The sequence below is a fragment of the Solwaraspora sp. WMMD937 genome, assembly GCF_029581175.1.
Lineage (GTDB): Bacteria > Actinomycetota > Actinomycetes > Mycobacteriales > Micromonosporaceae > Micromonospora_E.
The window spans coordinates 2764267-2819359 of record NZ_CP120738.1 but is presented as its reverse complement, the minus strand read 5'-3'; the positions used below and the strand labels follow the sequence as shown (position 1 = coordinate 2819359).

The following is a 55093-nucleotide window of genomic DNA, read 5'->3' as shown; positions in this document are numbered from 1 at the left end:
ACGGGTGTCCATCACCAGGTGGGCGAAGCCGGCCGAGGCCCACAGCAGCCACTCGTGCGGCCGGCCGCGGCCGCCGCCGTACCCGATGAACTCGACGACGACCGGCAGCGGCCCGGCGGCGCCCGACGGCACATTGAGCCAGCCCTTGATCTCCTGGCCGGCGAAGCCGGTGAAGCTGACGTCGTACGTGTCGATCATGCGCAGCGCGGTTTCCACCGGGGTCGCCACCGGCGGCACCGCCATCGACCGGGCATCGGACAGCGTCTCGTCCCAGAACTCGCGCAGATCCGCCGGAGGTGACAGCTCAGGCTGGTAGCGCCGCAGCTGATCGAGGGGTAGATCGAACCAGGCCATGGCGGCACGCTACCAGCGCCGGCCGACCCGACGGGGACCGATGTCTGCGGCCATGCCGGCCCTGGCTACGGCCATACTGGCCCGATGACGGAGCAGACCAGCGTGGCCACCGCCGGACGGTACGTCGCCGCCATCGACCAGGGCACCACCTCGTCGCGGTGCATCGTCTTCGATGCGGACGGCGCGATCGTCGCCATGGCGCAGCGGGAGCACCGGCAGATCTTCCCCCGGCCAGGCTGGGTCGAGCACGACGCCGAGGAGATCTGGGCCAACGTCGAGCAGGTGGTCCGGCAGGCACTGGCCGATGCCGGCGTTGGTGCCGGCGCTGGTGCCGGCCAGTTGGCCGCGATCGGCATCACCAACCAGCGGGAGACCACCGTGGTGTGGGACCGGGCCAAGGGCCGCCCGGTGCACCACGCGATCGTCTGGCAGGACACCCGCACCGGGCCGCAGCTGCAGCGGCTCGGCGCGGCCGTCGGCGAGCAGCGGCTGCGGGAACGCACCGGGCTGCCACTGGCCACGTACTTCGCCGGGCCGAAGGCGATGTGGCTGCTGGAACACGTCGACGGCCTGCGTGAGCGGGCCGAACGCGGCGAGGTGCTGTTCGGCACGATCGAGTCCTGGCTGATCTGGAAGCTCACCGGCCGGCACGTCACCGACGTCACCAACGCCAGCCGTACCCTGCTGATGGACGTGCGCACGCTGCGCTGGGACGACGAGATCTTGTCCACGGCGGGCATCCCGGTCGCGATGCTGCCGGAGATCGTTCCGTCGGCCTCGGTCTACGGTACGGCGGACGCCGACGTGGCCGGCGGGGCGCTGGCCGGCGTGCCGGTCGCCAGCGCGCTCGGTGACCAGCAGGCGGCGCTGTTCGGGCAGACCTGCTTCCAGCCCGGCGAGGCGAAATGCACCTACGGCACCGGCAGCTTCCTGCTGCTCAACACCGGTACGAGTGCGGTCACCTCGCGACACGGGCTGCTGACCACGGTGGCCTACCAGATCGGTGACGCCCCGGCGCACTACGCGCTCGAAGGTGCGATCGCGGTGACCGGCTCGCTGGTGCAGTGGCTGCGCGACAATCTGGGGCTGATCTCCAGCGCGGCGCAGATCGAGGAACTGGCCCGCAGCGTCGACGACAACGGCGGCTGCTACATCGTGCCGGCGTTCTCCGGACTGTTCGCCCCGCACTGGCGGGCCGACGCCCGGGGCGTGGTCGCCGGGCTGACCGGGTACATCACCAAGGGACACCTGGCCAGGGCCGTGCTGGAAGCGTCGGCGTGGCAGACCCGGGAGGTGGTCGACGCGATGAACGCAGACTCCGACGTGGCGCTGCGCCGGCTGCGGGTCGACGGCGGGATGACCGCCAACGGGCTGCTGATGCAGTTCCTCGCCGACGTGCTCGACGTGCCGGTGGTCCGCCCGGCGGTCAGCGAGACCACCTGCCTGGGGGCGGCGTACGCGGCCGGGCTGGCGGTCGGCTTCTGGCCGGACCTGGACACGCTGCGCGCCCAGTGGCGGGCCGACGCGCACTGGCGGCCGGCGATGTCGTCGGCGCACCGGGACCGGGAGTACGCCCAGTGGCGCAAGGCCGTCAGCCGCACCCTCGACTGGGTCGACGACTGACGACCAGCCGAAACGCCGTTCAGCTTTCGGAGATCTACGTAGCGTCATCTCTTCGGGGCGGTCTACTCGTCGGGTTTGATGCCACAGGTGCATCTTGATGCACCTGTGGCATCAAACCCGCGAAGGCACCTTGAGTTCCCGTAGCCGGCAACCGGGCGCGGCTGAACAGTTCGCATTGGACGGCGCACGGCGGGATGCTGTCCGGATGCCCGCCCGCACCGCGTACGACGACGAGCTCGGCGACCACTTCGCCCGACACGCCGACACCAGCCCGTACAACGCCTACATCGACCGGCCGGCGATGCTGGCCCTCGCCGGGGACATCGCCGGGAACGTCGCCAGGCAGCGGATCCTTGATGTCGGCTGCGGGGCCGGGCACTACGCGGCGGAGCTGCTGTCGCGCGGTGCCGAGGTCGTCGGGATCGACGGCAGCGCGACGCTGCTGGCGCACGCCCAGCGCAGGTTGGGCGACCGGGCCGACCTGCACCGGCACGACGCCGAGGATCCGCTCGACTTCATCGACGACGCGTCGTTCGACGGGGTGGTGTGCGCGTTGATGCTGCACCACGTCGCCAACCGACGACAGTTGCTCGGCGAGCTACGACGGGTGCTGCGGCCGGGCGGGTGGCTGCTGGTCTCCACGACCCATCCGACCGCCGACTGGCGGCACTTCGGCGGCTCGTACTTCGCCGACGACTGGGTGGACCTCCCGCTGTCCGGCTCCGGCGACCCTGACCGGCCTGATGTCGTCCGGTGCCCCGCTGGTCACGGGACACCGGACGACACCGTCGAGGGTCAGGGGGTGAGGCGGTGCAGGTCGCGCGGGAAGAGGGTGACCTGCCGGATGTTCGGTACGCCGAGCAGCCGGGCCACGAACCGCTCCAACCCGAACGCGAAGCCGCCGTGCGGCGGCATGCCGTACCGCATCGCGTCCAGGTAACCGGCGTACGGGGTGAGGTCGGTCTCGCCCCGCTCGGCGAGCGCGTCGACGTAGTCGCCGTACCGGTGCAGCCGCTGCCCGCCGCTGACCAGCTCCACACCCCGGAAGATCAGGTCGATGGCCCGGGAATGGCCGGGCCGGGCCGGGTCCGGGTGGGTGTAGAACGCCCGGTGCCGGGTCGGATAGCCCTCGACGAAGACGAAGTCGCTGCCGTGCTCGCGCAGCGCCCACTCCCCCAGCCAGCGTTCGTGCTCCGGGGCCAGGTCCGGCTCGCCGGTGACGTCCCGGCCGGTCGCCGCGCTGATCATGTTGAGAGCGTCGACGAAGTGCACGATCACCGGGTCGGCCGGCAGCGCCGGCAGCCGTACGTCGAGCAGTTCCAGCGCCGGCCCGGCGTGTTCGGCGACCGCCGTCAGCATCCCGGCGACGGTGGCGTGGCAGGCGGCGATCACGTCCCGGTGGTCGTCGACGAAGCCGAGTTCGGCGTCGAGCGACGTGTACGCCGCCAGGTGCCGGGCGGTGTCGCTCGGCTCGGCCCGGAACACCGGACCGACCTCGAAGACCCGTTCGAAGACACCGACCATGATCTGCTTGTAGAGCTGCGGTGACTGGGCCAGATAGGCCCGCCGACCGAAGTAGTCGAGGGCGAAGACGTTCGCGCCGCTCTCGGTCGCCGTACCGACGATCTTCGGGGTGTGGATCTCGACAAAACCCATCGTCGTGAGTGTTTTTCGGAAGCCGGCGACGGCGGCGGCCGCGATCCGGTGCGTGGCGGCCAGCTTCGGGTGCCGCAGCGCGACCGGCGCGTGGTCCAGGATCGTCGGCAGGGTGGCCCGCAGGTCCGGCCGATACAGATCGAACGGTACGGGTGCCGCCGGGTCGGTCAGCGGCGTGATCGTCGGGCCGGTGACCTCGACGCCGCCGGGGGCGGCCGGCTGGGCGGTCGCGGTGCCGGTGACGGCGACCGTGGTCTCCTCCGGCAGTCGTTCGAGCTGCGCCCGTACCGCCGGGTCGGTGACGACGACCTGGGCGAGCCCGGCGGCGTCGCGCAGGATCAGGAACGCGACGGATTTCAGCATTCGCCGCCGGTGAATCCAGCCAGCCAGCCGTACGGGCTTTTCGACGAAGTCGGGAAGAGCAGCGGAAAGGATGCGTTGCATGGTGATGACCTCCTCCGGTGTGCGCAACGCGTCCCCAGAGAGGTGTGGGCGAGCGGGATCCTCGCGGTGCCACCACACCTTCACCGCGCCACCGCGTGGTATACGCGTGGCGCGGCCTTCGCTTACCCGTGACGTGGGCGAGTCGGCGGGAGTCTACTGAGCCCGGACGGGCCGTTCTTTCCCGCAGCTCAGGAGGGTCTTCACGGCTGGGCCGGAGTCCGCCCTCTCAGCTGTGGGCGGCTCTCTGTCACTCCGGTGGCGCAACCGCTACTCGGCTCCGTCATCGCTGTTGCCTGTCGACGTTAGCGGTAGGGCGTCGCCGTCCGCATCCAGATTCCGACCGCCATCGGCGAGAGTCTGGTGGTCGTCGGCTTCGTCCTGCTCGATGAGGTCGACGTCGAGCCGGTCGAGTAGATCACGAAGGGATTCCAGCAGCTCGGCACGCCGATCGGAATCGGCGTCAGCGGCCACCTCACCGACGATGTTCCCGCTATCTTTCATCGGTCTCGCTCCCCGGGCCAGTCGATGGCATGCGCCAGACGGAGACGTGTTTCTCGCTGTCGGAGGTGAACGGCGAGCCGTCCCAGTCCGCTACCCGCCGCTCCAGCTCCAGGCCGGCGAGCCGGGCCATCAGGTCGCACTCGGCCGGCCAGATGTAGCGGAAGTTGCTGGCACCGTACCTGGCGCTGCCGTCGTCGCGCCGGCGGTAGTGGTGCGAGGTGCCCTGCTGAGTGACCATGTCGTAGGTGTCGAAGCCGACATGCCGATCCGTCACCTCGAACGGCACCGCCGACTGCCCCGGTGGGAACCGCCGGATACCCGGCACCCACAGCTCGACGACGAACCGCCCACCCGGCGAGAGGTGCCGGGCGGCGTTGCGGAAGCACTCCACCTGCTCGTCCTGCGTACGCAGGTTGCCGATGCTGTTGCACACGACGTACACCAGGGAAAACCGCCCCGGAACCGTCGCCGTCGCCATGTCGCCGACGACGACCGGCAGGTCGTCTGCCAGCGGAACCTTGCGGCGCAGCTGGTTCACCATGTGCTGCGACAACTCGATCCCGCTCACCGCAATGCCCCTCGCGGACAGCGGGATCGCTACCCGGCCGGTGCCGATCGCGAACTCCAGCGCGGGGCCGGTGCCGGCCAGCTGCGCCAGAAACTCCACTGTCGGCGTAAGCACGTGTGGGGCGAACATCTCTGCCGAGGTGCGGTCGTACCCCTGTGCTGCCTGCTCACCCCACAGGTGCGGAGTGGTCACACCGTCGAGGTGAGGCTGACGCACGTCATTTCGCGATTTGAGGTGTGTCAGCCTCACCTCGATGCGGCGGACGACAGCGGTGCGGCGCGCCCCAGGTGCCGGCGAAGGTCTGGGTAGGGTCAGCGCCGTGACCGTCGCGCGATCCCTCGTCCTGTTCGTCCTCGCCGCGCTGGCCGAGATCGGTGGGGCGTGGCTGATCTGGCAGGGCTGGCGGGAGCACCGCGGCCTGCTGTGGATCGCCGCCGGGGTGATGGCGCTCGGGCTGTACGGGTTCGCGGCGTCGTTGCAGCCGGACCCGCACTTCGGCCGGATCCTCGCCGCCTACGGTGGGGTCTTCGTCGCCGGTTCACTCGCCTGGGGCGTCGTCGTGGACAAGTTCCGCCCGGACCGCTGGGACATCACCGGCGCGGCGATCTGCCTGATCGGCGTCGCCGTCATCATGTACGCCCCACGCGGCTGAACTACGAAGGCCACGCTGCCGGCAGTGCTCCTGTACCCGGCGGGTGCGTCTGGAGCCGGCGATGGTTTCTCTTGCGGGTGGTTTTTCTTGCGATGGTTTTTCTTGCGTCGGATGCGCGACTGGACCGGCGTACCGGGCAGAAACGACGGCGACGACCCGGCAAGCTCGTCCGATGTCCCGCCCCGCCACGGTGCCCCGCGAGTTGAGCTTCGAGCCGTTCTCCGGCAGCCGCGCCATCGCCGCCGGCCTGATCACCCGACGGATGCTCAACGGCCCGCACTGGCGCCGCATCCTGCCCGACGTCTACGTGCACGAAGGTTCGTACCGACCCGAGGACCACCGGATGTGGTGTGTAGCCGCCGCCGCACGACTGCCGCCCGGCGCGGCGATCCACGAGCTCAGCGCGGCCTTTCTCTGGGGGATTGATCTTCTGCCGCTACGCGGCCCGAGACAGACGGTGGTGCCGGTGCACGTCGCGCTGCCGAAGACCGCCCGACCTGATCCGCACCCCAGGATCAGGTACGCATCCCGGACGCTCACCCCGGACGACATCACCTCCTTGAGTGGGCTCCCCTTGACCACTGAAGTCCGTACCGCGTTCGATCTGGGCCGATCATTGCCGCGTGCCGCTGCGCTCGGCGCCCTCGACGCGTTCCTCCACCGCCGCCTTGTCACACGCAACAGCCTTGCCGCATACATCGACACCCGCTCCGGGCTGCGCGGCCTGCTACAGGTCAGGGATCTTCTTGCTCTCGCGGAACCGTTGAGCGAATCACCGATGGAGAGCCGGCTCCGTTTGCTGCTGCACGACGCCGGCCTGCCGGAACCCACTCCGCAGTACAGGGTAAAGGCTCCTTCTGCGGGCAAGGGGCGGTTCGTCGCACGGGTCGACCTGGCGTACCCGCAGTGGCGGATCGCCATCGAGTACGAAGGCGACCATCACCGGGAGCGGGCCGCGTTCCGCAAGGACGTGTACCGCTTCAACGCGCTGCGGGAAGCTGGCTGGATCGCGCTCCGCTTCACGGCCGACGACGTACTCCGACGAAAAGAACAAGTCGCCCAAAAGGTACGGCGCGCGATCGCCGAACGCGCCACCTGACCACATCGCGCCCGTCGAGGTGAGGCTGGCGCACCTCATTTCGCGATTTGACGTGCGTCAGCCTCACCTCGGCACGGAGCACGTCAGGCCGAGGCGGGGCCGCCGCGCCGGAGGGCGGTCACGAAGCCGGTCCAGGAGTCGCCGGAGAAGGACAGCACCGGGCCGTACGGATCCTTCGAGTCCCGCACCGCGACGCCAAGCGCACCAGAGACACCCTGGTCAGTGAACCCAACCACCCCGGGAAGCCCAGCCACCTCGACGCAGTTGGAGTTTGAACCGCTCCGACTCGACTTGCGCCACGTCCCGTCAGGCAGTTCGGCTGCGTCCATCCTCGCCTCGCTCACGCTCGTGTTCTCCCGCGAGCCGGGCCACCAAGTCGATCGACTCGGCAGGGCTCAGCGCCACCGTGAGCAGCCTATCCAGTTCCTCGCGAAAGAATCTCACCTGCTCGGGCTCCTCCAGGAACAATCCGGAGATCTTGTGCTCAAGGTGCACAACCGTCCGATTACGGGGGAAGTCCAAGATGGCGAATGCTCCGTCCAGACCCGTGTAGCCGCCAACCGACGACGGCACGACCTGCAGGGTGACGTTCGGGCGGTCGGCGGCGTCGACAAGGTGCCGTAGTTGCCGGCCCATCACCCATGGACCACCGAGCGGCCGACGCAGCGCCGACTCGTCCAGGATGGCATGCAGCGCCGGGGGTTCGGACCTCGCCAGGATGGCTTGGCGCCCAAGCCGAGCGGTAACTCTGGTCTGCGCGTCGGCCTCCGGAACGCCGCAGCCTTGCAAGACTGCCCTGGTGTAGTCCGGGGTCTGGAGCAGCCCCGGCACGAGCAGTGGCTCGAAGTCGACGATCGCCGACGCCTCGGCCTCCAACTGGATCAACGTCCGGGACTCGACCGGGAGACCGCCCAGCACCTCCCACCAGCCGGGCTCGGAACGCTCCGACATGGCGAGCAGCCGCTGCCGTTCCTCACCGGTGACACCGTAGATGACCAGTAGGGACGCGACGTCCTCCAGCTTGCTGCCCTGCCGACCGGTCTCCATCCTGGACAACTTTGACGCCGGCCAGCCAAGTCTCGCCGCCACCCCACGGACACTCAGCTTCCTACCTTGCCTCAGCGCGCGTAGTTCGCCAGCGAGGCCGCGGATGGCAATTGTGGGCGGCGTCGGCTTGGTCATCGAAATCCTCCTGTCCCAACCCTCTTGACACGAGCCTAACCCTGTAGCCATGTTGTACGCAACGTTGCTCGTCAGCAAGCCACAGCATGAATGAGGTGAGCCAGTGATGTTGGTGAAGGTGCGGGCGTACGACCCGGCGGACAGCCCGGGACCGATCCCGTCGGTGATCGACCGCTTCCGGCCCGGCCCGGACCTGCCCGAACAGCTCAGCGAGGCGGAGCACACGGCAGCCCGCTACACGGTGATCCTGGTGCCGCCGGAGGAAGCGGAGGTCCTCGACCTCGGCCGGGAGAACCCAGGGCTCAAGCTCTACCTGGACCACCACTGGGAGGCGGACGTGTCCGACCTCGACGAGGCGGCGACGCTGATCTCCGAGCACTGCGGCAAGCCGGTCACGCTGGTCGAGCACCGGGCCGACCTCTGCTACTGGACGGCGTACGTGGAGCTGCCCTACGCCGACGGCGGAAGCTGACGCGCCAGTTGGCAGGCGAAGTGCGTACTGACGAACGACTGCCGGGCTGGCCGTGATCGGCCAGCCCGGCAACGTACAGCCTGGCTATTTCAGGGTGACGACGTGCGGTGGGCGCGGACGACGAGGTCGTGGATTGTCAGCTGCTTCGACTCGTGGTGCACCTCGCGGCTCCGGGACTCCGCAACCACCACCTCCCACTGTGCATCGGGCAGCGAGCCGACGACGGCGTCGAGGCCGATCGACGCGGCCTGCGGGGCGTGCGCCGCCGAGTGGGTGTCGGCGTGGTCGTGGCCGACGATCAGCAGTGTGCCGGCGGGGGCGACGGCTGCGGCCAGCCGTGCCACGAACTGGTCGAACGGCAGGTCGGGGTGCACGTACTGACTGGTCACCAGGTCGTAGCGCTGCGCCGGCTCCCAGCTGGTCAGGTCGGCGGTGAGCCAGGTGATGCGTTGCGCGACGGCCGGTTCCTGCTGCGCGGCGAGCTTCTCGGCGCGGTCGACCGCAGTGGACGAGGCGTCGACGGCGGTCACCTGCCAGCCTCGGCTGGCGAGCCAGACCGCGTCGGCGCCGGTGCCGCAGCCCGCGTCGAGCGCCGTACCCGGGGGCAGGTCCGCCACCTCGGCGACCAGTTGTGGTCCTGGCGAGACGTGTCCCGTCGGGTGTGCCTGATAGTGCTGCTCCCACCAGTGCGCGCTGAACGCGGGATGCTCGGCGTGGGTGTCGTTGCTCATGTCTCGACGGTAATGAGCCTCCCGTAAACCGGAAGGGCTCTTACGGTTTACGCAAGATTCCGGTCGGCAGCGCCTACCATGGTGGCGTGTCAGAGGTCGATCTTTCCGAGGTGGTCCGGCAGCGCATCCGTGGTCTGCGGCAGGCGCGCGGCTGGAGCCTCGACTCACTCGCCGCCCGGTGCCACCTCAGTCCGTCCACGGTGAGCCGCATCGAGACCGGCCACCGCCGGATCGACCTGGACCAGCTTGTCGCCCTGGCCAGGGCGCTGGACACCACGATCGATCAGCTCGTCGAGCCGGTCGACGACGCCGATGTGATCATCCGGCCGATAAGCCACCAGGAGCCGGGCCTGGCCACCTGGATGCTGTCGCGCAACTCAGGGCAGCACGGCGGCAGCATGGTGGCGAAGATGCGGATCACCCCGGAGCGGCGTACCGGTCCTGGGCATCTGAGCGTGCACCCGGGGCGGGAGTGGTTCTTCGTGCTCAGCGGCACCGCGCTGCTGCACCTCGGTGACCGGCAGATTCCGGTCGGCCCGGGGAACGCGGCGGAGTTCTCCACGATGATCCCGCACTCGATCGGCGCGGTGAACGGTCCGGTCGAGATCCTCACCATCTTCGACCAGGACGGCGAGCGGGCGCACGCCCAGTCGTCCAGCGATGCACCGAACGACTGAACGAGAAACACCGTCGACGGGTGTGCCGATTGGCGACCCGGCAAGTCTTGCCATTATCGCAAACATCGGTGCGGATAGCGCAAGGCGGGGCTAGCTTTCCCGCATGACCTCTCCAAGCCTGTCTCCGCAGGTGTCGGCCGGGACGGAAGCCGCTGCGGCCGATTCCGACCCGACGATCCACGATCCACGCCGACGCCGCGCCATCCTCGTCGCGGTCTGCATCGCGCTGATGGCGGTGATCTCGTCCGTCACCGGGCTGGGCGTCGCCCAGCAGGAGTTCGCCGTCGCGTTCGGCGCCTCGCAGAGCACCGTCCTGTGGATCATCAACATCTACACGATCACCCTGGCCGCGCTGCTGCTGCCGCTCGGCGCGGTCGGCGACCGGTGGGGGCGCAAACCCGTACTGCTCGCCGGCCTGGCCGTCTTCGGCGCGGCCAGCGCCGCAGCCGGCCTCGCCGCCTCGACCGAAACCATGCTCACCGCGCGGCTGCTCAGCGGCGTCGGCGCGGCGATGATCATGCCTATCACGCTGGCCGTGATCACCTCGACCTTCCCGGATCAGGAACGGTCCCGGGCGATCGGGGTGTGGACCGGCGTCGCCGGCGGCGGTGGTCTGCTCGGCATGTACCTGTCGGCGCTGCTGGTCGACGTGGCGGACTGGCGCTGGCTGTTCGCCCTCCCGGTCGCGCTCGTCGTCGTGGCCGCCGGCCTGACCATCCGGTACGTCCCGAACTCCCGCGAGGAGTCGGGCCACCCGTTCGACACCGTCGGTTCGCTGTCGTCGGTGCTGGCCGCCGTCGGGCTGATCTTCGTCCTGCATGAGGGGCCGGAACACGGCTGGACCGCGCCCGCCACGCTGCTGGGTCTGCTCGTCGGCGTCGCCGGTGCCGCTGTCTTCGTCGCCTGGGAGCTGCGCCGACGTACGCCGCTGCTCGACGTCCGGCTGTTCCGTGACCGGGGCCTGTTCAGCGGTTCGGTGGCGCTGCTCGCGGTGTTCGGCGTGCAGGCCGGCATCTTCGTGGTGCTCTTCCCGTACTTCCAGGCGGTCCTCGGCTGGTCCGGGCTGCGTTCCACGCTGGCGATGATGCCGATTGCCCTGCTGATGATGGTCGCCTCGGGTCTCGCCCCACGGGTGGCCGCGCTGGTCGGTGCCCGCGCCACCATGGCGGCCGGAATCGGTCTCGCCAGCGCGGGCCTGGCCCTGATGGCCAGCTTCGTCTCCGTCGACGGCGGCTACCTGTCGGTGCTGCCCGGCATGCTCCCCATGGGACTCGGCATGGGCCTGTCGATGACTCCTTCCACCGAGGCGATCACCAGCGCCCTACCCCGCGCCCGCCAAGGCACCGCGTCCGCGCTCAACGACGTCACGCGGGAGTTCGGTGCCGCGCTCGGCGTGGCGCTGCTCGGGGCTATCGTGTCCGCCGGATACCGCACCGCCGTCGGCACCCGGCTCGACGAGCTGCCCGTCGATGCGCCCGACGCCGCCCGGGAGGGCATCGCCACCGCCCTGGCCGCCGCCGACCACACCGGCCCGTACGCCGACGAGCTGGTCCGGGCCGCGCAGGAGTCGTTCGTCGACGGCTGGCAGCAGGCGATGTGGGTGGGCGTAGCGGTGCTGGTGCTCCTGTTCGGCTACGTGCTCGCCCGGGGTCCGCAGCGTCGGCCACGAGCCGAGCAGCCGGAACCGACTACGGACCAGGTCATGTGATCGAGGGCACGGCCCGCACCTGGTGAGTGGGGCTCACCAGGTACGGCCGGTGATCCGTTCGTAGACCTCGACGTAGCGGGCCCGGGTCATCTCGACGATGTCGGCCGGCACCTGCGGGGCGGGCGGGCGCTTGTCCCAGCCGGTGCCGGCGGCCCAGTCCCGCACGTACTGCTTGTCGAAGGAGAACTGGGGGCGGCCCGGCTGGTACGCGTCGGCCGGCCAGAAGCGGGAGGAGTCGCTGGTCAGCACCTCGTCGGCGAGGACCAGGGTGCCGTCCGGCGCCCAACCGAGCTCGAGCTTGGTGTCGGCGACGATCAGGCCGCGCTCCGCGGCCAGTGCCGCGCCCCGCCGGTAGACGTCCAGGGTGATCTGCCGCAACCGCTGCGCGGTCTGCTCGCCGACCTGCGTGACCACATCGGCGTACGTGATGAACTCGTCGTGCTCCCCGACGGGGGCCTTGGTGGTCGGGGTGAAGATCGGCTCGGGCAGTTTGGAGGCCTCGACCAGGCCGGCGGGCAGCGCGACGCCGGAGACCGAGCCCGACTTCTCGTACTCCTTCAAGCCCAGGCCGGTGAGGTAGCCGCGGGCGATGCACTCGACAGGCACCATGTCCAGACGGCGGCAGCGGATGGCCCGGCCGGCGAACTCGGCCGGTAGGTCGGTGGCGGAGACGACATGGTTAGGCACCAGGTCGGCGAGCTGCTCGAACCACCACAGCGACAGCGCGGTGAGCAGCTTGCCCTTGTCCGGGATCGGGGTGGGCAGCACCACGTCGTAGACGCTGATCCGGTCGGAGGCGACCAGGATCAGGTCGTTGCCGTCGGCGTACACGTCCCTGACCTTGCCCGAGTGCAGCAGCTCCACGTCGGCAAGTACATCACGACGGCGGCCGGCGAAGGCGGGTGCCCGTCCGCCCCGGGCTGGCGGGCGGACGGGCTGGCCAGGTTGGGGGCTCGATCCTGGCCGGCCGCCGGTTCGTCGGCGTTACCCGGGCCGACGAAGCGACGCGTACTGGCCCTGAAAGATCTTCAGGAAAACGCTTTCCAGTGAGACGAACGCTACGCGATCAGCCCGCACACCGTCAATGCATCGACGGAGGAGGCGTCACGAACAGCCGGACGGCCCGTTGACACCCGACCTGGTCGCTTGTGTAAATGATCGGGCCGCAGACCGGCCAGCCCAGCCCTGATCAGGAGAAACCCGTGTCATCATCCGCCGTATCGACACGCGGAGCCGTTACCCGAACACTCACTGTCCTGATGGCGGTCGCCATCGGACTCGGCGCCTGCGCCACCGACGACACCGGCGAGCCGACCGAGGACGGGCCGGTCGAACTCTCCGTCTTCTGGTGGGGCGCGGAGCGCCGGGCCGAGCTGACCCAGCAGGCGCTCGACGTCTACGCCGCCCGCAATCCGGGGATCACCTTCAGAGTGACCTGGCAGGGCTACAGCGGCTACTACGACAAGCTGGCCACCCAGGCCGCCGCCGGCAACACGCCGGACCTGTTCCAGATCGACGACAACTACCTGACCGAGTACGCCGAACGTGACGTCGTGCTCGACCTCACCCCCTACGTCGACAGCGGCGAGCTCGACCTTTCCGGCTTCCCCAACAGCCTGGTCCAGTACGGACAGGTCGGCGGGCGGACGGTGGCGGTCGCCGCCGCCGCGAACACCCCGGCGATGGTGTACAACAAGACGCTGCTGGCCGAGCTCGGTGTCGACGAACCGACGATCGGGATGACCTACCCGGAGCTGATCGACTGGGCCAGCCAGATCACCGCGCTCACCGACGGCGAGGTGGCCGGCACGATGGACCCGTCGGCCGACTACAAGGCGCTCTGGCTCTGGCTACGTAGCAACGAACTCGAGCTGTACCGGGGACGGCAACTGGGCTTCGAGGTCGACGACCTCAAAGCCTGGTTCGAGCTGTGGCAACAGGCCCGCGACGCGGACGCCACCCCGAGCGTCGAGCTGATCAGGGCGGCGAACAACGGCAACGCCACCCAGCAACTCGTCGTCACCGGTGACGCGGCGACGTCGTTCATGTGGTCCAATCAGCTGGCTGAGCTGCAGAAGCACACCACCGCCGACCTCGGCGTGGTCGCCTATCCAGGCGACCCGCAGGGCCAGTGGGCGCGGGCGTCGATGTACTGGGCGGGATTCCGGGGCACCCGGCACCAGCAGGAAGTGGTGGACCTGATCGATTTCCTGGTCAACGACCCGCAGGCTGGCCGCATCCTCGGCACCGAGCGCGGCCTCAGCTCCAACCTGAAAGTCCGCGAGACGGTGCAGGCGACGCTCGCCGACGAGAAGATGCAGGCGTCGGTCGCGTTCGAGCAGCAGATGTCCGATCTGTTCGGTCCGGCACCGGTGCCCCCGCCGCCCGGCCACACCACGGTCCGGACACTGCTGGTCACGGCGGCGGAGAGCGTACAGATCGGCGCGGCGACCCCTCGGCAGGCGGCCGAGGAGTTCGTCGCACAGGCCAACGCGGTGTTGGCGAACGACTGACCGGGCCACGAAGGGTGAGGTCGGCCGACCACCTGGGTCACCAACAGGCGGGACAGGCGTAACAAACAGTTACATCGGTCGACGTCACGCCGTTTCGACCGTACCGTCAGCATGGGAGGTCCCCCATGCCGGAGGATTACATCGGCCTGCGGGTCGCGCGGTGGCGTGACATCGCCGGCATGACGCAGCAACAACTCGCCGCCGAGATCGGGGTAAGCCGCGAGTACGTTTCCATGATCGAGAACGGCAAGCGCGCGGTGACCAAGAGGTCCATGCTCATCGCGCTCGCCACCGCGCTCGGGGTCTCTACGATGGACCTCACCGCGCAGCCGTACCTGCCCCGGTCCCGCAACGACCTGGCGCTCTACGCCGCCGTACCGGCGATCCGCAAGGCGATGGACGACGATGAGCCGGCTGCGGCCCGCCCGGCCACGCTGCTCGCCGCCGAGGCCGACCGGGCGATGCGGGCCCGGATGGCCTGCGACAACCCGACCCTCGGCATCCTGCTACCCCGGTTGATCGCCGAGATCCGCTCCACAGCCAACGCCGACGAAGACCCGGTCGCACTGCGGATCGCGGTGCAGGCCCTGGTCACCGGTTCGCTGGCGCTCAAACCACAGGGCCACGTCGACCTGGCGATGCGGCTCGCCGAGCGCGCCGTCCGGGCGGCGCAGCTCGCCGACGATCCGGCCTGCGTCGCCGCCGCCGACTACGCGCTGGCCCAGGCGGTCCTGGCCACCGGGCTGCGGAAGCGATCCTGGACGTTGGCCTGCGACGCCGCCGAACGAATGCAACTTCACACGGGTACGGACGAAGGCCGCGCCTGGTACGGCATGCTGCACCTGCACGCCGCGCTGTCCGCCGCCAGCCTCAGTCAGCACGACGTCGCCGAAACGCACGTCGCCGAGGCCGCCGACGTCGCCCGGCGTACCGCAGGTGATCCGTGGCGGATGGAGTTCACCTCGGCGAACGTCGCGGTGTGGCGGGTCGGGGTGGTGCTGGAGAACGGCGAGCCGGGCCGCGCCCCGGAACTCGCCCGCAAAGTGGACCAGAGCGCGCTGCGGACCCCGCAGCGCCGGGCCAGGTTGCACATGGACGCCGGGCGCGGGTTCCACGCCGCCAAGCGCAACGAAGAGGCGGTACGGGCGTTCCTGCGGGCCGAGGCGATCGCCCCGCACGAGACCCGCAGCCGGGCCACCGTCCGGGAGATCATCGCGCACATCGTGCGGGACTCGTCGCCCCGTAGCGGCTCCGACGAGCTGCGGCAACTCGCGGTACGGATGGGAATCGATCCACTCTCGCCAGAGGATCATTCGACGTAACCGCTCGTTACACAGAATCCGCCTGCAGTCTCGTACCGTCATGAGTACGGGGTGCGGTGCCGGGTGTCAGTGGAGAGCCCCCGGTGTCGCACCCCGGCTTCCGGGTCGCACCTGTGGCTCCGCTCGACGGTCCCCTGTTGCGCTCGCGCCGTCGTGAAGGACTGTCGTGGAGGGAGGGACATGGTCTCGTACGACGAGTACCTCTTCGCCGTCGCGGCGACACTGGCCCGCCGACACCGGCCACAGTGGTCGTGGCGCCGGTGGCGGCGGACCTGCCGGTGTGGCGCCGAGCTTCCCTGCCGCACCCTGCACCGGGTGCCGATCAACCGGGGCCACTGGCCACGATGAGGCTCCGCCGTCACCGTCCGGTCAGTCGGTAGCCGACCAGACCGGCACCGACCACCAGCAGCCCTACAGCGGTCAACGCCTGCGCCACACTGGCACCGCCACCGCCGGCCGGCTGATCGGCCGGAGCCGCCGGTGGTGCCGGCGCGAGCACCGCGTTGGTCGCGATCAGCGACGGGGCGGGCCGCTCAGCACCTGGCCCGGTGTCCGACCACTCGTAGCTGTCGCCGTCGACGCACCGCTGCACCGCCGGGAACCAGAAGGTCTGCCCGACCGTCCCGGTCAACCGGACCAGCACCGAGAACTCGGCGACCCCGGCGGCGATCTGCTCGGCGCTGATCGCCGGCCCGGTCCAGCTGACCCGGCCGGGGGTGACCTCGGCAGCCCACCCGGGCGGCTGTCCGGTCGTCGAACCGGCGATCGCCCCGGCCGGCATTTCGACCACCAGCTCGTCGGTGTCCGCGTTGTCGCAGCCGTGGTCGAAAGTGAAGGTCAACGTGGTGGCACCGGCACCGTTCGGGGCCGCGCCGGCCAGCTGGGTGTGGGCCGCCGCCGGCGCCGCCGACCAGAGCGTCACCAGCGCCGCCGGTGCCAGCCCCAGCAGTGCCGCGCCGAGTAGTGCTGCGGCACGTCGTCGGAACCTGTTCATCGGATCTCCACTGGGATGGTCGCGATCGGGCTGTCGAACCGGGAGGTACGCACGTTCACGGTGACCTCCCAGCTGCCAGGCAACGGGAAGTCGGCGACCGCCTCGTAGCGTCCGGGGCCCGTCCGGGCGAGCCGGCGGTCCAGCGGCCCGACCCCGACCTCGGGCAGCGTCACGGTCACCGTCGGCGGCGCGACCGGCTCCAACGGCTGCCCGGCGGCGTCGAACAGCGCCAGCTCCAGCGCGTTGATTCCGGTGGCACCCGGGGTGATCCGGATCTGCACCCGGCCGTCGCCGAGCGCGGAGTCCGCGACGACAGCCTGCTCGAGGGCGCTGGTACGACCGTCGGCCGAGCCGGTGGCGGTGGTGTCGGAGGCCCGGTCCGTCGGGTCCCGGGTGACCAGCACACCGGTGACGGCGAGCACCCCGACCAGCAGCACCGCCTCCGCCCGGACGGTGCGGCGCAGCGAACGCATCGCGGCGGCCTCGGCGTCAGGTCGGCAGGTACGCGGCACCAGCCGGTACCGGTTCCAGCCGGCAATGCAGACGAGCACCCCCACCGCCGCGACCTTGCCGAGCAGCACCAGGCCGTACGTTGTGCCGAACAACGCCGACCAGGAGCCGACGATTCGCCAGCCGAGCAGGACTCCGGCGACCGCCAGCAGGGCGACCAGGAACGCGGCGGTCTGGGAGAACGCGGCCACGACGCCGGCCCGCTGCACGGCCGACGTGGTGTCGAGACGGCGGGACAGCAGGTGCACCAGACCGAGGATGCCGCCGAGCCACACCGCGGCGGTGACCAGGTGCAGCAGGTCGCTGCCCAGGGTCAGCCAGACCGGGCCGAAGCTGCGAGTGTGGCCGACCAGCGCCAACGCGCCGAGCGCCAACCCCGCCCCGGCGAACATCGCCACCCCGGCCGGGCGGCGGGCCGCCCCGATACCGCTGGTCTCCAGCCGAGCTCCGACCATGACCGCGAGCACGCCGACGGCGGTGAGCGCGGCGGCCAGGCCGAGGTCGGACAGGTAGCCGGTCCGCCAGGTGGTCGGATCGGCCAACGCGCCGATGTCGGCCGCGTCCTGCCATGCGGTGGTGACCGGCGGCATCACCGCCACCGCGACGAGGGCGACGACCCCGAGCCCGACCACCGTGGGCAACTGTCGTCGACGCGCCGGAATCTGCAGGAACGACAGGCCGAACACGGCCAGCCCGGTGCCGCCGAGCACGCCGACGTACAGCAGCGCCTCGGTGACCGGGCGGAGCACCCGCAGGGCGAGGTCCGGCTCGGTGACCGGGATCGCGACGCTGCCGGCGGTGGGCGCGCCGATCGCGAAGCTGAACCCGCCGGCAACCGGGTGGCTGTCCGCGGAGATCACCCGCCAGCTGACCACGTACGTGCCGTCGGCCAGGCCGGTCGGCAGGTCGACGACCACGGTGCTGTCCACCGACCTGGCGGTGACGTCGACGGTGGACCCGGCGGCGTCGAGGACCTGCACGCTCTCGGTGCGGACCTGGACCGGCTCGTCGAAGGTCAGGGTGACCGACGACGGCGCCTCAGCGAGCAGCGCGCCGTCCGCCGGATCGTTGGCCAGCAGCGTGGCGTGCGCGGCGGCCGGACCGGCGCCGGCGAGCGCGAGCAGCAGACTGAGCAGGCTTGCGAACAACAGTCCGGATACGGCGAGCCGCGCTGCTCGCCGTACCCGGTGCGGCGACCGCACGCCTATGTGGTCTTCCGGGTGCGCTGCAGCGCCAGGCCGCCGGCGGTGAAACCGAGCAGGCCGAGGATCAGGCCGATCCAACCGACGACGGAGCCGCCGTCGCTGGTGGTGGAACCGGCAGTGGTGAGTTCGGTCGGCTCGGCGTCATCGGCGGGCTCGTCACCGGCGGCAGTGCCGTCGTCGGCGGTGATGACGAACGACGGTGCCGGGTAGTCCAGTTCGTGGCTGTCCTGGCCGTCCGCCGGCACCTGAGCCCAGGCGGTCTCGCCCTGCTCGCAGGTCTGAATGGCGGGGAAGATCAGGGTCTCACCGGCCGCGTCGGGCAATCGCAGGGACAGCTCGAACACGTCGCGGTGGCCTTCGGGCAGTGGGGTCTTGGCGGTGTAGACGATCTCCGCGACTCGCTCGGTGAGCTCGTTGCCGTGGCTGTCGGTGACCGGCGGGTCGAGCGTGGCCATCACCTTCTCGACCGTCCAGCCCTGGTTGATGGTGGGTGTCACCGAGTTGATCAGGTCGGGGATCTGGATCGCCACCTTGGTGGTGGCCGAGCCGTCGCAGCCGTGCGGCACCGACACCGTCAGCACGGTGTAGGAATCGGCGGTGGTGACGGTGGGGGTGACGGTGACATGCGCCGCCGCCGGGGAGCTGGCGAGCAGGACGGCGCCGCCGGCGATGGCGGCGACGGCACCGGCTCGGGCGACGCTACGAAGGGTGGGGTGCATTGACGGGGTTACCTCTCGATCATCGGGCCGCCGAGGGTGCCGCTCGACGGATTCTGCGCATTGGTCGGCTGCCGACGCCCATTGGTTCCCGGCGGACCCGATGATTCGATGAAAGTCGATGGTTACGTAGGCCGGTGTCAACGGTCCTGACTCTGGTCGCCGTCGCTGCCGGACAGCTGGTCGCCCTGAGCCGGCGCGCGCCACATCGGCCAGATCGGCGGGCCGTCCGGCAGCTGGACCGGTTCGTCGGCGACGTACCCGTGCCGAAGGTAGAGGCCACGATTGCGCGGCGTGGTGGCCTCCAGGTACGCCGGGGTGGCCGATGCGTCGAGCAGCCGATGCTGGTGGGTCAGCAGCGCGGTGCCCACGCCCCGGCCCTGCAGCCAGGGTGTGACGCCGAGGTACGCGAGATACCGGTGCGGCCGGTCCGGCCGATGTCCGCTTAGGACACCGTGCAGGGCGGCGACTCGGTGCTGCCAGATGCCGGCGGCGAGCATCAGTCGACGCTGGTGGACGGTGATGTGGTTGGCCGATTCCGGCTGCTCGCGCTGGTACCAGATCGCCACTCCGGTGAACGGTCCCGCCACGTACACGTCGGCACCGGTGTCGATGGCGTGCTCGAGTTCGATGGTGAACAGCGACCGGAAGGTGGTGACCCGGGCATCGATGTCCCCCACCAGCCACTGGGAGACCGGTGCGATCAGAAACGCCTCGGTGAGCAGCGTCGCCGCTTGAGGGATGTCATCGTGGGTGGCGGCCCGGACGGTCATCGCGGGTGTGGTCGCGTTCATCGGCACGCTCCAAGAGGGTGAAAGTGTGGGTGGAATGAGACAGCCGGGATTTGCCCGGTAGGGGGATCGTGCGGTGACAGGTCGAGCCGGCCCTGGCTGGGCGGGCCGGCTCAGGTACGACCGCTCAGCACCGCGTTGCCGACCGCCGCGCCGGTCTGACCCAACAGGTCACGCAGCGCCGGCCGCAGCGCCCGCGGCAGGTCGTCGAGGTGACGGGCCACCTCGGGTTCGGCACCGTCGAGCAGGTAAGTGTCCAGTCCGGTCGCCACGGCCAGCCCGGCAAGGAACAGGTCAGGCTCGTCGAGCGGTTCCATCCGGCGCAGCCGCAGCGACAACCGCGCCCACGGCCAAGCCGCGAGGTTGATGTCGACCGGCACGTAGATCGTCCGGGTGCGCATCAGCCGGCGGACCTGCTCGGGTCTCACGACACCGGCGGCGGTCAGCCGCTGGGCGACGTGGTCCGGAGCGCGCTCCGACAGTACGGTCAACCAGACCCGTACGCTGGTGTGTTCCGGCTCGTCGAGCAGCAGCCGCAGCGCGGAACGACCGAGCGCGTCGGCCGGCGCCGCCGGATCGACCACCCAGACGTGACCGGCGTCGACGACGACGGCCTGCGCGGTGACCAGCTCGGCGAGGACCGCGCTGGCCAGACCGAGCCCGACCGCCCGGGGGTGCAGCCGGGCGCGCCCGGTGACGTCGTGATGGGCTAGCAGAAAGAACTCATCGGCGAGCAACGGCACCGTCGACCACCACCTGCTCGGCGGGCGGCGGCTGGACGCCGGCGCGTCCACCGACGGCGGCCCGGCGCACCGCGGCGACGCTGACCAGCGCCTGTTGGCAAGGTGGATGGTCGGGTCGACAGTCGACGTGGTGGCCGTCGACCCACACCCACTGCCCGCCGTAGCTGCGGGCGGAGCTGATCCGGACGTAGGTGATCAGCAGATCGAAGGGCTCGCCGGGCACGGGACCTCGCCCGTACCGCCATTCGGAGACGGCGAAGCGGAGCACCGTACCCGGCGGCAACTCCGGAACTTCCACGTTGTCAGCATTGGAGGTCATATATATCAATCCAGCCGGAATCATCGGGCGCGCCACTGGGGCATGCGTCGCCATCCGGAGCACCGAAGGGTATCCGGACAACGTTTTTCTCGCGTGAAGATCCAGGTCGGGGAGAGCACTTGGCGGACATTGGTCACGTGGACCAGATGAATTCCAACTCGTCGGCGGCACCACCGATCCGGACCTCGGACAGCACCTCCCGGAACGCCGAGGAAAGATCCCCGACGGCGGTGCCGGCCAACAGATCCGGATGATGAGCCGCAACGGCGTTGAACACGAGACGTTCGACGGTGAGCGCGTCCACTGGGCTCAGCCGGCAGCCGCACGGGGCGCCGTAGACCCAGCCGTTGAGCCTGGCCATCGGAATCATTTGCCGTTCGCAAGTTGCACAGAAGAGCAGGCCGGCCAGGGGTGACGGATAGCCACCCGGCGACGTATCGGGAGCGGCGACCCGAGCATCATTCAGCTCGACGCCGTCGGTGATCTCCCAGCGCGTGCCACGGCTTCTCGCCATCGCGGACTCCTCACCCTGGGACACCATCGATTGACCGCCATCGGCGGACGCAGATCGAGTCTGCCAGGGTACCCACAGTGGTGCAATGCTCAACGCGCCGGTGAAACCGCACCGAAAGTTTGAAAACCCGAAACAGCTGCGGGTTCGCCTTCGTAGACGCTCCGGATGTCGTCCGGATTCCGGTGGCGGCGCCCCGATCGGCCACCTCCACCACGCCGACCAACGAGGACGGTGCACGCACCGGCCGATCCCGACACTGGCGGATGTCGGATACGCTGGTACGCCCACGCCTCGCGCGGGTGATCCCGGTGGCCGGCGGGCTCCCTCCCCATCACCGTCCTGTCGGCCACCGCCGTCGCGACCGGTCGCCAGCACCGCCGTCGCCGACCTTGATCGACAGTGGCACGATCTCCGCCATGGATCACGGGCACGGCAGACTCGAACTGTCCATCGGATACCCAACCAGCCGGCCGACCCGGCTCGCGGTGCTGTCGGTACTGGGCGTCGGACTGGTCACCGCCGGGTGCTGCCTCGGCAGCCTGCTCGGACTGGTGGTCTCGGCCGGCGGAGACGAGCCGACCCTGCCGATGTTGCTCGGCACCGGGCTCGCCCTCGCTGCGTCGGCCGGTATCGGCCTGCCGATCGCCCGGGTCGCCCGGACCGGGGCGTGGCTGTCCGGCACCCAGCTCACCGTACGCGGACTCGCCACCCGCACCGTCGACCTGCGTACGGCCGAGAGCGTGACGATCTCGCCCAGCTCCCCCGCGACCACTGATGCGGACCCGGACAACGGCACGGACCCGAACAGCGGCAGGAGATCGAACAGCGGCGGCGCCCCCGGTACTCCGGTGCTCACCGTCAGCGGCCCGGACGGCACCGTCCGGCTGCCGCTGCGCAACCGGGAGGGCACCCTGCTACCCGCTGCCGAGATGATCGCGCTGGCCCGGGCGTTCTCCGCCGCTTCCTGCCCCGGCGCACACGAGGCCGCCCATCTCCTGCACACCATGGACGCCGATCCGAGCGCCCTGCTGCTGTGACCGCCGGCCGGCGGGTTTGCCGGCCGGCGGAAGTGGTAACCCGGAAAGGGTGAGGCAACCGGCGAGGGAAGGGGCACCATGACCGAGGGGTTGGCGAAGCTGGTCAGGATGAGCGACGCCCACGAAATGGTCGCCGATCCGGCCGAGGACATTCGCGGCCGGAAGGTGTGCGACGCGGCCGGCAACGACATCGGCAAGGTCGACGACCTGCTGATCGACGAGGCAGAACACAAGGTCCGGCTGCTGCGGGTCGAGCACGGCGGCGTCCTCGGTTTCGGTGCCACCCCGTCGTTCGTCCCGGTCGACGCGATCGTCCGGATCACCGACGGCGTCGTGCACATCAACGAGTCGAGTGAGCGGGTGGCCGGTGCCCCGCCCTACGATCCGGAGCTCGTGTCACAGGACAAGTACTACGAGGAGCTGTACGGCTACTACGGTTACCCCCCGTTCTGGGGCGTCGGGTACGTGTACCCGGGCTACCCGTTCTACCGCTAGTCGGCACCGGATCGGGTCGGGGCAACGTGGGCGCTTCGGCGCCGTAGCGGCGTACGCCGGGGTCGGTCAGGCATGGAAGTCCAGTCGATGCCGGTACGTGCATCAGCTCGGTACTCTCTGCGATACGCGATGAGCTCGTCCGCAGCCCACGTGTCGTCGCCGAGTGACTCGGGAGCAGCAGATGAGCCTCCTCTACCGAGCCGTTTGGAAGGACTGCACCGAGGAATCCGACCAGCGGGCCGTCGTGGAGCTGGCACACGAGAGTTTCAGCCGGTGGGCACTGGACGATCCTGATGCGACACCAATCGGCCTCGGTGAGACCGTCGTCGGTGACAAGGTGCTACACCTGCGCGTCCTCGACAGCGACGACATGTACGGGATCGAGGCTCAGTCCCGGGTCAGCCGGGGATCGGCCATCTGGTCGGTGACCCTGCGCGCTCTCGCCACCGGCAGCGCGGTCCACGTCTGGATGGATCTCGGCATGGAAACGGACGAACCGTCCCAGCCGGTTACCGTCGGCCCGCCCCGCGTCGTCCACGACCTGCTGGCCCTGTCCAACCGGCCGTCGCTGGGGGTCACCGACATGGTCTCGGATGTCGCGACGATCACCACCGCTGAGATCCCCGGCCTCATCGAATTGCTGCGCCGCACCGAACGGCGCATCCCGTTCATCGTCTGCGCCGCGCCGGCCGAACACACCGATCCGCACTGGACGGAACGTGCCAGACGGATCGCCCACCGCACCCGGGGCATCGCCACCGTCGTTACCCTCGACGGGGCGGCCACCCCGGCCGACTACGGCCACCTCGGCCGGCTGCGCCAGGCGATGGAGGCGAACGGCCAGTCCGACCTGTTCTGGGGGCTGTCCCAGGCCCCGAGCTCACACAACGGCGCGCCGCCCCGGCCGGAGACCGTGCAGGACGTATCGGAGGCGGTCGCCGCCGCATGGCAGCACCTGGGCGAATGGGTGACGATCGCCCCGGGGGCGGTTGCGTCTGTACGGACGGCGGTGCCGGGCCGCCACCGCCCGATGCGAGGCTCCCCGACATGGTCGTTGCCAACCGCTGACCAGCCGATCCCTGCCGGCCTGGCAGCCGGGTAGCGTGGCCGGGCATTGGCGTCGCGACGGTTGGACAACAGGAGTCATGGCACAAGGTCCCGGATCAGCCCGTCGTTGGCTGCTGACCGGCGCGGTCGTCGCCGCGTTGCTGGTCGGCGGCGCGGCGTGTGCGAGTCCCGGCGGTGCCGAGGCACCGCCAGCGGACGGGCAGCCGACGAGAGTACCGCCGTCGGTGGAATGCCCGCCGGCGGACCAGGCAGTCCCGGTCGACGCCGGCACCGTGGCCGACCCGTCGGTGACGTTCGACCCACTGCCCGACGGCGGGACGCACGTCGCAGCGGCGGTGTCGCCCGCGGACGTCGGTCCGGGGCAGCTCCGGCAGACCGAGCTACGGGTGTACGGGTGCGCGCCGGGCGACTGGTTGCAGGTCTTCGCGACGTCACTGGATACGACGGACTGCGAGATCGTGCTGACCCCGGTCTCGGTACGGGGGCCCGACGAGCAGGATCTGATCTTCGGCCGGCGGTGCGGCAGCGGCGGGTTCCTGGACTTCGACGTGCTCGGGCCGACCGGGCCGGGCGGCATCGAGGTGCTGCACTCGGAGACCGGCCTGGCCGCCGGGCAGGTGACGCAGGACGGTGACCGACTCGTCGTCGTCACCGGATCGCAGGAGCGGTCGCTGGTGTGGCGCGACGGGAGGTACACGGCCGGATGAGCAGCCCGCCACCTGCCGGAGCCGGCCCCAAGCCGCTCGGCGACTCGCACGAGCAGCCGGCGCGTACCCGCGGCGGCCGCCTGCGGGTCACCGTACTGGCGCTGATCGTCCTGCTGATCGTGGTGATCGTCACGGTCGCCGTCACGATGTGGGCGGTGGGCCGGTCGCCGTCGGAGCCGACGACCGCCGGGCCGGCTGCGGCGACGACCGCCGGGCCGACCGCGTCGGCTGGTCCGGCCGGGTCCGGGACCGACGACGAGTTGCTGATCACGACACGCGGGATCGGCCCGTTGCGGCTCAGCGGCAGCGTCGCCGAGTTGACCGCGACCGGTGCCCTCGGCACCGAACCGGGTGACTTCTGCTCCGACCGACTGGTCGGCAACGACGAGTTCGCCGGGGTGGTCGTCCACACCGCCGAGGACGGCATAGCCGCGATGATCGTCGTCGAGGGCTCGTCGCTGTCGACCGCCGAGGGTGTGACGGTGGGCAGCACCAGGGCCGAGCTGCGCGAGGCGTACGGCGAGCAGCTCACCCGGCACACCGCCGAGAACAACCCGTACTCCGAGAACTATCTGGTCAGCAGCGGCACGCTGGCGATCGGCTTCACCGTGTCTCAGGACGCGGTGGGCAAGATCCTGGTGGCGCCGACGGAGGTGCTGCGGACCGTCTACGACGCCGGCGAGTTCCACTGCTGACCCACCGGCCGGTCGGCCGCTGAGCGGTTCCAGACCAGGGTTCAGACCATCGTGAAGTACTCCAGCTTGTATTCGGCGTCGCGGATGAAGACCGGGTACTTGCCGGTGAACCCCGTCCGCCGCCGGAGTTCGTCGGCTGCATCGGTGAAGTTCTGCTGGAAGCCGACCGTGAACCACTGTCTGTGGATCTCGGGCCCGGGGTTGAACAGGAATCCGGCGATGCCGTCCGGTGCCACGCCGAACGCCTTGACCTCGTTGTTGTCCGGGGTGTAGGCGTCCAGGTCCTGTGTCTCGAGCGCGTCGTTCTGGGCGTCCAGCACGGTGTCGTGCAGCTTGCCCAGCTGGTGTAGGGCGCGCTCGTGGGTGGGGATGTTCGCCGGGTCGTACTGGTAGTTGGTCGAATCGTCCTTCGGGCTGAAGTGGAACATCCGGCTCATGTCCTCACCGCCCGGCCGGGCGTCCAACCTGAACGCGTCAGGGATGGCGAGCAGCGCCATCACCCGACCGTTGAACAAGGTCAACTTGAAGTCGTTCTGGATCAGCGACCAGCTCTGCGCCGGGATACGCGGGTCGGGCGGCGGTTTCGTCGTGTCCTGCTTCTTGTTGAACTTCGCCTTCAGCTGCTCCATCTTCGACAGCCCTTGCGCCGGCGGGGCACCTCGGGGGTCGGCGCTGTGGTCCAGCACCCCGAACACCGCGGCCAGATTGTTGATGTCCACGGTCCGCACCAGGACACCCGGCCCGGCCGCGGCGTCGAGGATCCGTTGCGCCTCCGGCGGGGCGTCGGGTTTGGCCTCGTCGTCGGCATCCTTCCGCTGCACGGCACGGTGAGCGTGAGCGTGAGCGTGATCACCGGCGTTGGCGTGATCACCGGCGTGATCGCCGACTGCACCCTGCTGGATGGTGTGGGTCAACTCGTGCCCGAGCAGCGCGTCGCCGCCGGTGGTGCCCGGTCGGTAGTCGCTGCGCCGGACGAACACGTCGGCTCCGACGGTGAACGCCCGGGCACCCAGGGCATGGTTCATCCGGTCGGACTCGGCACCCACGTGGACCCGCACCCCGCGCAGGTCCGCGCCGGACACCCGCTCCATCCGCTGACGTACCCCGGTCGGGACCGGTCGTCCGCCGCCCCGGGCCCGGGCCACGCCCTGCTCCACCGCCACGCCCGCCGACTCACCCACCGCCGTCGCAGGCACCCGCCCGACCGCCTCGGGTGCCCGCTGCACCGACCCGCCGGTCGCCAGCCGCGAGATCCGGTCCGCTTCCCGCTCGAGCGGGTCGGTGGTGGAGCCCACCGCAAGCTTCGCCTGGATGATCGCCCTGGTCTGTCGGTTGCCGTACCGGCGCTGCAGGCGGTGTGCGGGATTCGATGACGGGCGCAGGCCGGGTGCACCGCTGACCAGGGACGCACCCGGCGTACGGCCACCGGGTTCATGCTGGTGCGAATGCATCAGGACAGCCACCGCCCTCCGAGCCTCGGTGGCCGGGAGCCGCCGGGCAGATCATGATCGCCTACGTCCGCACCACATTAGCGAGGAGGCGTCTTTCCACCATCTGCCCGGCAGACTCAGCCGCCGGACGGCTACCCGAGTGGTCGCCAGCCGTCCCGGTACCCGATCGGACCGGCTACCCCCGATGCCGGGCGCTGCTCGCCGTGCCGGGCGCCCGGCACCGGCCCGGTCCGGATCACCGCCGGGCGCTCGACCAGTACGCAGGTCCGCTCCCCCGGCCACCACCAGCCGGCGGACCGGGCCAACGCCGCCCACTCCTCGAGCTGCGTCTCGTCGGCCCGCCGGTACCGGGCCAGCCCGAGCCGGCGCAGCACGTCGTAGTACGCCACCCAGTGCGCGTCCTGCTGGCCGTACCAGGCGGTCGGCACCGGCTGCCGCCCGACGGTCGCGAGTGCCGCGCGGACCGGTAGGGAGAAACCGTCGACGAGGCTGGTCCGCAGCGCGTCGCGGACCCCTTGCTGTAGGACGACCCGCAGCGGTACACCGGCCGCGAGCGCCTCGGTCGGCGGCAGCACCGGCCATTTCGGTCCGGCACCGTCCTGTTTCTTGCCGGCGTCCTTGTTTCGGGCGGCCTTCTTCCGGCCGGCCTGTGCTGGGGTCAGGTCGGGATGGTCGGCGCTCGCGTCCAGGGCGCTGCGCAGCCGGGACAGCCCGGCGGCGATGTCGCTGGCCAGTGGGGGTTTCCCGGCTGGCTGTCGACCTCTGATCCACTGCTGGAGCAGGTCGTGGGTGGGCAGGCCGGTCAGCAGCGGCAGCGCCTGACGGGGTGAGTCGACCCAACGGAACCGGGGTCGACTACGGCAGTGCCGGGCATAGATGCGGGACAGGATGTCCTCTATGGTTACCCGGTCGGCGGGCGCGGTGTCGAGCCCGTGGTCGAGCCATTCGCGCCGGACGGGTTCGGCCAGCCGCCAGTAGGCGACGGCCCGATCGGAAGATGGTGCTGGGGAAGTGGAGCGGGCGGCGTCACGCCGCGTGGGCGCGGTCACCGCGCGAGGGCGGTTCCGCCCTTCCGGTAGGAAGTGATCATGTCCACCATGGTGGCGGATCTGGCCACCGACCGCAACCGGCCTGCCCTCTTCGGCCGGCCGCTTCCGGTCAGCCGGCGAACTGCTGCCACAGGTAGTAGAGCGCGAACCAGGTGAAGAAGACCACGGCGGCGACCACCAGTGCGGTCGCGGCCCACCCGGCGCGCAACGCGCGTGGCATGGTCCGCCGGTTGAGCCACAGCACGAGTCCGGCGACCAGCGGGATGTGCACGGCCTCGATCGACCCGGCGAGGGTCAGCAGGGCGACCGGATTGCCGAAGATCAGGAACACGGCGTACGGCAGGGTCGCCAGCCACACCACGACGGCGGTCCGGCTGATCACCGCCGGGCGGGCGAGGCTGTGCTCGGCGAGCCGTTCCGGCAGCACACGCCGTACGCCGTCGGTGTAGAGCCGCTGCCACCCGTCGATGTTGGTGAGGGTGGCGGTCCAGAACGCCGAGACCAGTCCGACGACCATCAGCCAGAAGCCGACGCTGCCGAACACCTCGCTGAACAGGCGGGTCAGGTCGCGGGCGACGTCGGCTTCGGCGGGCACGATGCCCTCCGGCCGCAGCAGCTCGGCGCCGAGGACCATGAACGCGACGGTGATCAGCGCGACGCCTACCACCGCGAACGTCGAGTCGAGGGTCATCGTCCGCAGCCAGCCGCGTACCCGGTCGATCTGGTGGCTGTCGAGGTCCCGTGGGTCGCGGCGGTCGGCCGCCGCCACCCCGGCGTGGCCGATGCCCTTGGCGGTGATCCAGTACGAGTACCACATCAGTCCGGCCGCGCCGTTGGACAGGAAGCCGAGCCAGGGCAGGATCTCGGCTACCTGCAGGTCGTCCGGCGGCACCGGGACGAAACCGGCTGCGGCCTCGGTCAGGTCCGGCCCGACCTGGATCGCGGCGACGACCGCGCCGAGGGCGAGCGCGATGCCGAGGACCCGGGACACCCATTCGACGCCGGTGTAGTGACCGACCAGCACCAGCCCGGCGGCGGCCGCGATGACCGCGCCGGTCCAGACCTGGATCGGACCGGGTACGGCGAGCGCGACCGCGCTGCCGGCGGCGCTGGCGATCCCGGCGATCGCGGCGATCCCGACCACCAGTTGCGGCACCAGGATCGCCCAGATGGCCCAGCCACGCGGCCCCGGCAGGTCGGCCAGGCCGGTGAGCAGCCGGCGGCCGGTGACGACGCTGTAGCGGCCGATCTCCCGGGTGACGAAGAGCTTGAGGACGAGTACGGCGACCAGTGCCCACATCAGACTGTAGCCGTACTGTGCTCCGACCCGGGGGGTGAACAGCAGTTCGCCGGTGGCGAGGGCGGCGAGCGCCCACAGCACGCCGGGGCCGATGTAGCGGAAGCGGCGCCAGCCGGTCGGTGGTTCGGGTACGCCGGTCGACCGCTGCGGCGCGGCCTCGGTGACCTGGCTCATGCCATGTCTCCTTCGGGGGTGGACTCGTCGGGTCGATGCCACTGCCCGAGCCGGTACCCAGCAGGCGACTCCTTCACGCACAAAGCCCACCGGCCAGCAGATGACTTCACAGCGTTACATCGGTAATCTTTGATGTATTCGTCGTCGCACCCGCACCAGGTGCCGATGACCGTCCACGAAGCATCCGAAACAGCAGAAAGGAAGCAGATGAAGCGCGCAGTCCTGCGTGCGGCGACCGTCCTCGCCGCCGCGATCGCCGCCGCTGCCCTCGCGGCCAGCGGAGCCACCGCCAGCCCGTCGATCCTGCAGCGGTTCTCCGTCCCGTCCGGGGACAACTGCACCTACGGCTACACCCAGGGTCACCTGGAGTGGCGCTCCGCCCCGCCGACCAGCGCGGTACGGGTGACCGGGGTGCTCGCCGACCGTCCGTTCCCGAACGACCCGGGAGCCGTCTGCCGCGACGACAGCCGTTACGCCATCGCCAGCTATACCGCGTACGCCGGCGAGCGGGTCGTCGACGAGACCGCCCGCCGGGTGAACAACGGCGTCGTCGAGATCGAGTTCGTCCTCGGTGCGAACGCCGCCGTCCGAGGGATCGACCGCGTCGTCATCCAGGTCTGCCGGGTGTCACTGCTCGACATCACCCCGATCCCGGACTACTGCGGCCGCCCGTACACCTTCACCCCGTCGACCGTCACCCCGGCCGTGCCCCTCTGACACCGAGCCAGGTAACTCCGCAGCCCGGCGCCGATCCTCGCACCCTGTTTCATGATCAGTTTAATTCACGTCGGTGCCGGGTTGCACCTTGCAAATCAATCGATTAGCGTCGTGGCTGTTGGTCGTCGTACGGGGCGAATTGATCAACCCCCCACTCGCCGGCCAACAATTCCCGCGTGGCTGCAGATCGCGCTATCTCAGTCGCGCGTCCTCAATTGTTCCAGCACGGGGAGGATCAATGAAACAAGCAACACGGGTGCTCAGCGCCCTGGCCGCAACCACCCTCGCCCTCGTCGGCGTTGCCACGCCCGCACAGGCGATGGCTGAGCCAACGGACACTGCGGTCGCGGTGCCGGGAATCGCGCCATCGGGTTCCGCAGGCACCGCAATCTATCTGGACCGCGCCGGCCGGGTGATCCCGATGGCCACGACCACCGGCACGGCCGCAGACGCGACCCTGATCGGCTGCACACCAGAGAGCGGCCGGGACAACCCCCACCGGTCCGGCACCGGGGTGGCGGTGTCGGGCCACGGCTGGTGGCGGCAGGGGAACTGCAGCAACAACCGTGCGAACGTGTTCAACTGCCTCTACGAGTGGTACACGGACAACACCTGGCGACAGAAGGCCTGCTCGTCGACCAGGGAACTACGGCCCTACACCGGAAGCGGCGACCGCACCGTCGCGCGTCACGACTGTGACGACACCCAGATGACGTCGTGGCGCAATCACGTCGACGTCGACGTGATCGGCGAAATCGACACCGGCGAGTGGCCGTATCGCCAGAACGACGTCGCCTGTCGCGTATACTGACCCTTTCGCAGACAGGAAACTCGCAGCTGCGCGGCAGCTGGAAAGGCACAGGAAACAGATGCCGGAACGCAGCATCAATGCGCGGCCCGGCGTGGTGCCGGCGACCCGACGGGTCGCCGGCACCATGTTCGCCGCTCTCTACGGCAGCCTCCTCACCGGACCCGCAGACGATGTTCCACACGGAACCGACGGGGAGCTGGACGCCTATTCGCTCTTCTACCACCGGTCACTCGCCATGGGCTGGCTCGACGATTCCTCGGCTGGCGGCGATCGCGACAACGGCATGCTCCGGTCGGGTGGCCTGTGGGCGACGAACGACGCCGGGTGGCAGCATCCAGCCGCCGCACCCGACGCCGACCTGCTGTCCTGGTTCCAGGTCGACGCCAGCGCGGTGGCGGGCGACCGGCCACTGCCGGTGCAGCCGTTCCTGCACTGCGCCGCAGAGGTGACGGCACGGCAGGGTCCGCTCGACCTGTCTGCGGTACAACTGCTGCTACCGGTGCACGGGCTCGACCCGGCGTCCCGCCCGCCGTACGCGCCGGTGCCGGCGACTCGGACGAGCCCGTGGTTCACCGGCCACGGTCCGGCGGACCGGACGCCGGTCGAGATCACCGTCAACAGCGGCCGGGAGCCGTCGCTACCCGACGTGGCGGTCCAGCTCACCGAGCTGCTCGCCGACCTGGGTCCGGATGTGTTCGGATACCGGTCGCACGACCTGGCGGCCGCCGACACCACCCCGGCTCCACTGTTCGACGACAGCTTCTGGAACGGCCCACCACTGCACGGTGTGGTGCTTCGCGGTGAGCTGGTCGAGTGGTCCTGCGACGCGATCGGGTGGCTGGCCGAGGCGGTCGCCGACGCCGTGGCCCGGCTCGGCGTCGGCACGCCGCTGCTGTTCACCGCCGTACGCTCTGGTCAGGGTTCCTGACCGCCCGGGGCGGCTGCGGCAAGGGATGCCTTGACCGCGCGGGCCGTCTCGTCGGCGAGCACCTCCCACTCACCCGCTTCGAGACCGTCCAGGGCGGCCTTGACGATCACCGCCGGGTCGCTTTTCTGTACGTCGTAGGAGGCCATCATGTCGGTGTCGACGGCACCCATCAGCAGACCGGTGACCTGGGTGTGCTGGGCGGCCAGCTCCAGCCGTACGGCGTTGGTGAGGTTCCACTCGGCGGCCTTCGCCGCTGCGTAGCCGCCGGCACCCGGGTAGGCGCTCCAGGACAGCGCCGACAGAACGTTGAGGATCGCGCCGCCGGCCAGCTGTGGCGCGAAGGCCCGGATCATGTGCAACGTTCCCCAGAAGTGGGTGTCCATCTCCCGGCGGATCAACTCGAGATCACCGCCGACCAGGTCCGCGCCGGTGGTGACCCCGGCGTTGTTGACCAGCAAGGTGACGTCACCGGTGGCCGCCGCGGCGGCGGCGACCGAGTCCGGGTCGGTGATATCCAGCGGCAGGACCCGTACGCCGGGCAGGTCGACGGACTCGGGGCGGCGGGCGGTGGCGTACACCGTGGCGGCACCGCGCTCGACCAGCTGGGCGGCGAAGTGCCGGCCGATACCACGATTGGCCCCGGTGACCAGGGCGGTTGCTCCGGAAATCTGCATGCCGGCTACGCTAGAACTTGACGTTGACGTCAAAGGCAAATGATTGTGACAGGGGTCACTGTGCGGATCGGTGAGCTGGCCGCCCGCGCCGGGGTGAGCACCCGGGCGCTGCGCTACTACGAGGAGCAGGGTCTGCTGGTCGCGCAGCGCAGCACGGCCGGTCAGCGCCGCTACCCGGAGTCGGCCGTCGAGCGGGTCCGGCTGATCCAGCGGCTGTACGCGGCGAACCTGTCCAGCCGGACCATCGCCGACCTGATGCCCTGTGTGGACGCCAAGGTCAACACGCCCGAGTCACGCGCCCGGCTGGCCGCCGAACGCGACCGGATCGATGCGCGGATCGCCGAGCTGACGGCAGCCCGCTCCCGCCTGGACGAGGTGATCGCGCGGGCCGCACACCCGGCCAGCGGCTGCGCGTACGAGTCCGGCCCGGCCGGACCGCCCTGATCGGACAGATCCAGGCAGTAACGGCCGCCCGGATCCTCGCCGCCGCCGAACAGGTCTTCGCGGCGGCCGGTCCGTCCGCCTCGACCGAGGAGCTCGCCGAGCTCGCCGGCGTGGCGATCGGCACCGTCTTCCGTCACTTCCCCACGAAGGCCGCTCTCATCGAGGCGGTGTTCCTGTCCCGGCTACGGGAGATCACCGCGTACGCGCGGGAGATGGCCGCCGCCGGCGACGTCGGCGCCGGCTTCTTCGCGTTCTTCACCGAGGCCGTCAAACAGTCGACGGTCAAGCACGCCTTCACCGACGCCGTCGACTCCGACGACGAGGCGATGGCCGCCGTACGGGCGGCGATCGCCTCAGCCGGCGCGGACCTGCGCGACGCGATGGGGGACCTGCTGATCAGGGCGCAGCAGTCCGGAGCCGTACGCCCGGACATCGCCACAGCCGAGTTGATCGGGCTGATGATCGGCACCTCGCGGGCGCTGGAGCAGGTCGGCCCCGATCAGCAAGGCCAGCAACGGATCCTCGCCGTCCTGCACGACGGACTCACGCCCCGGCCGCGCCCGGCGTCGTCCACATAGTGTCGACGGCATAACCACGGCGCGGAACGAACCCGCAGCCGGACCGCCCTGCCGGACATCTGCTCGGAGCCGATCGGAGCCGCGCAGAGCTTGCGCAGAATCGCTCAGAGCCTGCTCAGCATGGTGGTCAGCTGCTCCTCGGTGCGGGACGTCCCCGCCCAGCTACGGCCGACGACCACGTACTCGATCGTGCCTGTCTCCTCGGTGGTGTCGTTGTAGATGACCACGCCGTGGTCCGATCCCCGGGTGAACAGCAGTCCCTGCTCGTCCAGGGCCTTCACCAGGATGTCGCAGCCGGGCGCGGGCACGTCGATCCGCGAGGCGAAGACGTGATGGTCGAGGTAGTCCTGACCGAGCAGCCGTCGTCCGATCATGTCGATGCCGGTGGTGCCGCCGACCCGCCCGTTGAACTCGTTGAACAGCAGCTCGCCGGATCTGGTGACGATCGCGTCGATGTTCATCGGCCCGTAGTAGCCGAGTTGCTGGGCGACGATCGCGACCTGCTGCATGTATGCGCCGAGATGCGCGTGAAGTCTGGGAGTGAGGTTCTGCGGCGGGTAGACGCTGCCCTTCCAGGTCTCGGCCATGCGTAGGTCGCTGTAGCTCATCAGGGTCGGCGCGCCGACGCGTGGCACGGTCATGTCAGCGGACAGTTCGCGGACCGACTCGTGGTAGACCTCGATGATGTTGTGCGCCGGGCTGGCGCCGGCCGGCAGGTCGGGCAGGGCCGCCAGGCCGAACGGTTCGAGCGCCGACGCGACCGTCGCGGGGTCGGTCGCGGCCAGGTGGACCACGTAGTGGGCGCCGGCTTCCTTGCCTCCCTCGACCGTGGTCAGCAGGATGTTGCCGTCTCCGCCGGCGTTCACGTCCTGCTTGACGATGACGGCCCCGGTCCGGGTGAGCAGTTCGGACACGCCGTCGATCAGCTCCGGTCCGCGGTCCACCACTCGCCCCTCCGCGACCGGGATCCCGCAGGCCGTCGCCATCGAGCGGAAGACCGACTTGGAGTTGACCAGTTCAGCAGTCCCTTGCGCGAAGCGCACGGACTCTTCCGCGCCGACACCGAGCAGACGCTCCCAGGAGGCGATGTCCCGGTCGTGGATGTAGCACTCCAGACGCCATGGGTTCGCGCCGCCGTCGCGCGCGGCCATAAACCCACGCAGGGCCTCGGCGAGTTCGGGCCGCTCGCCGGGGTACCAACCGCCGCCGGGGTAGTCACCAAGGGAGAGCACGGTGGGGGGCGACGCGAGGCCGAGCAGATCGGCGACGTACGCCAGCCACGCGTCACTGACCTTGCCAGGAAGAACAGCTACGTCGCCCTCGTCCATCGACCACAGCATCCGGTTGGCGAGAAAACGGTAGGAGTCCTTCGCGTCGTCCGGGACGTCATCCGGCCGAGCTGCCATCACACGGCTGGTCGAATTGGCGAACATCAACTTTGGCAACGGTCGTCCTCCCGGTTTGTCGTGGTGTCCCCGAGCAGGGCACTTACCACGTTGGTGTCGAATCTCGAAACGGTAAGAGGCGCGGCTGACGAGCACGCTCGGCCGTGTACACGGTTCCCCGCCCCGGGGCAGTTGTCTTCTCCCACGTTGCTCTCATTACCCGACTACCGCCGGTAACCCATCACCCTCTGTTAGGGCAATTCAGAAGAAGCGGAGGCCTACCGCCCGCACCATGATGTGGATCTCAGAGCGCTTGCTGTCAAAGTCATTTCAGGGAGTGGAGAAGGCTGTGAAATACGACTCCGCCGTGTCCGACGTCATGGATGTCAGATCCGAGTACATCCGCGCCCGATGGGCTTTCGTCGACGGGGCAAGAATGGTCTCGATGCTGCAATCGCTCGGCGCGACAGACGAGGACTTCGAGCGTCTGAAGGTGATCAGCGACCAACTGGAGTCGGACCCGACCCTGCCTTTCCGTAAGAGCAGGAACGGGCGCATCTGCCTCGACCCGCAGACCCGGCGCGGTTACCGGCTGGAGGCGCAGCCCTTCGTTCTCTCCCGCGAGGAGGACTTCGTCCGGCACGACTCGGAGACGCTGCGAACGTTCGACGAGGTGCAGGACGACCTGCAACTGAACACCGCGCTGCAGGCGATGCTGGTCTTCAAGTTCCTGGTCGTGCACGGGGTCGACGTGGCACAGCGGCCCCGGCTGGACTACGGCCGCGCCGAGTGGATCTGCACCCTGTTCAACCTGCGGACCGTCACGACCACCGGTCTGCTGGGTGAGCCCGCGCTGGAGGGTGTGCACTCCGACGGGGTGGATCACACCATGACCACGTTCCTCTCCGCACGGAACATGACCGCCGACAGCGCGGAGACCTTCCTGCACGATATGCGGGAGGTCAACGGCCGCCGCTGGCACGAGACGGACCCCGCGTTGATCAAGGGCCGGGCGCGCCACGGCGACTTCCTGGACACCCTGATGGTCGTCGATCACGAGTACAAGCACAGCGTCTCGCCGGTCTACCCGATCGACGACACCGAGCCGGCGATCCGGGACATGCTCATCTTCTTCACCAGGAAACCCACCGAGAAGGGGCACGTCTCGTTCCGGTACGACTCGGTCGCCCCGCACCGCACGCTGCCCATGTCGTTCGGCCTGCCCGCCGACCTCCCCGCGCTCGCAACCGCCAACTGATCGGAGTGACGCCATGACCGAAGCGGTGCCGGAAACGACCGAGACCATCGAACGCGTGTGGTACGAGGGCAGCTGCCACTGCGGCGGGGTGGTATTTTCCGCAGCGGCCAGTCGAAACCTGACCATCACCCTGTGCAACTGCGGAATCTGCCACCGGCACGGCCACCAGGAACTGATGACCCCGGAGGAGCGGTTCAAGCTGCACCAGGGACAGGAGTTCCTCAAGCCGTACCGGTTCGGCAACCGCATCGCGGACCACACCTTCTGCGCGGTCTGCGGCGTGCTGCCGTTCTACCGCCCCCGATCGCACCCCACCGGCTACTTCAGCGTCAACGCGCGGTGCCTCGACCTCTCCCCCGCCGAGAACATCGAGTTCGTGGAATTCGACGGACAAAACTGGGAGGCGAGCATCGCCGCCGGCAAACACGTGTTGACGGAGTAGGTGACGACGCAGGTGTGGACAGGTTCCGACGTCGTCACCGTCGACTCGTTGCGCGAGCGCGGTGGGCTGAAGTGGGCCACCGCCGGCCCGGGAAGACTGGCGGCGTGTGTGGCCGAGATGGACTTCGGTACGGCACCCGACGTTGCGGACGCGTTGCACGACGCGGTGGACCGCGGTCAGGTCGGCTACCTCACGCCGCAGCTGACGGCACAGCTGGCTGAGGCGTGCGCCGCCTGGCAACATGACAGGTACGGATGGGACCTCTCGCCGGCGGATGTGCGGCCGTTGCCGGACGTCATCCGTGCCCTGCACGTCGCCATCGACTGCTTCTCCCGGCCCGGCTCGGCCGTCATCGTGCCGGTGCCCGCGTACCCGCCGTTCCTGGCCGTACCCCGGCTGCTCGGTCGACGCGTCATCCAGGTCGAGATGGTGGAGTCGGGCGGCCGCTACGGCTACGACCTGGACGCTCTCGATCGTGCCTTCGCGGCGGGCGGAAATCTGCTCGTCCTCTGCAACCCCAACAACCCCCTCGGCGCGGTCCTGGAGCCCGGCGAACTGTTGGCCGTCGCGGAGGTCGTCGAACGGCACGGTGGCCGGGTGTTCAGCGACGAGGTCCACGCACCGCTCGTCTATCCCGGGCACCGGCATGTCCCGTACGCCACCTGTTGTGAAGCGGCGGCCGGACACACGGTGACAGCCACGTCGACGTCGAAGGCGTGGAACGTGGCGGGTCTGAAGTGCGCCCAGCTGCTGACCAGCAACGACGCCGACCGCAAGCGGTGGGGTGAGCTCGGACGGCTGCACACCGACGGCACCGCCACCCTGGGTGTGCTGGCCGCCGCCGCCGCGTACCGGGCCGGTGGGCCGTGGCTCGACACCGTGCTCGGCCGACTCGACCGCAACCGGCATCTGCTGGCCGAACTGATCGGCGTACACCTGCCAATGGCCCGTTACACCCCGCCCGAAGGCACCTACCTGGGCTGGCTCGACCTGCGCGACTACCCGCCGGCTGCAGACCTCGCCGACCGCGCGCGGGTGAGCGTGATGGACGGTGCCGAGTTCGGCCCGTCGGGCACGGGTTTCCTCAGACTCAACTTCGCCACCACCCCCGCTATCCTCACCGAGATCGTGCGACGGTTGGCGCACGCCGCCACGGCAACAGCGGGTCCGGTCCGGTCGATGACACCCCGGAGGTTGGTTCCTTGACGACAGTGGACGTTTCCGAGCGGGTACGGCCAGCCGGCGACCCGCTGCGCTCCCATCGCGGTTTCGGTCTACTGCTCGCCTCCGATGTGGTCAGCCGAACCGGCGGCCACGTCGCACTCGTCGCCCTGCCGCTGCTCGCGGTACTCGTGCTGGATGCCTCGGCCCAGCAGGTGGGGCTCCTGGTGGCGGCGAGCACGCTCGCCTTCCTCGTCGTCGCGCTGCCGGCCGGGGTCTGGGTGGACCGGCTACGGCAGCGGTCGGTGCTGGTGGCCGCCGACCTGGTCCGCGCGCTGGTGCTGCTGTCGGTGCCGGTGACAGCGGCGTTCGGGGCGCTGAGCCTGGGGCAGCTGTACGTGGTCGCCCTGGTCATCGGGGTCGGCAACGTCTTCTTCGACGTGGCGCAGCAGGGCTACGTCACGTACCTGGTGGGCAAGGACCGCCTACTGGCCGGCTTCAGCAAGCTGGAGGTGGCCGGCAACGGCAGTCAGCTGGCCGGACCGCCCCTGGGCGGGGCGCTGGTCCAGATCATCACCGCCTCGGGCGCGCTGGCCTTCAACGCGGTCTGCCACCTGGCCTCCGCCTGGCTGCTCGGCCGGATCCGGCCACCTGAACCGCAGGTCCACCGGCCCGGTGGACGGCCACGGCTGGGCCGGGAGCTCACCATCGGAGTGCGGTACGTCGCCGGCCAGCCGATTCTCCGGCTGGTCGTGCTGCACGGCATGATCGCCCTGCTGTTCGAGTACGCGCTGCTCACCGTCCAGCCGCTGCTGCTGGTGAACACCCTCGGCCTGTCGCCGGCCGCGTACGGCCTGGTGACCGGGGCCGTCGCGGTCGGCGGGGTGGTCGGCAGCGTGTTCGCCAACCGTTTCGTCGCGACGTTCGGGATCGCCCGTACGCTGTGGTTGCCGTTCGCCGTGACGTTTCCGCTGCTGCTGCTCATGCCGCTGGTGGGTCAGGGCTGGCTGGTGGTGCTCTACCCGATCGGCTACGCCGCCTACATCGGCGGCAGCGCCATCCAGAACGTCGCCCAGATCACCTACCGTCAGGCCATCTGCCCGCCGGAACTGCACGGGCGGATGAACTCCGCCATGCGGTTCCTGATGTGGGGCATGATGCCGGTCGGCGGGTTGTTCGGCGGCTTCCTGGTCCAGGCGATCGGGGAACGGACCGCACTGTGGGTGTGCGCCGTCGGGATGCTGGCCAGCCTGCTGCCGATGCTCGGCCGGCCGGTGCTCCGGCTGCCCCCCGACGCCGGCATCGGCCAGGGGTGATCGCGCCCTTGGCCCGGCGTCCGGGACCGCGCCGCTACGGCACCATCAAGCTCAGCACCGGGGTCGTCTGCAAGCCGACCGGCAGCGCCATCGCGCCGATCAACAGGCCGCAGACGGTGCGGATCGCCCAACGCAGCGACGCCAACGTCTGCCGTACGCGACGAGCGCGACGCGCGGGTCAAGGTCCACGGTCAGACGTGGCGACTGCCTAGATTCGCCGGTCGCGACTGGTCAACGGCCTGCAGGGATTGGCAGGATTTTCCGCTGGCGCGTTGCTTGCGCCGGGCACCGTGGCCCGGCCCCGGTGCGCCGCGTCCGGATTCCGGACGACCCGTACCTTGTCGCTGGTCCGTCAGGAGATGTCAATGTCGCAGGGTGATCCGGTCGACCCGTGGGCAGATGTCGATCCGGCAGTCGTCGTCATCGGCACCCCGACGGGTGAGCGCAGCGGCGATGTCGGCATCGACAGTGCCGCCACGGAAATCGTCGGAATGTCGCATCCCGGCCCGGGCGACAACGCGCCGCCGACCCGACCTCGGCGGCCGGCGCTGCTGCTCGGCGCGCTCGGCACGGTCGCCGTGGTGCTGACGATCGCAACGGCCGTGGCCATCGCGAACCGGTCCGACGAGATCGAGACGCCGGGGGCGGTGGCGCTGACCGGCGAGCCGGCGGAGTCGTCCGCTGGGCCGGCGGATCCGGCAACGCCCGATCCGGCAGCACCGTCGCCCAGCACCACGCCGAGCCCGACGGCGGCACAGGCAGGCCCGGACCGGCAGGCCGCCGCCGCGGCGGCGTCGCCGGGGTCGATGTCGCCCGCCGCCCCGGCGCAACCCGCCACCGGCGCGATCCGGACCGGCGCGTTCGTCGGCGCGACCAGGATCGGCAGCCAGCTCAACGCGAACACGACCATGTACGCAGGCGAGTACATCCTCTCCCCCGACGGCCGGTTCGGCCTGCTGATGCAGACCGACGGCAACCTCGTCGCCTACGGTCCGTCGCCCTGCGGGGCGCCCCGACCCAACATCTGCCAAGGCCCCTACGACTGGTGGGCCAGCAACACCAACGGCCAGCCCGGAAGCCGGGTCGTCATGCAGAGCGACGGCAACCTCGTCATCTACCGCCCCGACGGCAGCGTCGCCTGGGCATCCAACACCAAGGATTCCGACGCGACCAGGGTGATGGTCACCAACCAGGGACACTTCCATCTGGCCCGCAGGGACGGCTCGACGGTGATGACGCTGACGGGCCTGTCCGAACAGAAAAGCTCCCTGTCGTACGCTGGCACGATGCCGGCCGGCTACCGGCTCACCACCCTGCGGTACCTGTCCTCGCCGAACGAGGTCTACCACCTGATGCAGCAGCAGGACGGCAACCTGGTCCTGTACGGGCCCGGCACCACCGTGCTCTGGTCGTCCGGCACACACCAGATCGTCGTCGGCGGCATGAGCGTGCGGGAGACCAGGATCCAGCCCGACGGCAACCTCGTCGTCTACGACAGCTCAGCCGCTGATGCGGCGGCGGTGTGGGCGTCGGATTCCGTCGGGGCTGGCCCCAGCCCGGAGTTGGTGCTGCGCGACGACGGGAACCTGGTGCTGCGGTCCGGGTCCACCCGGCAGGTCTTCTGGCAGACCGGCACCGGCGGCCAGCTTTAGCGAGAGCGAGCCCGCCTCGCTGGTGCCGCGTGGACGGCCCGACATGCTCTCGCAGTATGTCAGCAGTCACCTGCCCCGATCCGGGACTCCTAGTGCATCGGTCGACTAGCTCGGGTGACCGTCTGTGACCCGAAGTCTCTGCTTGCGCAGCGCCTCATCGGGCCGGTGCGGCATGTCGCAGCCTTGCCCACGCCCACCCCGGGGGTCCGGGCCATCGCCAAGCATTGACAGCCAGGCCCCCAGGAACAGATAATCCTGAATCTCAGTAAACCGATGCACTGAGCCTAGGTGACGATGCGACTACTTTGCGTCATGGTCCGTGGACCCCCTGTGGCGCCCTGCGGGGTGCCGTTGCGGTGCCGTTGCCGTGCCGCCGCGCGGACGCCGGACCGGCCTCGCCGTATCAACCGTCCCGATCTGCGACCCGGAAGGAACCCGCACCATGAAAGCAATAAGAAGACGGACCACGTCACTCGCGCGGATAGCAACAGTAGGCCTCATCGCCGCAGTTGCCACCGGCACGCTGGCCACCACCGCGAGTGCCGATACCGTGACCGTCGCCAATGCCGGCTTCGAAAGTGGCTACTTCGACGACTGGCGCATTATCAACTCCCGCAAGGTGGCTCTCTCTGATATCGGCAACACCGGCCACCATTCGGCCAAGATCCAAGGTACGGGCGGCGAAGTCCGGCAAGAGGTCACTGTCACGCCCGGCACCGACTACACCTTGACCGCGTATGTCCGGGGCAAGGGCGCCATCGGCGCCAGGGTGGGCGGCGACACCTACACCTCTTCCGGCGGTGGCCGTGGCTTCGAGCCGGTCAGCGTCGATTTCAACACCGGCAGCGCCAGCACCGTCGAAATCTTCGCGGCCTACGGTGGCAAGACCGGCCGGTTCGACGATTTCACCCTGTCCACCGGACCGGCACCGGGCGCCGGCTTCGACCCGAGCGTATGGGACAGTTCGGAGGCGGGCGACTACATCAAGTCAAGCGACCCGTACGTCTTGAGCTTCGACGGCTTGGAGCAGTTCACCGTCACCGGCAGCGGCGGCGGTCCGCGCGACGAACTGAAGACACCGGTGGCTGCCAGGAAGGCTTCGGACGAGATCTACGAATCCTTCTCGGCTGACATCAGGTTCGATCTCGACGACGGGGTCAAGCTCATCGCCCACCAGATCCACGCCGGCACCGGTGCCGGCTTCTCCACCCAGGTCAAGCTCTACGTCCAGGATTCCAGCCCACTCGGAATCTTCAAAGGCGAGGGCGAACAGGACTTCTCGATCGACGACTACCCGCTGCTCGAGGGGGTACCCAGCAACGGTGTCTTCGACGTGTACGTTCGTGTTCAGATCCCGGGCTTCGTGAGCGGTGACGGCCAGATCAACGAGGAGATCTTCGACCTCGGCACCGTCCGGAGCGGAGAGACCATGAGGTACGAGTTCATCAACGACTACGGCGTGGTCACGGTCGACTCGACCATCGGCCGTACGTCGACCAGTTTCACGTACGACATGCAGGATTCCCAGGCGTCCTACATGAAGTTCGGGAGTTACGTCCAAGCCCAGGACGCCGAGAGCGGCTGCAACGTCACCAACGATCTCGACTGCGAGTACCCCGGGTGGGTACCGTACGGCGAAGCCAGCAGTCCGGCAGAGGCGGAGGTGCTCTGGCGGCGGTACTTCGCCGACTCCGGCATCAGCAAGGCCAGGGTCACCTTCAGTAACGTCGTACACACGGGTGGTCCGCTCCAGTAACGGACTCGGGGATACCGGTAGTCGACGCTCGCACCCGCACATCCCCACGACCAGGGCCAGAAACAGGACCAGACACGTACGGTCGCCAGGTGGCCGCCGTACCGGGTCTGGTCCTGTTTCCGTGCAGCGCAAAACTTCTATTGACGTATCTGATTGCGTCTCCTACTCTCACCTGGCACTAGTGCCCAACAGTTCACAACTGTGAACTGAATGCGCACTCCTGGCGCGATGAAGCGACGCGCGACGAATCGTCCGCCATGGGTGCCGATCGCCGTCCGACGCCATCACCATCACCCCGAAAGGCCTCAACCCGCGATGACAACGCACCGCACACAGCGACTCGTGACCGCATTGCTGGCGACCACAGTCGTCCTGGCAGCCTCCCTCCTCACCCCGGGAGGCGTCGCCACCGCCGCCGCCCCGTGCGACTACCCGGCCCAACAGCTCAACCTGACGAACTGGAAGGTCACGTTGCCGACCGGCTCATCCGGATCGCCAACCGAGATCAAGCAACCGCAGCTCAAGACCTACTCGGCCAATCCGTGGTTCACGGTCAACTCCGCCTGCACCGGAGTTCAGTTCCGATCCCCGGTCAACGGAGTGACCACGCCCAACTCGAGTTACGCGCGCTCCGAGCTTCGCGAGATGGCCAGCAACGGCACCGCGAATGCCTCCTGGTCGGCGACCTCGGGCACCCACACCATGACCTTCCGGCTGGCCTTCAACAAGCTCCCCAACACCAAGGCACACGTCGTCGGAGCCCAGATCCACGACGGCGACGACGACGTCACCGTCTTCCGCCTGGAAGGCACCAACCTGTACGTCACCAAAGGAAACACCACTCACCACAAGTTGATCACCAGCAACTACAAGCTGCACACAGTTTTCGAGGGCAAGTTCGTCGTCAGTGGCGGCCAGATCAAGGTGTACTACAACGGCACCCTGCAGACGACAATCTCGCACACCGCGTCCGGCAACTACTTCAAGGCCGGGGCCTACACCCAGGCCAACTGCGGGAACTCCTCCCCGTGTAGCAGCTCGAACTACGGTCAGACAAGCCTTTACAAACTACTCGTCACGCACTCCTGACGACAAGTGATCTGTCGGGATCCCCGGTTCCGGGGATCCCGACAGCGAGGAGCCGCACTGAACAGTTGCAGTACCACCCACCCCGCTGATGGTGAACTGCCTAGTATTCACCGGTGCAACGGCCGCCATCAGACCACCTCCCAGCAACCTAGACCGTGACCCAACATCATCGTGACCGGATAAAAGCAGAGGTCAGGGCGCCGAACGGCCCGGCCGGCACCCGAATCGACCGCCACCGAGAGCCCTCGGCAGCACATGTATCGTGCCCTCGAGCGTGGGCCTCGTCTATGTCATCTGCAACTAGGAGCAAGCGTGTCTCGAGTCCGAAATTGGTCGATCGGCACCGGGGAAATGGTTCGCCGGCCACTGCGGCTGCTGGCCATGATGCTCGTCGCGGTGTGCGCGGCGGCGATCTCGGTGGTGGCGGCGCAAGCACCGGCACAGGCCGTACCTGGGCAGAACTATCTACGCAACTGGAGCACCGGCAGGTGCCTGGACGCGAACGACCGGGGGCAGATGTACACCCTGCCGTGCAGCATGCCGGTCGGCTCGAACCGCTATCAGCTCTGGCGGCCGATCGATCAAGGCAGCTGGGACGGCCACGATCTGGTGATGCTGCAGCACGTCAAGACCGGCTACTGCGTCCAGGTCAATACGGGCGGTGGAGCCGGGCTGAGTGAGTGCAACTCGGCGAAGAGCACCCAGTGGGAGGTGGTCGGTGGCCGAGACTGGTACAAGGTGGCACTGAAGAACAGGTTCAGCGACCTGTGCCTGGACGGCAACTCCCAAGGTGCCGTTTACGGGTACGGATGCATCGCGGGGAACGGCTACCAGCAATGGCGGCTGGGCTACTAGCCTGACTGACTGCCCGCACCTGATCCTCAACACGGATGGTTCGTTGTTTGGGTGTCCGCAGTAGGACGGCACGCATCTAAGCCTGCTCTCTGCCGACGACAGCCTGCCGCCGGAAGGTCGCCCTGCGGACAAGCGAGTCGTACGTCTCCTCAGTGCGGATCGCCGCGAGGCCGAGTGACGCGACGAACGCCGTCAACTCGGCCTGCACCGCCACGCCGGGCACGCCCTCGGGGACGATGCGTTCCACCTCAAGGAACGTGCCGAGGCCGGCGACCTCGTCGACGCAGAGCTCACCGTCGGGCAAATCGGCGGTACGGCGTACTTTCGCGATCCGTACGGTCGGACGGAAGCCCATCGCCAGGATGGCGGCGTGCATCTGACCGCGATCGGTGACCGCCGTCTCGTACTCGTCGCAGGCGAGCGCGTTGTCGACTGGACGTTTCAGGGTGAAGGTGTGCCGGCCGTCGACGGTCCGTAACCGTACGAAGGGGACGCCGGTCTTGCTGTCGCCGTACGACCAGGTGGTCGGGGCGTACGTCTGATCGTCCTGGACGACCGGCGGACCGGGCTCGACGCCGCGCGCCGTGAGCGCGACGAGCAGCGCTTCCCGGTCCTGGACGTGGTACTTGACCTCGACCTCACGCACCACGCCTCCACCGGCCACCGAACACTGACTGCGCAGCGTCGCACAACCGTCACCGGATCGACAACGCGGCGCGCCAGCGGTGGTCCACTCGGGAGAGGTATCTCAGCCTCACCTCGATGACGCGCTGCATGTGGACCTTCGCGGCGAGGAGTGCACGGATCTCTATCTCCCGCTTGAGGATGTTCTGGTCACGCCCGAACACCCAGGCCGACGATGAACCGGCGCAACGAGCGCCCGTGCATGTGATCGGCGACGATCTCCCGGATCACGTGCTGGTTGGTGCCGCCCACGATGAGCCCGTGATCGGCCAGGCTCTTGTTGAAGTCCCGCAGGACGTCGACTCCGTCGGTGGCCAGCTCAGGCGCGACGAGAACGTGCTCACGGCCGAACTCCTGCTGCAGGGCTTCGAGCGCGGGACGGATCCGTTGCCGGCGCACGCCGGCGGTGCGCAGCGCCTCCAGCACGTGCGCCTCGGCCAGGGCGATGAAGGTGACCGGCAGCGGACTCGACTGAGGGTCCGCGATGTGCAGCAGCGGCCCACCCAGGCGGTAGCCCTTCGCCCAGCGGTGGAATGTCTGCTGCGGCACCCGCAGGTGCCGTGCGGCCTGGGTGAAGTTCAGAATTCCCTCGGTGAACCGGATGTCGCTCATTCCACCCCCTCAACGTCCCGACCGGCGTCAGCATTACCCGTGAAGTCCACCCGTCGCATCAGCTCCCGCTCCGTGTCACGGAACATACTCTGGCGCCGTCGACACCGGTTCGGCCAACGCGCAGGGCAGCGGCCATCGGTGGTCGGTCGACCAGGTCGCCGGATCGGCGCATCGCCCTTGATCAGCAGATCCGCCGTTGGTTGTACGCACCTGCATCAGCCAGCGACACATTCCTACGATCGGGAGAGGATGAGGCCATGAAGGGATACCACACCAGGTGGACCGTTCCGGACGAGCACCGGGCAAGCCCTGAGTACGTCGAGGCCGGTGCCCGCATCGCCCTCGGCCAGGCCGTCTACGACCGCCGGGTCGCGCTCGGCCTGAGCCAGGCCGAGCTCGCCGCTCGGGCTGGCACCACGCAGACCGTGATCTCGCGGCTCGAAGGTGGCGCGGTCACGCCGACGCTCCCGCTGCTGCATCGCTGGCCGGAGCACTGGAGGGCGAGCTGGACATCAAGATCACCGGCACCAGCACCCGCGCGGAGTTCCCGCTCGCTTCGTGACCCGCTGGCCTGCGACAACGTGGCCGCAGGCCAGCGTCCGACTCAGCCGACGCGCAGCGCTGCGGCCATGGGTGGTTGGTCGGGTGGTGGGCCGCCCCGGCGCATCGCCCACAGCGGCGGCCCGCCGGCAGGCAGGTGCGCCACCCGGACGATCCGGTAGCCGTGGCGCAGGTAGAACGCCTGGGACCGTGGGCTGCTCGCCTCCACCACCGCCGGCATGCTGATCCGGTCCAGCCGGGCATGATGCGCGGCGAGCAGTGTCGACCCGATGCCCTGCCGTCTCAGCCAGGGTGCCGCCGCCAGGAACGCCAGATGCTGATGCCGACCGGTCGCCTCCACCCGGCCTGCGGTGAATGTGTAGTGCGCGTACGGGCCGTGCCGGTCACCGCACGCCCGCAACCGCCGCCGCTGATGCTCCGCACCGAGGAGCCGGTCGAACGGATGCGGGTACCAGATCGCCACCCCGTCGCAATGGCCGACCACATCGACGATCCCGTGCCTTATCCCGAACTCCAACTCGGCGGTGAAGAACCGGTGCATCGTCAGGTACCGCAGTGCGTGGTCGCTGATCAGCCAGGACACCACCGGATCCAGCACACACGCCTGCGCCAACATCTCCGCCAACGGCTCGACGTCGGCGGCCGTGGCGGTCCGTACGGTCAGCATGGCCGCCACGTCCACACCAGGAACCGGTCGAACAACTCCGCCGCCGTCACGTCGGGCAGGTCGAACGCCGCCTCGGTCATCCGCTCCACCGCGTACGTCGCCAATCCGACCGGCCCCAACACGGCCGCCAACTCGACCCGCGCCACCAGACACGGCCAGGATCCGCCGCAGCCGGCGCACAACCACGACGGTCGCACCGCCACATGACCACCACCACCACCGCCGCCGCTGTCGGCCGCCGACTCCGCGCCAGCCACATCGCGGTACGCAGAGCAGCCGACCCGGCCGACCCGAGGTTGCCCGTCGTGGCGGACGACCAGCAGCCCGCCGCCAGCGGCGGCCAGCTCCCGCAACCGCCCCCTCATTGCGACCACCGGCCCCGGTTCACCCGAGCCGCGTCCACCGCAGCCCGACCCACAGCACCCGCCCGACCAGCACCCGCCGCACCGGGCACGCCGGCCGGACCCGTCGGGCTGAACCGCATCGAATGCCGAGGCGCGCACTCCGGACACCGCAACGTCGCCCCACACACCCGACACCACCGCTGCTTCACCCGGAACATGAAGAAGCCGAGCATGAATCCGGCAGCGATGCCCACCATGGTGAACGCCAGCAGTCTTCCCATAGTCGTCTCCCGCAAGATCGATCGGACACGAATCACGTGCCCACCGAGCGAACTTGCCCGATCTCGTTGTCGGCTACGGCGTGACAGCGAGACCAGCAATCGGCTGACACGCTGGGCACCGCCGGCCGGAGATCCACTGGTGCGCCATGATGGGGAAATGCGGCTGCTGATCCTGGGCGGGACCTGGTTCCTCGGACGCCACCTCGCTGAGCGGGCACTTGCGGCCGGATGGGCCGTCACGACCTTCAACCGGGGTACGTCAGCCGGCGACGTACCAGGGGTTTCCGCTGTTCACGGCGATCGGGAGAACCGCGACGACCTCCGACGCCTGGCCGAGCACGGGCCGTGGGATGTCGTCATAGACACCATCGGCTACGTACCGAACCAGGTCCTGGCCGCCGTGTCGGCGCTGGCCCCGGTGGTCGGGCACTACGTCTACCTGTCCACTGTCAACGTCTACACCGATTGGCCCAATCAGCCGCTCGACGAAGACTCCCCCGTCTTCGACTGCCCACCGGACGCCGGAGCCGACTTCGGTGCCGACCTCGGCTACGCCGGCCAGTACGGCGCGCTCAAAGCCGGCTGCGAACAGGCAGTGTCGGCGACTGTCGGTACTGAAAGGGTGACCATCCTGCGCCCTGGTGTGATCCTCGGCCGCTACGAATACGTCGGTCGCCTCACCTGGTGGCTCGCCCGTGCCGCCCGAGGCGGGCAGCTGCTCGCACCCGCCCCGGCTGCACGACCAATCCAGCCGATTGACGTACGCGACGTGGCCGACTTCGCCCTACATTGCGCCCGCCTAGGCACGTCGGGCATCTTCAACATCACCGCCCCACCCGGACACGCCACCTTCGCGGACCTGGTCACCGGGTGCATCGCGGCAACCGGATCGGACGCGGAACCGATCTGGGCCGACCCCACCTGGCTGACCGCTCACGGCGTCGAGCAGTGGACCGGCCTGCCGCTGTGGCGCACTCATGCCGGCGTGTGGGCCGTCGACAGTTCACTGGCGCATACCGCCGGGCTGCGCTGCGCACCGTTGGCGGCGACGATCGACGACACCTGGGCGTGGCTGACCGAGGGTGGCAGCTGGATCGTTGGCGAAGGCGAGGCGGCCCGCGCGGCAGACCACGGCCTGCCGCAGGACCGCGAACGCGAACTGCTGACCGAGTGGCAGCGCAGCTCAAACGCCAGGTAGCGCCGGAATCTCCGGCCGTACGGCCACGAACGCCTCGGCCCGGTCGGCAGTCGACCGAGCGATCGAGCTGTCACGCCATCGACGACCGTTGAGCGAGCCCCGGAGACTGTCGATCCGGCCGATCAGTCCGGCGCGACGCCACTGCGGCGGCATCGCCCACACCGGCGCGAGCGTCGGCTCCACCGCATCAAGCTGTCCGCCGAGCAGCAGACAGGCCGCCAGGTCGACGCGGGCTTCCGCCACGACCGTAGGCCACTGCGTCTGGGTCGCCGCCGCCAGATCAAGGGCTCGGCGCGCCGCGTCGGTGGCCTGCGCGACCTGGCCGACCTGCAGCAGCGCGGTCCCGTCGCAGCGGGCCTGCTGCTCGACCGTGAATCCGAACTCGCCGCCAACGACGTCATGCAGCTCATCACGACCGACCTGACTGCGGGCATCCGCAGCGATTGCGATCGCGGTCACCACCGCGCCCGCATCCCCTCGGTACGCCAGGGCCCGAGCGAGGACGCTGTACGCGCGGACCCGCGCGACGCCGGCCGGGGCGAGGTCGGCGGCGGCCTGTGCGTAGTGAACGGCGTCGTCGACCTGCCCGCTCCAGTAGGCGATCGTCGCCTGCATCCCTCTGGCGTAGGCACATGCACCGGCGTGGCCGACGATCTCGCCGTAGGCGTAGGCGGCTCGGGCGTACTGCATCGCCGGTGACCACAGGCCGAGGTCGACGCTTTCGCTGGCCAGCAGCGCCGCCGCCTGGGCGACGATCAGGTACAGCTCGGTCTGCTGCGCTGGCCTGCGGGTGTGCTCCAGCAGGCGCACGGCGAGATCGCGAATCCGAAGGGTCTCGCCGACGATCTGCTGCAGCTCCAGCTCCGGGAAGCGCCGCGCCAGCCGGCTGACGTCGTCGCGCAACTGCTCGATAGCAACATCTGACACTGCCAATGCACCTGCGTTCAAAGCATGTTCACGGGTCTCATGCGCGGCCTGCACGATCGATCGGACGGCTCCGCTCTGACCAAGCTCCGGCGGGGTCTCCGGAATCACCTCGGCCGGGAACCGGCTGGCCATCTGATCAACCTTACGCCGCCGGTGCTGCGACTCGACACGGTCAAACGCCGCCAGCAGGTCACCGCCGGCACCCAGCAGCTTGTCCGCCCGCTGCCAGAAGTCGCGTGGCGCTCGCTGACGACCGGTCTCGACGTTCGCCACGCTGCTGCGGTGGTAGTGGATCACCGCCGACAACTGATGCTGCGTGTAGCCGGCCGCCTGCCGCAACACCGCCAACCGATGACCCAGCGCACGTCGCACCTGCAAAATATCATCGACCGGCGACTCTTGATCAACCCAGCCTTCGGACATACACAAATGATCTCGCATCCGTCACCCAACGTGGAGGTGCCGGCTGTCAACATTTTGTCGGCGGGGCTCCGGAGATCGTTTACGTTGCTCAACTGCAGCTACGGTGACCTCATGACCTCGGCCAACCCGACGATCCACCCACCCGGCCGTCCGAACGAAGCCGTCAGCCGACGGGTCAAACAGATGAGCATGGCCGAACTTGGCAATCGCCTGCAACGGATACTCGACGAGATCACCCGCGAGAGAAGCCACATTGCCGCCGTTGCTGCCATTCTTTCGGAGGAGCAGTCCAAGGCAGGATTGCTCCTGACCGGAAGCGACCAGCTCTCGACAGGCGGGGTCGTCAGCATGGTCCACCTATCGTCGGAAAAGTTGCAAGAAGCAGACCAACTTCTACACAGCGCTGCGACAACGCTTGTCGACTACGCCGGCAGCATCGGGATAAGGCTCCGCATGTCCCCGACGAGCCGGCCAAGCACCGCGCCGCCATCGTCACGGCAGGATACCTCGCCTGCCACCCCCACCAAACCCGACGGACATTCGAAGAGCATCCCAAAGTGGATCGCAGAGACAAGCCACCGATTACCGAGACGGAAGCCAAAAGACCCAACATCCGGAATAGCCTTCATCGACGGCAGACAGATTCCAATGAGGTCCGGCCGAGATCCAAGCGCCGCCGCAGACCTAAAGCCCCGCTACCGGATGATAGCTACCACTACAGATCACCTCGAAGGAAAACTCGCCGCGCGCATGCGTCGAGAGCAAATCAAGGAGGCCAGCCTGATCACAAACAACGCCCCCTGCGACTATGAGCCATACGGATGCGACGCCATTCTGCCCCGACTGCTACCGGCCGGCTCCAGGTTGACGGTCTTCGTGCGCGAGGATGATGGGCAGGTCAGGCTCTGGCGCACCTACACTGGCAACGGAAGGGCGATCGCATGAAGGTGAACTGGACCTACGACAAGGGCAGCCGCAGGGAGAACCACAGCGCTGCCGCAACAGACGCCGCAGTCCTGGACTCGCTGCTGCGCGAGATCCAACAGCGCGCCGAGCCCGTTGTCGTGACCATCTATGACGAGGGACCCACTGACCCGGACGAGCTGCCGCCCGGTCTGCAACTCGGACTCGGCCACCCCACGCACGCTTTCGTCGGCTACATCGCCGACGACGGGTACCACCTCACCGCCCCAGACGTTCAGCCGCCGGCTGCCGACATCAGCTTCGACCTGGGCGGCGTCCCGACCGAGTATCCCGCCGAGCATCTCCGCCTTCGACCCGAGACCGCCATCGCGGCGGCAGTCACATACCTACGCTCCGGCGGCGAACCGCCGACGCTGCCAGCTCGATGAATCGCTGAGGGTCACTCGCGAAGGAGGCAGCGTCGATGTCCGATCCGCAGCAGTGCCAGGTGATCACCGCTACCGACTCCCGTGTGGTGGCGGAGACACTGGCCGATACAGCGGTCGCGCGGCTGGCTGCTTCCGCTCAGGTCGCCGGCCCGGTCAGGAGCACCTACAGGTGGCAGGGCGAGGTTGTAGCTGCCGAGGAGTGGCGGGTGACGTTCAGGACCACGGTCACCCGGTACGCGGAGTTGGAGGAGCACATCCGGGCACGCCACAACTACGACGCGCCCGGCATCGTATCCGTGCCGATCGTTGCCGGGCACACGCCGTATCTGGAGTGGATTGCTGCCGAGACGCAGGAGCGCTGACCGTTTACGCCACGTGCGCCAGAAGCCGGTCGTCCAGCTCGGCGAGCGCCGGGACATCGGACCTGTCCGGGTCAGGTGACCCAAGCCACCCCAGTTCAGCCGACCCGCAGTGCGGCGGCCATGGGTGGTTGGTCGACGGGGTCACCGGAGCGGCGCATCGCCCACAACGGCGGCCCACCCGCCGGCAGATGCGCCACCCGCACGACGCGGTAGCCGTGGCGTTCGTAGAACGCCCTCTGCCGCTGGCTACTCGCCTCCACTACCGCCGGCATCCCGATCCGGTCCAACCGGGCATGATGCGCCGCCAGCAACGCCGACCCGATCCCTCGCCGTCTCAACCAGGGTGCCGCCGCGAGGAACGCCAGGTGGTGGTGTCGGCCGGTCGGCTCCAGGCGGCCGGCGGTAAAGGTGTAGTGCGCGTACGGGCCGTGCCGGTCACCGCACGCCCGCAACCTGCGCCGCTGATGCTCCGCCCCGAGCAGCCGGTCGAACGGATGCGGGTACCAGATCGCCACCCCCTTGCAGTGCCCGACCACATCGACGATCCCGTGCCGTACGCCGAACTCCAACTCGGCAGTGAAGAACTGGTGCATCGTCAGATAGCGCAACGCGTGATCACCGATCAGCCAGGACACCACCGGATCCACCACACACGACTGCGCCAACAACTCCCCCAACGGCTCCACGTCGGCGGCCGTCGCCGCCCGTACGGTCAGCACGGCCGCCACGTCCACACCAGGAACCGGTCGAACAACTCCGCCGCCGTCACGTCGGGCAGGTCGAACGCCGCCTCGGTCATCCGCTCCACCGCGTACGTCGCCAATCCGACCGGCCCCAACACGGCCGCCAACTCGACCCGCGCCACCAGACACGGCCAGGATCCGCCGCAGCCGGCGCACAACCACGACGGCCGCACCGCCACATGACCACCACCGCCACCGCTGTCGACCGCCAGGTCCGCGCCGGTCACATCGCGGTACGCAGCACCGCCGATCCGGCCGCCCCGAGGTTGCCCATAGTGGCGGACGACCAGCACCACACCACCGGCAGCGGCCAGCTCCCGCAACCGCCCCCTCATTGCGACCACCGGCCCCGGTTCACCCGAGCCGCATCAACCGCAGCCCGCCCGACAGCACCAGCCCGACCAGCACCGACCGCACCGGGCACGCCGGCCGGACCCGTCGGGCTGAACCGCATCGAATGCCGAGGCGCGCACTCCGGACACCGCAACGTCGCCCCACACCCCGGACACCACCGCTGCTTCACCCGGAACGTGAAGAAGCCGACGCACAACCCGCCCAGCGCCGCCAACACGACTCCTACCAAGGTCAACATTCGCCGCTCCACAAATTGAATCGAGAATCCGATTCCACCGGTCGAATCATCTCCACAGCTCGCGAGGTGGGTAGAGAAGTTGTGGGAGAATGTGAGTGATGTGGCCCTGTCCGGCCGGCAGTCACGAGACCTGATCCAAAGGATGATCGATGAACACAGTTGACCCGATCTGGCGCAAGTCATCCCGCAGCAGCAGCAACGGCGGCGAGTGCGTAGAGGTCGCCGCCAACGTCCCTGGTCGCGTGCTCCTCCGGGACAGCAAGGACCGCGACAGCGGCACCCTGACCTTCGCTCCGACTGCCTGGAAGTCCTTCATCGACGAGATCGGAACCAAGCACTGACCAGGCTTCCAGCGCGGATAGCCATCATCGGACATCGAGGGCTCAGCGACGAGGTCGGCTACCTTGTCGCGCGAGCCCTCGACACGCAACTCGCGCGCTTGGCCGGCAACCTAGTTGGCGTCACCTGCCTCGTGGATGGAGCCGACCAGCTCTTCGCCAAGGCGGTGCTCCGACACGGTGGTCAGCTTGAATTCGTCGTCCCCGCCCAAGAGTACCGCGACGGCCTGCCCGAGCATGCCCACGCCCTGTACGACCAGTTGATCAATCGGGCCGTAGCCGTCCTCCGCTGCGACTACTTCGTCTCGGACTCGACTGCCCACATGGCCGCAAGCGAGTTGATGGTCGACCAGTCGGATCGGCTCTTCGCCGTTTGGGACGGCATGCCCGCCTGCAGCTACGGCGGCACCGCCGACGTAGACGGCTACACCGAGACTCGCGGCGTCCCAGTGACTGCCGTCTGACCGCCGGAGCCGTCTATGAGTAACCACGAGCCAAACACTTGCAGCGCCGGCAATACTCTAGTAGGCGTATACGTTCTATCGGCGAAGACCGGAATCGGACGAGCGAGAGTGCGAGTATCCTCCTGATGTCCGCGATGACCTGGCCAAGGTTCGAGTCATGAACCGCACGATCACCATTCGGGTCGTGGCGTCGATAGTCGTTCTTGTCTTCGCGACAGGAACGTGGCTTACGAATGGCCAACTTGATCCAGCCTGGATACGACTATTTTCCGCCGCAGTGCTAGCCGCCTCGGTCATACTAGGATTATGGGACCTCTGGGTCTGGCGCCTGCCCCTTGCACAACACATACCGGGCGTTCCGCGCTGCATCCGGGGAACGTGGCAAGGAACGCTTACCTCCTTTTGGATTGATCCAGAAACAGGGCAACCCCCACGCCCTAAGACCGTCTATCTTGTCGTACGCCAGACAGCCACCCTGGTAGCGGTCAGTTTGCTTACGGACGAGTCAAGATCCACATCGACTCTAGCTAACGTCCGAACAATTGATGGTTCATCTTCCTTGACAACCGTCTACCTGAACAGGCCGGATATTCGAGTTGAGCATCGTAGCAAGATGCACCACGGTTCGATGGTGCTCGACATCTCCGGCCGCCCCGCATGCCGCATGATCGGCCGCTACTGGACTGACCGAGACAGCAAAGGCGAGCTAGTCCTCTCCGCTCGACACAAGAAGCTTGCCGACGATTTTTCAGAAGCCGCTCAGCTCTTCACCGAAGAGGACCAAAGGAAGCCACTCGAATAAGCGGGCATGACATTTTCAGATCAGGAAATTTTCTCTCCACAGGGGTGCGTGACCGATGTAAAACGCCAGATCCTATCCATCCTCGGGCCGACACGGCATCGGCCGGAAAGTATCTGTTCGATACCGATCGGGCAGGCTCTGCCGGTCCGTCGAGGTGGTAGCGGATGTATGCCTGGTCACGCTCATCGCCGGGGCAGGGGCCACCGCTGCGCGTGTCGCCGCCACCGTGCGGTCCGCCCGGGAGCGGCAGCGACGATGATTGGGCTGTCGGCCGGCTGATCGCGTTCGCTCAGTGCGATCGTCAATCCGACAAAGAGCAACACGGCGAAGACCGCGATCAGGTAGAGATTGACCATTGCCGTCGGCAGCAGAAACTCCGGCGGCCGAGAGCCTACGTACCCGCTGGC

The 55093-nt window shown here is 68.9% G+C and carries 64 protein-coding genes and 2 pseudogenes (2 of these 66 running past the window's edge); 35 read left to right on the top strand and 31 right to left on the bottom strand.

What is annotated here, in order from left to right; genetic code table 11:
• Positions 1 to 354: the beginning of an alpha/beta fold hydrolase gene (locus O7621_RS12335; protein ID WP_282234089.1), read on the bottom strand. The gene continues 621 nt to the left of window position 1, outside the view; 354 of the gene's 975 nt are visible here — the first part of the coding sequence; it begins with the start codon at positions 352 to 354; the stop codon falls past the left edge of the window.
• Between the two features lie 84 nt (positions 355 to 438).
• On the opposite strand from O7621_RS12335, the gene glpK reads away from it, so the two are divergent.
• A complete protein-coding gene (glpK, locus tag O7621_RS12330; protein ID WP_282234088.1) occupies positions 439 to 1977 on the top strand; it encodes a glycerol kinase GlpK in 1539 nt (512 codons plus the stop codon).
• A 97-nt stretch (positions 1978 to 2074) separates the two neighbouring features.
• Positions 2075 to 2632, top strand: a pseudogene (locus tag O7621_RS12325) (methyltransferase domain-containing protein); the annotation flags it as partial.
• 140 nt (positions 2633 to 2772) lie between these two features.
• On the opposite strand, the gene aspS reads toward O7621_RS12325, so the two are convergent.
• From aspS to O7621_RS12310, 3 genes are all read right to left on the bottom strand, one after another.
• A complete protein-coding gene (gene aspS, locus O7621_RS12320; protein ID WP_282234087.1) occupies positions 2773 to 4077 on the bottom strand; it encodes an aspartate--tRNA(Asn) ligase in 1305 nt (434 codons plus the stop codon).
• Positions 4078 to 4344: 267 nt separating this feature from the next.
• The gene (locus tag O7621_RS12315) at positions 4345 to 4548 is read right to left on the bottom strand and encodes a hypothetical protein (RefSeq protein ID WP_282234086.1); all 204 of its coding nucleotides are present in this window, start codon (positions 4546 to 4548) and stop codon (positions 4345 to 4347) included.
• A 19-nt stretch (positions 4549 to 4567) separates the two neighbouring features.
• Complete coding sequence (locus tag O7621_RS12310) at positions 4568 to 5338, bottom strand: class I SAM-dependent methyltransferase (RefSeq protein WP_282234085.1); 771 nt, start codon at positions 5336 to 5338, stop codon at positions 4568 to 4570.
• A 127-nt stretch (positions 5339 to 5465) separates the two neighbouring features.
• Here O7621_RS12310 and O7621_RS12305 point away from each other — a divergent pair, with 127 nt between their 5' ends.
• On the top strand, positions 5466 to 5798 hold the full coding sequence (locus tag O7621_RS12305) for a YnfA family protein (RefSeq protein WP_282234084.1): 333 nt from the start codon (positions 5466 to 5468) through the stop codon (positions 5796 to 5798).
• Positions 5799 to 5970: 172 nt separating this feature from the next.
• Positions 5971 to 6897: a DUF559 domain-containing protein gene (locus tag O7621_RS12300; protein ID WP_282234083.1), complete on the top strand. Its 927-nt coding sequence runs from the start codon at positions 5971 to 5973 to the stop codon at positions 6895 to 6897.
• Positions 6898 to 6980: 83 nt separating this feature from the next.
• On the opposite strand, the gene O7621_RS12295 is transcribed toward O7621_RS12300, so the two are convergent.
• Both O7621_RS12295 and O7621_RS12290 read right to left on the bottom strand, forming a co-directional pair.
• The gene (locus O7621_RS12295; RefSeq protein ID WP_282234082.1) at positions 6981 to 7226 is read right to left on the bottom strand and encodes a DUF397 domain-containing protein; all 246 of its coding nucleotides are present in this window, start codon (positions 7224 to 7226) and stop codon (positions 6981 to 6983) included.
• Positions 7204 to 8079, bottom strand: a complete 876-nt coding sequence (locus tag O7621_RS12290; RefSeq protein ID WP_282234563.1) for a helix-turn-helix transcriptional regulator — start codon at positions 8077 to 8079, stop codon at positions 7204 to 7206. Before O7621_RS12290 ends, O7621_RS12295 begins: the two co-directional genes overlap by 23 nt.
• Positions 8080 to 8185: 106 nt before the next feature.
• Here O7621_RS12290 and O7621_RS12285 point away from each other — a divergent pair, with 106 nt between their 5' ends.
• The gene (locus O7621_RS12285) at positions 8186 to 8551 is read left to right on the top strand and encodes a hypothetical protein (RefSeq protein WP_282234081.1); all 366 of its coding nucleotides are present in this window, start codon (positions 8186 to 8188) and stop codon (positions 8549 to 8551) included.
• Between the two features lie 89 nt (positions 8552 to 8640).
• On the opposite strand, the gene O7621_RS12280 is transcribed toward O7621_RS12285, so the two are convergent.
• Positions 8641 to 9282, bottom strand: a complete 642-nt coding sequence (locus O7621_RS12280) for a class I SAM-dependent methyltransferase (RefSeq protein ID WP_282234080.1) — start codon at positions 9280 to 9282, stop codon at positions 8641 to 8643.
• Between the two features lie 86 nt (positions 9283 to 9368).
• Between O7621_RS12280 and O7621_RS12275 the strand changes: the two genes are divergently transcribed.
• Positions 9369 to 9959, top strand: a complete 591-nt coding sequence (locus O7621_RS12275; protein WP_282234079.1) for an XRE family transcriptional regulator — start codon at positions 9369 to 9371, stop codon at positions 9957 to 9959.
• Positions 9960 to 10062: 103 nt separating this feature from the next.
• Complete coding sequence (locus O7621_RS12270; RefSeq protein ID WP_282234078.1) at positions 10063 to 11667, top strand: MFS transporter; 1605 nt, start codon at positions 10063 to 10065, stop codon at positions 11665 to 11667.
• 33 nt (positions 11668 to 11700) lie between these two features.
• Here O7621_RS12270 and O7621_RS12265 read toward each other — a convergent pair whose 3' ends face one another.
• Entirely contained in the window at positions 11701 to 12531 is an 831-nt protein-coding gene (locus tag O7621_RS12265) for a phosphoribosylaminoimidazolesuccinocarboxamide synthase (protein WP_282234077.1), read from the bottom strand.
• Between the two features lie 395 nt (positions 12532 to 12926).
• On the opposite strand from O7621_RS12265, the gene O7621_RS12260 reads away from it, so the two are divergent.
• The 3 genes from O7621_RS12260 (at position 12927) to O7621_RS12250 (ending at position 15850) form a co-directional block, all read left to right on the top strand.
• Positions 12927 to 14180, top strand: coding sequence for an ABC transporter substrate-binding protein (locus tag O7621_RS12260; protein ID WP_282234076.1), 1254 nt, complete (start codon positions 12927 to 12929; stop codon positions 14178 to 14180).
• A gap of 125 nt (positions 14181 to 14305) precedes the next feature.
• A complete protein-coding gene (locus O7621_RS12255; protein ID WP_282234075.1) occupies positions 14306 to 15502 on the top strand; it encodes a helix-turn-helix transcriptional regulator in 1197 nt (398 codons plus the stop codon).
• A 180-nt stretch (positions 15503 to 15682) separates the two neighbouring features.
• Complete coding sequence (locus O7621_RS12250) at positions 15683 to 15850, top strand: hypothetical protein (RefSeq protein ID WP_199757933.1); 168 nt, start codon at positions 15683 to 15685, stop codon at positions 15848 to 15850.
• Positions 15851 to 15860: 10 nt separating this feature from the next.
• On the opposite strand, the gene O7621_RS12245 is transcribed toward O7621_RS12250, so the two are convergent.
• The 7 genes from O7621_RS12245 to O7621_RS12215 all read right to left on the bottom strand — a co-directional run bounded on the left by O7621_RS12245 (position 15861) and on the right by O7621_RS12215 (position 21294).
• The gene (locus O7621_RS12245; RefSeq protein WP_282234074.1) at positions 15861 to 16496 is read right to left on the bottom strand and encodes a DUF1775 domain-containing protein; all 636 of its coding nucleotides are present in this window, start codon (positions 16494 to 16496) and stop codon (positions 15861 to 15863) included.
• The gene (locus O7621_RS12240) at positions 16493 to 18208 is read right to left on the bottom strand and encodes a copper resistance protein CopC (RefSeq protein WP_282234073.1); all 1716 of its coding nucleotides are present in this window, start codon (positions 18206 to 18208) and stop codon (positions 16493 to 16495) included. Before O7621_RS12240 ends, O7621_RS12245 begins: the two co-directional genes overlap by 4 nt.
• 2 nt (positions 18209 to 18210) lie before the next feature.
• Positions 18211 to 18930 (bottom strand): YcnI family protein, encoded by a 720-nt coding sequence (locus O7621_RS12235; RefSeq protein ID WP_282234072.1) that lies wholly within the window; start codon positions 18928 to 18930, stop codon positions 18211 to 18213.
• A 137-nt stretch (positions 18931 to 19067) separates the two neighbouring features.
• Complete coding sequence (locus O7621_RS12230; RefSeq protein WP_282234071.1) at positions 19068 to 19721, bottom strand: GNAT family N-acetyltransferase; 654 nt, start codon at positions 19719 to 19721, stop codon at positions 19068 to 19070.
• Between the two features lie 110 nt (positions 19722 to 19831).
• On the bottom strand, positions 19832 to 20461 hold the full coding sequence (locus O7621_RS12225; protein WP_282234070.1) for a GPP34 family phosphoprotein: 630 nt from the start codon (positions 20459 to 20461) through the stop codon (positions 19832 to 19834).
• Complete coding sequence (locus tag O7621_RS12220) at positions 20442 to 20780, bottom strand: hypothetical protein (protein WP_282234069.1); 339 nt, start codon at positions 20778 to 20780, stop codon at positions 20442 to 20444. Before O7621_RS12220 ends, O7621_RS12225 begins: the two co-directional genes overlap by 20 nt.
• Positions 20781 to 20913: 133 nt before the next feature.
• Entirely contained in the window at positions 20914 to 21294 is a 381-nt protein-coding gene (locus O7621_RS12215; RefSeq protein ID WP_282234068.1) for a hypothetical protein, read from the bottom strand.
• A 416-nt stretch (positions 21295 to 21710) separates the two neighbouring features.
• Between O7621_RS12215 and O7621_RS12210 the strand changes: the two genes are divergently transcribed.
• The 5 genes from O7621_RS12210 to O7621_RS12190 all read left to right on the top strand — a co-directional run bounded on the left by O7621_RS12210 (position 21711) and on the right by O7621_RS12190 (position 25296).
• Entirely contained in the window at positions 21711 to 22331 is a 621-nt protein-coding gene (locus O7621_RS12210; RefSeq protein WP_282234067.1) for a hypothetical protein, read from the top strand.
• A 78-nt stretch (positions 22332 to 22409) separates the two neighbouring features.
• Positions 22410 to 22826 carry a PRC-barrel domain-containing protein gene (locus O7621_RS12205; protein WP_282234066.1) on the top strand — a complete coding sequence of 139 codons (417 nt, stop codon included), beginning with the start codon at positions 22410 to 22412 and terminating at the stop codon, positions 22824 to 22826.
• A gap of 181 nt (positions 22827 to 23007) precedes the next feature.
• The gene (locus O7621_RS12200) at positions 23008 to 23928 is read left to right on the top strand and encodes a hypothetical protein (protein WP_282234065.1); all 921 of its coding nucleotides are present in this window, start codon (positions 23008 to 23010) and stop codon (positions 23926 to 23928) included.
• Between the two features lie 43 nt (positions 23929 to 23971).
• Positions 23972 to 24601 (top strand): hypothetical protein, encoded by a 630-nt coding sequence (locus O7621_RS12195; protein WP_282234064.1) that lies wholly within the window; start codon positions 23972 to 23974, stop codon positions 24599 to 24601.
• Positions 24598 to 25296: a hypothetical protein gene (locus O7621_RS12190; protein ID WP_282234063.1), complete on the top strand. Its 699-nt coding sequence runs from the start codon at positions 24598 to 24600 to the stop codon at positions 25294 to 25296. Before O7621_RS12195 ends, O7621_RS12190 begins: the two co-directional genes overlap by 4 nt.
• Positions 25297 to 25337: 41 nt before the next feature.
• Here O7621_RS12190 and O7621_RS12185 read toward each other — a convergent pair whose 3' ends face one another.
• The 3 genes from O7621_RS12185 to O7621_RS12175 form a co-directional block, all read right to left on the bottom strand.
• A complete protein-coding gene (locus O7621_RS12185) occupies positions 25338 to 26747 on the bottom strand; it encodes a DUF4157 domain-containing protein (protein ID WP_282234062.1) in 1410 nt (469 codons plus the stop codon).
• Between the two features lie 131 nt (positions 26748 to 26878).
• Complete coding sequence (locus O7621_RS12180) at positions 26879 to 27796, bottom strand: DUF6745 domain-containing protein (protein ID WP_282234061.1); 918 nt, start codon at positions 27794 to 27796, stop codon at positions 26879 to 26881.
• A 109-nt stretch (positions 27797 to 27905) separates the two neighbouring features.
• Positions 27906 to 29270 carry an Nramp family divalent metal transporter gene (locus O7621_RS12175; protein ID WP_282234060.1) on the bottom strand — a complete coding sequence of 455 codons (1365 nt, stop codon included), beginning with the start codon at positions 29268 to 29270 and terminating at the stop codon, positions 27906 to 27908.
• 207 nt (positions 29271 to 29477) lie between these two features.
• On the opposite strand from O7621_RS12175, the gene O7621_RS12170 reads away from it, so the two are divergent.
• The 3 genes from O7621_RS12170 (at position 29478) to O7621_RS12160 (ending at position 31726) form a co-directional block, all read left to right on the top strand.
• Positions 29478 to 29987, top strand: coding sequence for a hypothetical protein (locus tag O7621_RS12170; RefSeq protein ID WP_282234059.1), 510 nt, complete (start codon positions 29478 to 29480; stop codon positions 29985 to 29987).
• A gap of 256 nt (positions 29988 to 30243) precedes the next feature.
• Positions 30244 to 30798 (top strand): hypothetical protein, encoded by a 555-nt coding sequence (locus O7621_RS12165; RefSeq protein ID WP_282234058.1) that lies wholly within the window; start codon positions 30244 to 30246, stop codon positions 30796 to 30798.
• A gap of 58 nt (positions 30799 to 30856) precedes the next feature.
• Positions 30857 to 31726, top strand: a complete 870-nt coding sequence (locus O7621_RS12160) for a hypothetical protein (protein ID WP_282234057.1) — start codon at positions 30857 to 30859, stop codon at positions 31724 to 31726.
• Here the strand turns inward: O7621_RS12160 and O7621_RS12155 are convergent.
• Entirely contained in the window at positions 31714 to 32400 is a 687-nt protein-coding gene (locus O7621_RS12155; RefSeq protein WP_282234056.1) for an SDR family oxidoreductase, read from the bottom strand. The genes O7621_RS12160 and O7621_RS12155 overlap by 13 nt on opposite strands.
• Positions 32401 to 32460: 60 nt before the next feature.
• Between O7621_RS12155 and O7621_RS12150 the strand changes: the two genes are divergently transcribed.
• The gene (locus O7621_RS12150; protein WP_282234562.1) at positions 32461 to 32844 is read left to right on the top strand and encodes a MerR family transcriptional regulator; all 384 of its coding nucleotides are present in this window, start codon (positions 32461 to 32463) and stop codon (positions 32842 to 32844) included.
• On the top strand, positions 32808 to 33422 hold the full coding sequence (locus O7621_RS12145; RefSeq protein ID WP_348775314.1) for a TetR/AcrR family transcriptional regulator: 615 nt from the start codon (positions 32808 to 32810) through the stop codon (positions 33420 to 33422). Before O7621_RS12150 ends, O7621_RS12145 begins: the two co-directional genes overlap by 37 nt.
• Positions 33423 to 33526: 104 nt before the next feature.
• On the opposite strand, the gene O7621_RS12140 is transcribed toward O7621_RS12145, so the two are convergent.
• Positions 33527 to 34963: a peptide ligase PGM1-related protein gene (locus O7621_RS12140; protein ID WP_282234055.1), complete on the bottom strand. Its 1437-nt coding sequence runs from the start codon at positions 34961 to 34963 to the stop codon at positions 33527 to 33529.
• Positions 34964 to 35252: 289 nt separating this feature from the next.
• Between O7621_RS12140 and O7621_RS12135 the strand changes: the two genes are divergently transcribed.
• The 8 genes from O7621_RS12135 to O7621_RS12100 all read left to right on the top strand — a co-directional run bounded on the left by O7621_RS12135 (position 35253) and on the right by O7621_RS12100 (position 44336).
• Complete coding sequence (locus tag O7621_RS12135; RefSeq protein WP_282234054.1) at positions 35253 to 36065, top strand: 2OG-Fe dioxygenase family protein; 813 nt, start codon at positions 35253 to 35255, stop codon at positions 36063 to 36065.
• A 13-nt stretch (positions 36066 to 36078) separates the two neighbouring features.
• Positions 36079 to 36507 (top strand): GFA family protein, encoded by a 429-nt coding sequence (locus tag O7621_RS12130; RefSeq protein ID WP_282234053.1) that lies wholly within the window; start codon positions 36079 to 36081, stop codon positions 36505 to 36507.
• The gene (locus O7621_RS12125) at positions 36508 to 37713 is read left to right on the top strand and encodes an aminotransferase class I/II-fold pyridoxal phosphate-dependent enzyme (RefSeq protein WP_282234052.1); all 1206 of its coding nucleotides are present in this window, start codon (positions 36508 to 36510) and stop codon (positions 37711 to 37713) included.
• Positions 37714 to 37718: 5 nt separating this feature from the next.
• The gene (locus O7621_RS12120) at positions 37719 to 38984 is read left to right on the top strand and encodes an MFS transporter (protein ID WP_282234560.1); all 1266 of its coding nucleotides are present in this window, start codon (positions 37719 to 37721) and stop codon (positions 38982 to 38984) included.
• Between the two features lie 365 nt (positions 38985 to 39349).
• Positions 39350 to 40636 carry a hypothetical protein gene (locus O7621_RS12115; RefSeq protein ID WP_282234051.1) on the top strand — a complete coding sequence of 429 codons (1287 nt, stop codon included), beginning with the start codon at positions 39350 to 39352 and terminating at the stop codon, positions 40634 to 40636.
• Positions 40637 to 41003: 367 nt separating this feature from the next.
• A complete protein-coding gene (locus O7621_RS12110) occupies positions 41004 to 42392 on the top strand; it encodes a hypothetical protein (RefSeq protein WP_282234050.1) in 1389 nt (462 codons plus the stop codon).
• A 342-nt stretch (positions 42393 to 42734) separates the two neighbouring features.
• Positions 42735 to 43481, top strand: coding sequence for a polysaccharide lyase family 7 protein (locus O7621_RS12105; protein WP_282234049.1), 747 nt, complete (start codon positions 42735 to 42737; stop codon positions 43479 to 43481).
• Positions 43482 to 43793: 312 nt separating this feature from the next.
• Complete coding sequence (locus tag O7621_RS12100) at positions 43794 to 44336, top strand: ricin-type beta-trefoil lectin domain protein (RefSeq protein WP_282234048.1); 543 nt, start codon at positions 43794 to 43796, stop codon at positions 44334 to 44336.
• Positions 44337 to 44412: 76 nt separating this feature from the next.
• Here the strand turns inward: O7621_RS12100 and O7621_RS12095 are convergent, their stop codons facing one another.
• From O7621_RS12095 to O7621_RS12065, 6 genes are all read right to left on the bottom strand, one after another.
• Positions 44413 to 44982: a CYTH domain-containing protein gene (locus tag O7621_RS12095; RefSeq protein WP_282234047.1), complete on the bottom strand. Its 570-nt coding sequence runs from the start codon at positions 44980 to 44982 to the stop codon at positions 44413 to 44415.
• Between the two features lie 49 nt (positions 44983 to 45031).
• On the bottom strand, positions 45032 to 45184 hold the full coding sequence (locus O7621_RS12090) for a hypothetical protein (RefSeq protein WP_282234046.1): 153 nt from the start codon (positions 45182 to 45184) through the stop codon (positions 45032 to 45034).
• Entirely contained in the window at positions 45171 to 45632 is a 462-nt protein-coding gene (locus tag O7621_RS12085) for a hypothetical protein (RefSeq protein WP_282234045.1), read from the bottom strand. The genes O7621_RS12090 and O7621_RS12085 overlap by 14 nt, the downstream gene beginning before the upstream one ends.
• A gap of 604 nt (positions 45633 to 46236) precedes the next feature.
• Positions 46237 to 46860, bottom strand: a complete 624-nt coding sequence (locus O7621_RS12075) for a GNAT family N-acetyltransferase (protein ID WP_282234043.1) — start codon at positions 46858 to 46860, stop codon at positions 46237 to 46239.
• Entirely contained in the window at positions 46854 to 47225 is a 372-nt protein-coding gene (locus O7621_RS12070; RefSeq protein ID WP_282234042.1) for a hypothetical protein, read from the bottom strand. Before O7621_RS12070 ends, O7621_RS12075 begins: the two co-directional genes overlap by 7 nt.
• Positions 47222 to 47485: a hypothetical protein gene (locus O7621_RS12065; protein ID WP_282234041.1), complete on the bottom strand. Its 264-nt coding sequence runs from the start codon at positions 47483 to 47485 to the stop codon at positions 47222 to 47224. Before O7621_RS12065 ends, O7621_RS12070 begins: the two co-directional genes overlap by 4 nt.
• A gap of 157 nt (positions 47486 to 47642) precedes the next feature.
• Here O7621_RS12065 and O7621_RS12060 point away from each other — a divergent pair, with 157 nt between their 5' ends.
• A complete protein-coding gene (locus O7621_RS12060; RefSeq protein WP_282234040.1) occupies positions 47643 to 48683 on the top strand; it encodes an NAD-dependent epimerase/dehydratase family protein in 1041 nt (346 codons plus the stop codon).
• Here O7621_RS12060 and O7621_RS12055 read toward each other — a convergent pair.
• Entirely contained in the window at positions 48669 to 49610 is a 942-nt protein-coding gene (locus O7621_RS12055) for a hypothetical protein (protein WP_282234831.1), read from the bottom strand. The genes O7621_RS12060 and O7621_RS12055 overlap by 15 nt on opposite strands.
• A 234-nt stretch (positions 49611 to 49844) precedes the next feature.
• Positions 49845 to 50033, bottom strand: a pseudogene (locus O7621_RS12050) (helix-turn-helix transcriptional regulator); the annotation flags it as partial.
• Between O7621_RS12050 and O7621_RS29170 the strand changes: the two are divergent.
• Genes O7621_RS29170 through cutA form a run of 3 tightly spaced genes read left to right on the top strand, consistent with a single transcriptional unit; the run spans position 49962 to position 51747 of the window.
• Entirely contained in the window at positions 49962 to 50978 is a 1017-nt protein-coding gene (locus tag O7621_RS29170) for a DddA-like double-stranded DNA deaminase toxin (protein WP_348775300.1), read from the top strand. The pseudogene O7621_RS12050 and the gene O7621_RS29170 sit on opposite strands and share 72 nt — an antisense overlap.
• Positions 50975 to 51385, top strand: a complete 411-nt coding sequence (locus tag O7621_RS12040) for an Imm1 family immunity protein (protein WP_282234039.1) — start codon at positions 50975 to 50977, stop codon at positions 51383 to 51385. Before O7621_RS29170 ends, O7621_RS12040 begins: the two co-directional genes overlap by 4 nt.
• A 35-nt stretch (positions 51386 to 51420) precedes the next feature.
• Positions 51421 to 51747 (top strand): divalent-cation tolerance protein CutA, encoded by a 327-nt coding sequence (cutA, locus tag O7621_RS12035; RefSeq protein WP_282234038.1) that lies wholly within the window; start codon positions 51421 to 51423, stop codon positions 51745 to 51747.
• A gap of 95 nt (positions 51748 to 51842) precedes the next feature.
• On the opposite strand, the gene O7621_RS12030 is transcribed toward cutA, so the two are convergent.
• Positions 51843 to 52475, bottom strand: a complete 633-nt coding sequence (locus tag O7621_RS12030) for a GNAT family N-acetyltransferase (RefSeq protein ID WP_282234037.1) — start codon at positions 52473 to 52475, stop codon at positions 51843 to 51845.
• Positions 52460 to 52825 (bottom strand): hypothetical protein, encoded by a 366-nt coding sequence (locus O7621_RS12025; protein WP_282234036.1) that lies wholly within the window; start codon positions 52823 to 52825, stop codon positions 52460 to 52462. Before O7621_RS12025 ends, O7621_RS12030 begins: the two co-directional genes overlap by 16 nt.
• Positions 52826 to 53231: 406 nt before the next feature.
• Here O7621_RS12025 and O7621_RS12020 point away from each other — a divergent pair, with 406 nt between their 5' ends.
• The 3 genes from O7621_RS12020 to O7621_RS12010 all read left to right on the top strand — a co-directional run bounded on the left by O7621_RS12020 (position 53232) and on the right by O7621_RS12010 (position 54686).
• On the top strand, positions 53232 to 53423 hold the full coding sequence (locus O7621_RS12020) for a DUF397 domain-containing protein (protein ID WP_282234035.1): 192 nt from the start codon (positions 53232 to 53234) through the stop codon (positions 53421 to 53423).
• Positions 53424 to 53521: 98 nt separating this feature from the next.
• Positions 53522 to 53884, top strand: a complete 363-nt coding sequence (locus tag O7621_RS12015) for a hypothetical protein (protein WP_282234034.1) — start codon at positions 53522 to 53524, stop codon at positions 53882 to 53884.
• Between the two features lie 157 nt (positions 53885 to 54041).
• A complete protein-coding gene (locus O7621_RS12010; protein WP_282234033.1) occupies positions 54042 to 54686 on the top strand; it encodes a hypothetical protein in 645 nt (214 codons plus the stop codon).
• A gap of 182 nt (positions 54687 to 54868) precedes the next feature.
• On the opposite strand, the gene O7621_RS12005 is transcribed toward O7621_RS12010, so the two are convergent.
• Positions 54869 to 55093 carry the 3' end of a hypothetical protein gene (locus tag O7621_RS12005; RefSeq protein WP_282234032.1) on the bottom strand. Its footprint extends 594 nt past the window's final position, so the window shows 225 of its 819 coding nt (coding positions 595-819); its start codon lies beyond the right edge, outside the window; the stop codon is at positions 54869 to 54871.

Bases quoted from the DNA above. Each gene is read 5' to 3' on its own strand.
- glpK (WP_282234088.1), top strand. From the start codon at position 439: ATGACGGAGCAGACCAGCGTGGCCACCGCCGGACGGTACGTCGCCGCC.
- aspS (WP_282234087.1), bottom strand. From the start codon at position 4,077: ATGCAACGCATCCTTTCCGCTGCTCTTCCCGACTTCGTCGAAAAGCCC.
- O7621_RS12300 (WP_282234083.1), top strand. From the start codon at position 5,971: ATGTCCCGCCCCGCCACGGTGCCCCGCGAGTTGAGCTTCGAGCCGTTC.
- O7621_RS12295 (WP_282234082.1), bottom strand. From the start codon at position 7,226: ATGGACGCAGCCGAACTGCCTGACGGGACGTGGCGCAAGTCGAGTCGG.
- O7621_RS12290 (WP_282234563.1), bottom strand. From the start codon at position 8,079: ATGACCAAGCCGACGCCGCCCACAATTGCCATCCGCGGCCTCGCTGGC.
- O7621_RS12285 (WP_282234081.1), top strand. From the start codon at position 8,186: ATGTTGGTGAAGGTGCGGGCGTACGACCCGGCGGACAGCCCGGGACCG.
- O7621_RS12280 (WP_282234080.1), bottom strand. From the start codon at position 9,282: ATGAGCAACGACACCCACGCCGAGCATCCCGCGTTCAGCGCGCACTGG.
- O7621_RS12270 (WP_282234078.1), top strand. From the start codon at position 10,063: ATGACCTCTCCAAGCCTGTCTCCGCAGGTGTCGGCCGGGACGGAAGCC.
- O7621_RS12260 (WP_282234076.1), top strand. From the start codon at position 12,927: ATGGCGGTCGCCATCGGACTCGGCGCCTGCGCCACCGACGACACCGGC.
- O7621_RS12255 (WP_282234075.1), top strand. From the start codon at position 14,306: ATGCCGGAGGATTACATCGGCCTGCGGGTCGCGCGGTGGCGTGACATC.
- O7621_RS12250 (WP_199757933.1), top strand. From the start codon at position 15,683: ATGGTCTCGTACGACGAGTACCTCTTCGCCGTCGCGGCGACACTGGCC.
- O7621_RS12245 (WP_282234074.1), bottom strand. From the start codon at position 16,496: ATGAACAGGTTCCGACGACGTGCCGCAGCACTACTCGGCGCGGCACTG.
- O7621_RS12235 (WP_282234072.1), bottom strand. From the start codon at position 18,930: ATGCACCCCACCCTTCGTAGCGTCGCCCGAGCCGGTGCCGTCGCCGCC.
- O7621_RS12230 (WP_282234071.1), bottom strand. From the start codon at position 19,721: ATGAACGCGACCACACCCGCGATGACCGTCCGGGCCGCCACCCACGAT.
- O7621_RS12220 (WP_282234069.1), bottom strand. From the start codon at position 20,780: ATGACCTCCAATGCTGACAACGTGGAAGTTCCGGAGTTGCCGCCGGGT.
- O7621_RS12215 (WP_282234068.1), bottom strand. From the start codon at position 21,294: ATGGCGAGAAGCCGTGGCACGCGCTGGGAGATCACCGACGGCGTCGAG.
- O7621_RS12210 (WP_282234067.1), top strand. From the start codon at position 21,711: ATGGATCACGGGCACGGCAGACTCGAACTGTCCATCGGATACCCAACC.
- O7621_RS12205 (WP_282234066.1), top strand. From the start codon at position 22,410: ATGACCGAGGGGTTGGCGAAGCTGGTCAGGATGAGCGACGCCCACGAA.
- O7621_RS12200 (WP_282234065.1), top strand. From the start codon at position 23,008: ATGAGCCTCCTCTACCGAGCCGTTTGGAAGGACTGCACCGAGGAATCC.
- O7621_RS12195 (WP_282234064.1), top strand. From the start codon at position 23,972: ATGGCACAAGGTCCCGGATCAGCCCGTCGTTGGCTGCTGACCGGCGCG.
- O7621_RS12190 (WP_282234063.1), top strand. From the start codon at position 24,598: ATGAGCAGCCCGCCACCTGCCGGAGCCGGCCCCAAGCCGCTCGGCGAC.
- O7621_RS12185 (WP_282234062.1), bottom strand. From the start codon at position 26,747: ATGCATTCGCACCAGCATGAACCCGGTGGCCGTACGCCGGGTGCGTCC.
- O7621_RS12175 (WP_282234060.1), bottom strand. From the start codon at position 29,270: ATGAGCCAGGTCACCGAGGCCGCGCCGCAGCGGTCGACCGGCGTACCC.
- O7621_RS12170 (WP_282234059.1), top strand. From the start codon at position 29,478: ATGAAGCGCGCAGTCCTGCGTGCGGCGACCGTCCTCGCCGCCGCGATC.
- O7621_RS12160 (WP_282234057.1), top strand. From the start codon at position 30,857: ATGCCGGAACGCAGCATCAATGCGCGGCCCGGCGTGGTGCCGGCGACC.
- O7621_RS12155 (WP_282234056.1), bottom strand. From the start codon at position 32,400: ATGCAGATTTCCGGAGCAACCGCCCTGGTCACCGGGGCCAATCGTGGT.
- O7621_RS12135 (WP_282234054.1), top strand. From the start codon at position 35,253: ATGCTGCAATCGCTCGGCGCGACAGACGAGGACTTCGAGCGTCTGAAG.
- O7621_RS12130 (WP_282234053.1), top strand. From the start codon at position 36,079: ATGACCGAAGCGGTGCCGGAAACGACCGAGACCATCGAACGCGTGTGG.
- O7621_RS12115 (WP_282234051.1), top strand. From the start codon at position 39,350: ATGTCGCAGGGTGATCCGGTCGACCCGTGGGCAGATGTCGATCCGGCA.
- O7621_RS12085 (WP_282234045.1), bottom strand. From the start codon at position 45,632: ATGAGCGACATCCGGTTCACCGAGGGAATTCTGAACTTCACCCAGGCC.
- O7621_RS12075 (WP_282234043.1), bottom strand. From the start codon at position 46,860: ATGCTGACCGTACGGACCGCCACGGCCGCCGACGTCGAGCCGTTGGCG.
- O7621_RS12070 (WP_282234042.1), bottom strand. From the start codon at position 47,225: ATGAGGGGGCGGTTGCGGGAGCTGGCCGCCGCTGGCGGCGGGCTGCTG.
- O7621_RS12065 (WP_282234041.1), bottom strand. From the start codon at position 47,485: ATGGGAAGACTGCTGGCGTTCACCATGGTGGGCATCGCTGCCGGATTC.
- O7621_RS12060 (WP_282234040.1), top strand. From the start codon at position 47,643: ATGCGGCTGCTGATCCTGGGCGGGACCTGGTTCCTCGGACGCCACCTC.
- O7621_RS29170 (WP_348775300.1), top strand. From the start codon at position 49,962: ATGACCCAGCGCACGTCGCACCTGCAAAATATCATCGACCGGCGACTC.
- O7621_RS12040 (WP_282234039.1), top strand. From the start codon at position 50,975: ATGAAGGTGAACTGGACCTACGACAAGGGCAGCCGCAGGGAGAACCAC.
- cutA (WP_282234038.1), top strand. From the start codon at position 51,421: ATGTCCGATCCGCAGCAGTGCCAGGTGATCACCGCTACCGACTCCCGT.
- O7621_RS12025 (WP_282234036.1), bottom strand. From the start codon at position 52,825: ATGAGGGGGCGGTTGCGGGAGCTGGCCGCTGCCGGTGGTGTGGTGCTG.
- O7621_RS12020 (WP_282234035.1), top strand. From the start codon at position 53,232: ATGAACACAGTTGACCCGATCTGGCGCAAGTCATCCCGCAGCAGCAGC.
- O7621_RS12010 (WP_282234033.1), top strand. From the start codon at position 54,042: ATGAACCGCACGATCACCATTCGGGTCGTGGCGTCGATAGTCGTTCTT.